This is a genomic window from Amycolatopsis sp. NPDC104863 (genome assembly GCF_055582965.1).
This window is the reverse complement of the sequence record NZ_JBVJOW010000008.1, coordinates 101,947-159,617: the sequence shown is the minus strand read 5'-3', so window position 1 is coordinate 159,617 and position 57,671 is coordinate 101,947. Positions and strand designations below refer to the sequence as shown.

Below are 57,671 nucleotides of genomic sequence, written 5' to 3'. Positions count from 1 at the left end.
CGTCACGGCCGTGTACCCGAGCGGGTCGGTCTTGGTGACCTTGCGGACGCCGAACTCCGGGCCCGGCTCATAGGCCGACTTGACCTCGTCACCCGCGGAGTTGACCACCTTGACCGGACGGCCGAGGTCGTCGTAGGTGGTGCCCTGGGTCAGCTGCCACTCGGTGCCGGTCCAGCGCTCGGTCGCGGTCAGGTTGCCCTTGGTGGGCGCGGCGCCGGAGGCGAGGCTGTCGTAGCTCTGCCGGACCTTGCCGATCAGCTTGCCAGGGGTGTTCTCGTCGGCCGAGCACGGCAGCGCGACCGTGCGCACGCTCGCCGGGCGGTCCTGGATCCACGCGGTGTCGTTCGCGGTGTACTCGGTGCGGGCGCAGGTTTCGTCGCCGGTGACCGCGAGGTCGCCCGCGTCGTCGACGCCGACGACGTTGCCGTGGGCGTCGAAGGAGTTCTTGACCTCCGTGCGGCGCCAGGTCCCGTCGCCGAGCAGCGTCCGGCCGCGGGTGGTCTCGACGTTCGTCATGTACGCCTTGTCGTCCCCGGCGGTCGCCGTCGGGCCGTGCAGCCACGGGACCTTGACCGACGAGGAGACCAGCTTGCCGCCGTCGTAGGACTGGGATTCGAGGGTGAACCCGGCCAGGACGTCGGCGTCGGTGACCTTGCCGCCCTCGGAGTCCTCGACCGCCACCTGCCGCGTCCCGCCGGGCCGCCGGTCGCCGTCCATGCCGCGCAGGAACCGCTCGACCGTCACCGTCTGCGGGGTGCCGGGTTCGCCGGTGGTCGTGCGGACCTCGCCGAACCCGCGCCACTGCGACCAGGTCCGGTGCTCCGGCTCGCCGAAGTCGGCGTCGTCGAAGTGCCACGCGGCGTCGCCGAGGTAGTCGTAGGCCGTCTTCTTCAGCGCCGAGCCGCCGGTCCGGTCGTCCTCGGTGACCGCCTTGACGACGTACTTGTGGAACCAGCCCAGCACCGCGTCGTAGCCGTGCTCGGGCAGCCACCAGCTCGGGAAGCACAGCTTCCCGTTGGTTTCGGGGTTGGCGGGCATCGCCGAGCCCCAGACGCATTCGCGGTCCGAGTACTTGACCTCGGTGATCCCGCCGGCCTCGTTCTGCACACGCTCGACGCGGTAGCGGGTGATCGGCGGCAGGCCGTCGCCGGCCGCGACGCGGTTCGGCATCGAGAGGCCGTGGAACTTCATCTCGGGCAGGGAGTCGGTGCCGCCGGCCAGGCCGGTGTGGGTGATCCCGGCCAGCCACAGCGCCGGGGAGAGCCCGTCGCCGGTGTCCGGGAACTCGTGCCGCAGCGTCCACGCGTCGACGTCGCGCCACTGCGCGGCGCCGGTGACGTCGTCCCGGCGGATCTGGGTGAGCACCTTGACCAGCCGCTTGCGGCTGAAGAACGCCGGTGACGTCCGGTTCTCGCACTTCTCGCCGGCCGCGCAGATCCGGTCGAACGGCACGTCCGGCCAGTTCTTCGCGGTGTCCTTGGTCAGCTGGCCGGCGTTGCAGGCGAAGGTGCTCGTCGGCAGGCACCGCTCGGCGGTGTCGAACCAGACGCGCGAGGGCGCGGGCGCGAACAGCGCGTCCGAGCGCAGGCCGTACTCGACCCGGCGGAGGCTGTTCGCCGCGACATACGAAGTCTGCTTGTCCGCGGCCATGTCCCGGCCGTAGAAGTTCGTTTCGGGCTCGTAGTAGTACGTCGTCGCGTTGCCGTTCGGGTCGACGACGTAGTCGAGGTTCCAGCGGTAACCCTGCTGGCACCAGGAGTCGGCGAACGCGGTCTTGGCGCACGGCTCGCCGGCGTTGTTGCCGAACACGGGCACGGTCGAGGTCGAACGGGTCTCCGGCTTGCCCTCGCTCCAGCCGGGAAGCCGGTTGAGGCCGAGGAAGTACTGCGTGCCGTTGCTGCTGGTGATCTTCCAGTGCTCACCGTTGTCGTCGCCGTTGGTGGCGCCGGTGAGGTGCTCGATCCGCGAGCCGTCGTCGTGCTTCGGCACCCACAGGCCGGCCTTGGCGTCCTTGAGAACCAGCTCCGCCGAGACGCCGTTGAGGCTCAGGACGGCGTTGTCGGTGGCCCAGCAGAGGTCGCCGGTCTTGCGCTGGGCCTGGCTGCCGCCGAGGTCGTCGGCGCAGGCCTTGTAGCGGCGCTCGATGAACCCGCCCGCGGACAGCTCCCAGCCGTCGCCGGGGGCCGCGGCCTGGTTGTTGGTCGCGCTGGTGCGGCCGTCGACCGTGCCGGAGGAGTACCCGAGGCCGAGCTTCGGGGCGACCCCGGCGTTGGGCGGCGGCACCCGCAGCGGCACCGAATAGGTGAAGTCACCGCTCGACCCGCCGCCAGACCAGGAACCGGCCGGGGACAGCCCGGTGGCTTCGAACGAGCCACCCGCGCCGGAGGGCGCCGCCGCGGCGGCCAGCATGACCCGCGAAGCCGAACGCTGCTGCTGAGCGGGCAGCGCCACCTTGGCGGTGACGGTCCGGGAAGCCGTGTCGTTCACCGTCTCCACCGGGGTCGCCGTGCGGCACTCCGGGCGTTCCGGGGTCCGCGCGGCGCAGTCCGGCAGCTGGACGAGCTTCAGCCGCGAGCCGTAGTCCCCGCCGAAGGCCGATTCGAAGCCGCGGTAGTCGACCCGCACCGACAGCGACCGGCCGGCCGCGCCCCCGGCGTCCTCGACCGCCAGGACGAGACCGGTGACGCCGGCCTTCTCGGCGCGCCCCTGGTCCAGCGTCTCGACCCGGACCTTCGCCTCGCCGACGGGCGCGGCCGAGCGCGCCTGCGCCTTCGGGGCGTCGACGGCCACCGCGACCGGCAGCGAGCCGGCCTGCCGGAAGCCGGGCGCGGTGGCCGAGCGCGCGGCCACCCCCGGCGCCGTCGTCTCGGCGCTCGCCGCTCCCGGCCACTTCGCCTCCGGACGCGGCCGGGCGAGCGCCTCGTCGACGGCGTTGACCGGCAGCGGCCGGACCGGCACCGGCCCGCCGGGCACGGACTTCTCCTGCTGCAGCTCGGGCAGGTGGACGAAGCTGGGCTCGTCCGCCGCGGCGGGCAGGGCCTGCACCGTCGTCACGGCCATCACCGCGGCCAGGACGAGGGCAAGGTTGGGCGCAAAACGTCTTCCGGACATGCCGAACTCCAGATTCGGGTCGCGAAGGGGAAGAGGGAGCGGTCAGTCCTGCACGGGCAGTTGCCGGATCTGGTTGTCGGTCAGGGTTCCGGAGTAGACCCGGACCCCGCGGACGGCGCCGTTGAACGGGTCGACGTCCCGGCCGACCCAGCGGCTGCCGCCGAACATCAGGTCACCCGTGCCGTTCCAGCCCGCGACCCCGCCGAGGCGGCCGGCGAACCGGCCGTTCACGTAGATCCGGGCCTCCTTCGCGGCCAGGTCGTAAACGCCGGTGAGGTGCACCCACCGCTGCGTCACGACGTCGGCCTCGGCGGGCACCCACCAGCCGCCCTCCTGGTTCGCGCCGAGCGACATCAGGAAGCACCACTTCTTGACCTCGGGCCGGTACTGCAGCATGAACGGCGAGAACTTGTCGTCACGCAGGCTCACCGCGGTGCGCGGCGCCTCGTCGGCGGTGTCCATCCGGACGAAGGCCGACACGGTGTACGAGCGGTCGGTGCGCAGCTCGGGCCGCGGCCCTTCGACCGAGCCGTACCCGGCGTCGGGCGCGCCGGTGAACTTCGCCGCCGGGTAGCCGTCGGCCTGCGTCCACGCCGCGGTGCCCCGGAACGTCGCGTCCCGGCCGCTCACCTCGTCCTTGGTCGTCGTCCCGGCGCCTTCGGCGAGCTTGTACTGCGCCCGCAGGACCGACTGGTTGGCCAGGGCCGCGGCTTCGCTGCCGACGAGCACCCGCTGGTAGAGGCGGACGTCGTCGACCGCACCGGGGAAGTAGTCGAGCCGGGTGCCGCCCCACAGCGCCGCGCCGATCTGGACGTCACCGGACGCCGTCCACGTGCTCGTGTGCGCGACCTCGGCGGCGAGCGCGCCGTTGACGTAGAGGCGCAGCTTGCCCACGGCCTGGTCGTAGACGCCGGTCAGCTGCGTCCACACGCCGGGCTGCACGGACTCGGCCGAGATGGCCCGCGAGTGCACCGGGCCACCACCGTCCACATCGGACGCGAACATGGCCAGGGACCACTTGCCGTCCGGCGAGGCCTGCAGCTGGAACCCGCTGGTGCGCTTGCCGTCCAGGGAGACCGCGGCCGGCCAGGCCCCGATCTGGTCCAGCCGCACCCAGGCCGACACGGAGAAGCTCTTCGCCGTGTCGACGGCCGGGCCCGTCGCCGAAAGCCGCTTGCCCGTCCCGAGCGCGACGGCGTTGCCGAGGTAGCCGGGCGCCGCGGCGTCCGCGCCGCCGGTGGCGGTCAGGGACCGGCCCTCACCGGAGGCGTCGGCGAGGTCGCCGTCGAGCTTCCAGTGCGCCTTCAGGTTGCCGGTCAGCGGATCGCCGGCCCGGACGAGGATCGGGTACTGCACGATCGGCGACAGGTTGCCCGCCCGGTCGACGGCGCGGACGAAGACCGTCTGCGGCCCGTCGGTGACCGGTGTCCAGCGGAACACACCGCTGCCGCCGAGGCGCTCGGCGTTCACCCGGTTCTTCGGGTCGTCGTTCTGCTGGTCGGTCACCGACCACAGGAAGTGCTGGACGTCCGGGTTCGCCGCCGTCACGGTGAAGGCGCCGGTCTGGCCGATGCCGCCGGCCGCGACGTCCCCGCCGACGGGGTAGTCCGTCGAAGTGACGGTGGGTGTGCCGGGTGGGGTCTTGTCCACTTCGAACTCGCAGTTGCCCACCCAGACCGAGTTGCTGCCGCCGTCACTGGCGTACATCGACCAGTTGTAGACACCTTCGCCGGTCACGATCCCGGACGGCACGGTCACTTCGGCGAACGAACCGGAGGGGACGTTCGACGTCGTCGTCCACCACACCTCGCTGCTCGCGCCGAGCTTTCCCTTGTGCAGCGAGAACCGGGCGGTGAGCATGCCGCCGTCCGGATCGGACAGCCGGCCGCGCAGCCGCGGGGTCGGCGTGAAGACGAACGGCCGGGCGTCCCCGGAGGCGCACGGGATCTGGCCGCCTTCCATGCCGAGGTCGGCGGGCAGGCCGGGCACGGAGTTGTAGACGTACTCGAGGACCGGGTCGAGCGCGAAGCGCCGCCAGTCGTTCTGCTGGCCTTCGTTGGCCGCCTTGAGCATGAACGTCAGGGTCGTCCAGCCGCCGTTCGCGGCCTGGCGCGCGGTGTCGTCGACCCGCACCTCGGCCGCGCCGTCGGTCGGGCAGTACTTGGCGTTGTTGGACTTGCCGATCCCGCCGAGGTTGACCTCCCAGCCGGGCTGGGCGTTCCAGGTGGTGCCCCAGCCGATGCCGCCGGTGCGCCACAGCTCGGTCGGCCCGCCGTTGCAGGAGTAGGAGTGCACGACCCGGGGCCGCATGGTCGCCCGGTGGACGACCTTCCCGCGCATCGCGGAAACGTCGACGCTGAAGTACGACCGCGACCGGTAACCGCCCTGGTACCCGGCCTTCAGGTCGCCGAGGTCGCCGTCGGTCTTGTTGAAGTTGTGCTCCTCCGGCCACGGCTCCTGGACCACGACGTGGTTCTGCTTGGCGCCGGGCCACCAGTACTCGGGGTCGATGACCACCGGGAAGACCCGCGCCGGATCGGTGAGGAACGCCGCGTCGGGCTTGACCACGGTCGCCGCCGGCGTGACGACGACGTCCATCTCGGCCTTCTTGGGCGGCTGCACCGGCTCGGGCGCGGTCGCGGACCGCGCGGAGACGGCCGGCGCGGTTCCGCCGGAGGAGTCCCACATCTTCGAGGCGTCCCCGCGGAAGACGACCTCGCCCTCGGCGTCGACCGCTTCGATGGTGCCGGTGCCGGCCTTGCGCGGGGTCACGCCGCGCACGTGGTTGGCGAACTTGATCTCGCGCAGCTTCGGGTCGCGCGCCGCTTCCGGCGTCTTCACCACGAGGTGCTCGCTGAAACCCGTGGTGGTGACGGTGACCGTGAAGTCCACGCCCGGCAGGACGTCGGGGTAGGTGGCGACCGGGCCGGCCAGCTTCGGCGCGGGCAGCGTCCCGGGCCAGCCGAGGCCGATCTCGTGGGCGTCCTTCGTGGCGGCGGCGAGGATCTCCCCGGTGCCGCCGTCGGACAGCCGCACCTCGATCGGCGCGGCCTTCGGGCCCACGGTGCCGTCGGGCCGCGCGGCGAGCGTGAGGTCGACCGGGACCCAGGCGCCCGCGCGCCGGATCCGCTGCGGCTCCAGGCTTTCCCGCCGGGTCAGGGTCCCGTCCGGGTTGGCGAAGACCTCGGCGTAGGCGGTGGTCTCCTCCGGAACACCGACCGCGGCGCCGGAGCGCTTCGCGGCCGCGAGCGCCGACGTCACCGCCGGCGACTCACCGGTGGGAACCGCGGCGGCCGCCACCGGCGGAACCGAAGCCGCGAAAAGACCGCCCACCACCACAGGCAGCACGGCACGACGAAGCAGACGCACGAAGACTCCCCCACCTTCGGCCGGCCACGGCGGCCGGATCCGATCTTGATCCCGGGGAATCTTGTAGCAGCACCCCAAGGATTCACCAAGACGGGTTTGCCCGCACGGCGGTTAGTTACCAACATCTGGCGTGGCGGCGACCACTGCCCGATGGGCTCTGACCTGGGAAAACGGGGGTGTTCGGGGGCTCGAATCCAGGGGGCGGAAAACGTTAGCAACCCGGGCTGTGATCAACCCGACTCGGTCGGCGACAGCTTTCATCCTGGCCGCGGACTAAACCGTTCGGCCGTTCGGGCGTTACCGCACCAGTGCACACGGCTCGGAAGGGAACGGATGAAAAGCGTGGTTTGGTGGTCGATCGGCCTGCTGTTCGGGCTGGGGTTGATGGCGCTGGGCCTGTTCGGCACCGGCAGCTCGAGCGACCTCGTGCTGTGCGGCAGCGAAGAGATGCGGCCGGGGCAGACCTGCGAGACGACCCACTACGGCCAGACGTCCAGCGAGACCTACGAAGAGAAGCGGCAGGAGGACATCGAGGCCCAGAAGACCTTCGAGGGCGGCGGCCGGTGGGTGACGTTCGGGATCGGCACGGCGATCGCGGCCGCGTGCGGCTGGCGGCTGGTCGTGGCGATCCGGCGCCGGGCCGGCCGGGGCTCCGGGCCGGGCGGCCCGGGATCCGGCGCGGCGATCCCCGTGGGCGGACCGCAGCAGGGCTTCGCTCCGGGATCCGGCGCGGCCGTTCCGGGGGCCGGACCGCAGCACGGCTTCGCTCTTGGAGCCGGTCCGGGCGTCCCCGCCGGCGGACCGCAGCACGGCTTCGCGCCGGGAGCCGGTCCGGACGTCCCCCGGGCCGGACCGCAGCACGGCTTCGCTCCGGGATCCAGCCCCGCCGCCCCCGTCGGCGGACCGCAGCACGGCTTTGCGCCGGGATCCAGCCCGGCCGCCCCCGCGAGCGGACCGCAGCACGGCTTTGCGCCGGGATCCAGCCCAGCCGCCCCCGCGAGCGGATCGCAGCACGGCTTCGCGCCGCAGCCGGGTTTCGCGCCGCAGCCCGGCTTCGCGCAGCCGGGGTTCGGGCCGCAGGGAGTTCCGGTGCAGGAGGACGTCGCGCAGCAACCCGACCACCCCCAGCATCAAGGGTCCTCGCAGCAGCAGGGATTCCCACCACCTCCGCCGGGGTTCCAGCAGCCTCCGCCGCCGGGACACCAGGCGCCGCGCGGGCCGTACCAGCGGTAGCGGCCGGAACCGCGCGGGCTCGAAAGTCGATCGAAACTCTTTGTCCGGCGCCAAAGCCGCGTGTTCTGCTGCAAGCAGCAGACGAGCGTCCAGGTCACCGGCGACTTGCTCCTCCTGGGCGTGTGCCCGGAAGGAGTTCACGAATGGCCAGAGGTTTGTCGAGCCCGCGTGGCAAGGCGTGGTGGCGGTCCCCCGCCGGCCGGGTCCTCGCGGCGGCGGCCACCGTCGCCGCGACGGCCGCGGTCCTGGTGACCGCTCCCGGCGCCGATGCCGCCGCGAGCACGCTGGGCGCCGCGGCCGCCCAGTCCGGCCGGTACTTCGGCACGGCGATCGCCGCGGGGAAGCTCAGCAACTCCGCCTACACCACGATCGCCGCGCGCGAGTTCACCATGGTGACCGCCGAGAACGAGATGAAGCCGGACGCGACCGAGCCGAACCAGAACCAGTTCAATTTCTCCTCGGGCGACCAGATCTACAACTGGGCGGTCGGCCACGGCGCCAAGGTCCGCGGCCACACGCTGGCCTGGCACTCCCAGCAGCCGGGCTGGATGCAGAGCATGAGCGGCAGCACGCTGCGCAACGCGATGATCAACCACATCCAGCAGGTGATGGCCCACTACCAGGGCAAGCTCGCGTACTGGGACGTCGTCAACGAGGCCTTCAACGAAGACGGCAGCCGCCGGTCGTCGAACCTGCAGGGCACCGGCAACGACTGGATCGAGGTCGCGTTCAAGACCGCCCGCGCCGCCGACTCCTCGACCAAGCTGTGTTACAACGACTACAACATCGACAACTGGAACTACGCCAAGACCCAGGGTGTCTACAACATGGTGCGGGACTTCAAGTCCCGTGGCGTGCCGATCGACTGCGTCGGCCTGCAGGCCCACTTCACCGGCGGCAGCTCGGTCCCGAGCAGCCTCCAGACGACGATCTCCGGCTTCGCGGCCCTCGGTGTCGACGTCGCGCTGACCGAGGTCGACGTCACGAACGCGTCCACCTCGCAGTACTCCGCGCTGACCCAGGCGTGCATGAACGTCGCGCGCTGCGTCGGCATCACCGTGTGGGGCGTGCGCGACAGCGACTCCTGGCGCTCCGGCGAGAGCCCGCTTCTCTTCGACGGCAACGGGAACAAGAAGTCGGCGTACGACTCGGTCCTGAACGTCCTCAACTCCGGCGGAGGCACAACCACCACCCCGACGACGACACCCACGACACCGACCACCACACCGGGCGGCGGCAGCTGCACCGCGTCGCTTTCGGCGGGACAGTCGTGGAACGACCGGTACAACCTCAACGTGTCGGTCAGCGGCTCCAGCAGCTGGACGGTCACCATGACCGTGCCGAGCCCGGCCCGGATCAGCACCACGTGGAACATCAACGCCACCTGGCCGAGCAGCCAGGTGCTCATCGCGACGCCCAACGGGAACGGCAACAACTGGGGCGTCACCATCATGCACAACGGAAACCGGAACTGGCCCAGCGTCAGCTGCAGCAGTTCCTGAGCCCGTGTCCCCCGGGCGAGCTACCGGATCTGCTCGCTCCGGGGTGACGTCTTCCCCGTCCTCCGCTCGCTAGCTTCGTCGCCGTCACCGCGGACGGCGGGCCGCCAACGGCCCGCCGCCGCGGCAACGGGAGGGGCGAGCACCATGAGGAAAACCCGGTTGGCCGCGGCCTTGGCGGTCACCACGTTGACCGTTTTCGGCGTGGCCGCATGTGACAGCGCGGACGACGAAGACACCCCGGCGGCCGCGTCGCCGGCGTGGGGTGCGTGCCCGGCGGCGGCGCCGGGCACCACGCGGGACCCACGGCTCACCTGCGCAAAACTGAAGGTCCCGCTGGACTACAGCCGCCCGGACGGCACCTCCGTCGAGGTCGTGATCTCCCGGCTGGCCGCCGCCGATCCCGCGAAGCGGCACGGCGTCCTGCTGCTGAACCCCGGCGGTCCGGCGCTGCCCGGCCTCGACACACCCGGTGCGATGGCGCCGACACTGCCGAAGTCCGTCCTGGACGGCTACGACCTGATCGGCTTCGACCCGCGCGGTGTCGGCACCAGCACCCCGCAGACCTGCGGCCTCGAAAACCCGAGCGTCGCGGCCCTCTTCCCCTACCCCGCGGCCGACGGCTCGATCGACGCGAGCGTCCAGGCCGCCCGCGCCACGGCCGCGAAGTGCGCCGCCAAGGCCGGGGACACCCTGCGGTACTTCACCACCGCCAACACCGCCCGCGACCTCGACCGGGTCCGGGAAGCGCTCGGTGAAGCCACAATCTCGTACTGGGGCCAGTCCTACGGCACCTACCTCGGGACCGTCTACAGCTCGCTGTTCCCGGACCACACCGACCGCGTGGTCCTGGAGGGCAACGTCGACCCCGCGCACGTCTGGGCCGGAGAGGCCCGGAGCTGGGGCAAGGGCATGGCCGAGCGGTTCCCCGACGCGGCCGCCGTCGCCGCCGGGCAGAACGCCGTCCTCGGGCTCGGCGCCACCGCCGACGAAGTCACCCGGACCTACCTCGCGCTCGCCGACCGGCTCGACCGGCGGCCGGCGCAGGTGCCGGGCACGCCGCAGGCGTTGAGCGGGGCGATGCTGCGCGGCCTCACCTACGCGCTGCTGATCCACAACAACACCGTGCCGGTGCTCGCGCAGGTGTGGAAGGCCGCCGCGGACCTCGCCGACGGCCACCTCACCGAGGCCGACGGCAAGGTCGTCCAGCAGGTGTTCGCCGACACCCCACCCACACCGGGGGTTCCCGCGGACAACCAGGCGACCATGTTCCTGGCTCTCACCTGCGGTGACGCCGAATGGTCCCACGACGTCGGCAGTTACGCCCAGGCCACCGCCGCCGACCGGAAGACCTGGCCGCTGACCGCGGGCATGCCGGCGAACATCTGGCCCTGCGCGTTCTGGCCGCAGCCGGTCGAGAAGCCGGTGGCCGTGACAGACCAGGGTGCGCGGAACACGCTGATCCTGCAGAACCGCCGTGACCACGCCACGCCGTGGGACTCCGCCGTCGGGCTGCGCCACGCGCTGGGGAACCGGGCCGTCCTGGTCGGGGTCGACAACGGCGGGCACTACGTCTACCACGAGGGTTCTTCCTGCGCCGACCAGGCGACCGTCGAATTCCTCGACAGCGGCCGGTTGCCGGAGAAGGACCTCGACTGCACCGACGTCACGCGGCAGTAGCCGCCCCGGGGAGCGCCCGGCGTCGCTAGGCTGCCCGCCATGCCGACGCTGGGACGTCTCCGGAACCGCTGGGCGCGCGTGACTCCGGGGGTCCGGGACGGCGCGCTCGCCGTGGCCTGCACCGCGGCCGCGTTCGTGCCGGGCCTGGCGATGCTCGGCGCCCAGTTCGGCGACCTGCCGCGGCACGACGGCGGTTTCCCAGCGGTCCTGCTGGTGCTCGGGCAGACGCTCCCGCTGGCGGTGCGCAGCCGGTGGCCCGCGGCGACCTTGGCGATCATCGCGACGTCGTTCGCGGCGCACGAAGTGCTCGCCTACTCCCCCACGATCGCCAGCCTCGCGCTGTACTTCGCGCTCTATTCGGCCGGGGCGCGCGAAGAGCGGTTCCGCCGGGTGTTGCCCGCGGCGGTGTCCGCCGGGTACGCGGTCTTCGCGGTGCTGGTCGTCTTGCGGGGATCACCGTCGGACCTGCTGACTTTCCTCGTCTACTACGCGGTGCTGGTCCTGTTCTGGTCGCTGGGCGCCCTGGTGCGGCAACGCCGGCGGCAGGAGGCCGAACGGCGGCGGCTCACCGCCCGGGCCGCGGCGGCGGACGAGCGGGCGCGGCTCGCCCGCGAGCTGCACGACGTCGTCACGCACCACGTCACGGCCATGGTCGTCCAGGCCGACGCCGCGCAGTACCTCCCGCCCGAGCGCCTCCCCGAGGTGTTCACGACCATCACCGGCTCGGGCCGCGACGCCCTCACCGAACTGCGGTTCCTGCTCGGCGTCCTCGAAGCGACCGGCGCGCGCACGCCGGGCCTGGGCGCGCTGCGCGGGCTCGTCGAGCAGCCGGGCCGGGTGGTCGAGCTCGTCGAATCCGGTGAGCGCACGGCATTGCCGGCGGAAACCGAGCTCACGGCGTACCGGATCGTGCAGGAAGCGCTGACCAACGCGGCGAAGTACGCCGCCGGGCGGCCCGCGAAAGTGAGCGTCGGCTACGGCGCGGATCTTCTCGAAATCGAGGTCACCACCCAAGGTCCGGCAACCGAGGCCGGCGCGCTCGGCTCCGGCGGGCGCGGGCTGACCGGGCTGCGCGACCGCGTCGACGCGCTGGGCGGCCGGTTCACCGCCGGGCCGTCGGCGGACGGGTTCCGCGTGCACGCCGAGTTCCCGACGACGCTCCTGGAGAGCGTCCGATGACCGGCCCCCGGACCCGCGTTTTGATCTGCGAGGACCAGGAGCTGATCCGCGCCGGCTACGTGGCAGTGCTCGGCGCGCAGCCGGACTTCGAGGTGGTGGGCCAGGCCGCGAACGGCCGCGAAGCCCTCGCCCAGGTCGAACGACTCAGCCCGGACGTCGTGGTGATGGACATCCAGATGCCGTTCCTCGACGGGATCGAAGTGACCCGCCGGGTTGCCGGCCCCGACGCGGTGACCCCGGCGAAGGTCCTGGTCGTCACGACGTTCAACGTCGGCCAGTACGTCTACGACGCGCTGCGGGCCGGGGCGAGCGGGTTCCTGCTCAAGGACGCGCCCCTGGACGAGCTGGCGCAAGGGGTGCGCACGGTCGCGCGTGGCGAGTCGCTGCTCTCCCCCGCGGTGACCCGGACGCTGATCGGCCGGTACGCCGACCGGATCCAGCCGCCCGCGCCCGCGGAAGGTCCCCTGGACCGGCTCGCGCCCCGCGAGCTGGAGGTGCTGCGGCTGATCGCGGGCGGCCTGTCGAACGCCGAGATCGCGGCCGAGCTGGTGCTGAGCGTCGAGACGGTGAAGACGTACGTCTCGCGGATCCTCACCAAGCTCGACCTGCGGGACCGGGTCCAGGCCGTGGTGCTGGCCTACCGGAGCGGGCTGGTCAGCGCCGCGGGCTGAGCGCCGCTACTGCCGCGCGAGCGCCCAGGGCATCAGCTTCGTGGCGAGCGCCCGGCTGTACGGGCGGACCAGGGTCTGCAGTTCGGCGCAGGCGGACTCGCCGATGTGGGCGTAGGGAGTCACGCTGTTCTCGTCGGTCGCCTTCTCGAGCTCCGCTCGCCGGGTCTCGCCGGCCGGCGTGAACGTCGGGGCGGCGTCGTCGGTGAGCCAGTCCCGCTCGCGGAGGCCGGCCACGGCCCGGTTCCAGTCGTCCTCGGACCACGACCGGGAGGTCCTCAGGGTCTCGGCGGGGACGGCGCCGGACGCGGCGTGGGTGACGAGGGCTTCGATGCCCCGCAGGCCCGCCGTCAGCAGCGCCGCGACGTGGGCGTCGCCGCGGTACTCCCGCAGCAGCGTCTGCGCGTGCCACAGGACCAGGTGCGGCTCGGTGGGCCACGGCAGGGCCGCGTGGGCGGCAAAAAGCGGCCGTCCGACGACGTCATCGACGACCGACTCGGCGGCCTCCCGCAGGAGCGCGGCGGCCCGGCCCATCTCGGGCGAGGTGATCGCGTCGCCGAGGATGCCGCGCAGGGCTTGGTCGGCCGCGGCGTGCCGCGCGGCGAGGACGGCGGCCGGGTCGGTGACCGACCAGGCGGTGGTGATCGACTCCCGGACGAGGACCGGGTTGAAGTTGAAGAAGGTCGCGACCACGACCGGCGCCGGGACCGCTCCGAGCGCGGCCGACCTCGACGCGAAGTACCCGGCGCGGCCGGTGAGACCGAGTGCCTCGTACGCGGCCGCCGCTTCCGGGGCGAAGTAGATCATCCCGTGGTAGGGCTCGAGGAATCGCCAGGTCCGGCGCGCCGTTTCGATCACGCGGGCAACATACCATCCGGTCGGTACGGCGAGTGGGTCCCAGTTTCGCGAACTGGTAGACAACCGGTCGTATAGTCGGGGTCGTGGGCAGGACGAGCGACGGCCGGGAGCGGATCCTCGCGGCGGGGCGGCAGCTGATCGAGCAGCGGGGCTACTCCGCGATCGGCGTGGCCGAGATCTGCAAGGCGGCCGGAGCGCCGAAAGGGAGCTTCTACTACTTCTTCGAGTCCAAAGAGGCCTTGGCGCTGGCCGTGCTCGCCGAAGAGTGGGCCGAGCAGGAGAAGTCCTGGCGCGGGACGCTCGAAGGGCCCGGCGCTCCCCTGCGGAAGCTCCGCGACCTCTTCGAGTCGACCGCGGCCGCGCAGCGGGCGGGCCAGGTCCGCTGCGGCACCGTCTCGGGGTGCCTGTTCGGCAACCTCAGCCTCGAGCTGAGCAACCAGGCCGAGCCCATCCGGCTGGCGCTGCAGGAGATCTTCGCGAAGCAGGCGAACCTGGTGCAGGCGGTCGTCGAGGAAGCCGTGGCCGCGGGCGACGCTCATGTCCCCGACGCGGCCGCGGCCGCCCAGGCGATCGTCGCCCAGCTGGAGGGCCAGGTGCTGTTTGCCAAGCTCTACAACAACATCGGCCCCCTCGACACGATGTGGCACAGCTGCCTGGCCCTCGTCGGCGCATCCGCTCGGGGTCAGTGACCGGCGCTCTGCCCGCCGTTGACGTTGAGGATCTCGCCGGTCACGAAGGGCGCGTTCTCGAGGTAGAGCACGCCGTCGACGACGTCGCTGACTTCGCCCATGCGGTTGAGCGGGTGCAGGCCCGCGCGTTCGGCGTGGGTCTCCGGCGGGTTGAGCGCGGTCTTGTGGATGCCCGGGGCGACGGCGTTGACGCGGATGCCGCGCCCGGCGTACTCGATCGCGAGGGACTTCGTGACCGCCTGCAGGCCGCCCTTGGTCAGCATCGCCACCGACGCGGGGACCGCCGAGATCGGGTGGTCGACGAAGCTGGTGGTGATCTGCACGATGTGCCCGCCGCCCTGCTGGAGCAGGTGCGGCACCACCTGCCTGGTCAGGTGGAACCAGCCGCCCAGGTTCACCGAGACCAGCCGGGTGAAGTCGTCCTCGGTGAAGTCGGTGAACGGCTTGGCGTCGAACACGCCGGCGTTGTTGATCAGCGTGTCGACCCGGCCGAACCGCTCGATCGCCGCGTCGACGACCCGCCGCGACGTCGCCGGGTCGGTGAGGTCGCCGGGCACCGTGACCAGGCCGGCGTCACCCGACTCCCCGACCGACCGCGCCGTCGCCACGACCGCGTAGCCCAGCTTGCGATAACCGTCGGCGATCGCGGCGCCGAACCCCTGCGAGGCCCCGGTGACGATCGCGACCTTCTGACCCGTGCTGCTCATGCTTCCACCTCGGTAGTAGACCGGTTGTCTACTTGCCACGCTAAGGACGCCGCCGCTCGGTCGGCCACGATGAGCTGCCTCCCAGCCGGGAGGTTTTGCCTACCAGGCGCTCAGCGTCCGGCGGGCCGCGGCGCGTGCGGGTCGGTGGACGGCAGCCACGCGCCCCCGTCGGGCGAAGGCCGCTCGACGCCGGTGGTCAGGGCCTCGACGATCGCCCGCACCGACGCGCGGTCGTCGTCGCGGCGGGTGACCAGCGACCAGGTCCAGTAGGGCGCCGGATCGACGATCGGGCGCTGCACCAGGCCGCCGGGCAGCGGCGTGGTCTGCCCCTTCGGCGAGTTCACCACCGGCCGCCCGAGCCGGCGCACGTGCTCGAAGAAGGCCGGGCCCGTGATCCCGGAGTCGTCGGTCCGCACGACGGTCGCGCCGGTGTCCCGGCTGAACTGGCCGGCGTAGAGGTTCCACGACGACCAGCTGACGGTGTCGGAGTCGACGAGGACCAGCGTCTCGCTCGCGGCGACCGGCGAGGTGTCGGAGCCGGCGGACACCGCGTAGAGCCGGTCCGCGCCGACGAGGCGCGCGTCGAGGTTCTGCGCGGCCAGGTCCGGCTGCTGAACCCAGCAGACGGCGATGTCGATGCTGCCGTCGGCCACTCGCCCGGCTTGGGCGTGCGAAGGCAGCACCCAGGCGTCGACCTGCAGGCTCGCGATCCCGGAGCTGCGCTCGACGAGCCCGGCGGGCAGCCAGTTGACGTACCCCAGCCGCACGACCTCGGTGCTCCTGAGCCGCACCGCGTGCTGACGCAGGTCGTCGGCGCGGTCCAGCAGCTCGCGGGCGGCCGGCAGGAGCGCCTCCCCCGCCGCGGTGATCGCCATGAGCCGCCGGTCACGGTCGAACAGCCGCACGCCGAGGTCCCGTTCCAGCGCCTTGATCTGCTGGGACAACGACGGCCCGGCGATGCGCAGCCGCTCGGCGGCGCGGCCGAAGTTCATTTCTTCGGCGACGGTGACGAAGTACCGAAGCTGACGCAGTTCCACGACGTCATCCTAATTCGCGCACGCCCGGGGAAATGCGGTGAGCCACGCCGCGGGAGTGTGATCGAATACCGTCGTGATCAGGAACTGGGTTCGGCGGCAGCGAGAGAACAAGACGGCAGGGGTGCCCCTCCGGGCCCGTCGTCACGCGACGCTCGAAGCGCCGCAACCAGGCGACGTGCGGGTGTCCGCTTCGGTCGGCCCGTCCGGCGAAGTCGTCGCGCTGTGGTCCGCGGCTGAGGCCGCACGCCCGGTCGCGGCACGAGTCACCACGCACACCCCGAAGATGGCTGTCACCGCACGGATTCCGTCGCTTCCCGCGGCCTATCCCTCCGTACAGCCCCTGCCCGACGGCCGGGTGCTGGTCGTCGGCGCCCGGTGCACGTGGCGGCCCGAAGGACCGGACCGCAACGCGATCGTGTTCGACGCCGACGGCGAGGTGCTGCTCGAGCAGACCCTCGGTGACGGCATCGCCCACGTCCAGACGACTCGCCGAGGCGAGACCTGGGTGGGTTACTTCGACGAAGGAATCCTCGGCAACCTCGGCTGGGGAGAAACGGAGGGCCGACCGCCGCTGGGCGCCACGGGCCTGACCCGGTTCTCCCCCGCGCTGACCCCCGGCTGGTCATACCCCGCCTGGGACGAGGACACCTGGGGCGGCATCAGCGACTGCTACGCGCTCAACGTCGACGAAGACACCGTGTGGACCTGCTACTACACCGACTTCCCCGTCGTCCGGATCCACCAGGGCGCCGTGACGGGCTGGCACAACGAGGTCCGCGGCGCCAAGGCGCTCGCCGTCGGCGGATCCCGCGTCGTGTTGTACGGCGGTTACGCGCCCGATCGGCACCGGCTCGTCGTCGGCACCCTGGCCGACGACCGGCTCGAGGTGACGGGCGAGTACCAGCTCGTCCAGCCCGACGGCCGGCCGCTGCCGCCCGCGACGCAGGTCATCGGCAGAGGCGCCGACCTGCACATCCTCACCGACAACGCCTGGCTGCGGCTCGCCGTCGACGACCTCCCCGGCGAACCGGCGCCCTGACCCCGTTCACGGTCCGCAGAACTTTCGCTCGGCTTCGAAGGGGTCCGGGGGAACGACCACCTGCGTCCGGTGCCAGGCGCCGGTCAGGTTCTCCCAGAAACGCTTGAGCATCAACGGTTCCCGGGTCGACCGCCGGATCTCCGCGAGGTCGCCGCAGCCGAGCGCGTGCCGCGCGGCGGCCACCTGGTCCGGGGTGACGGCGCCGGGCACGGCGAAGTTCCCCGAAGGGTGCAGCGGTGCTTCGGGAGCGGCGTAGTCGGCGAGCAGCCAGGCGTTGCCGAGCGGTTTCGAGTGGCCCGGTTTCCCCGTGGGGAACGCGAACCGGGCGCCGATCGGGTTGGCGAGGCCCCAGAAGTCGACGATCCCGACGTCGGCAGGCGCGAGCATCCCGGCCGTGCCGAGGTAAACGCCGACGACCACGACGTCGGCCGTCACTCCGGTGCGCAGGGGCGTGACGAGGATTTCGTTGCCCGGGCCGAGCCCGTGGTAGACCAGGGACCGCCGCCCCGACCCGGCTTCGGCCGTCACGACGTCCTTGAGCGCCTGGAGCTTCCGGACGTAAGTCGCCGAGCCGGCGGGATTCGCATTCCCGGTCCACGTGACGTAGTACGCGCGCTCGTCGTCGATTCCGCTCGCGGAGCCGCCGGAATACCGGAGCAAACCCGCGCTGCAGGACGCCCACACCGCCACGACCATCACGGCCGCACCGGTGGTTTTCGACCGCGGCACCACAAGAACCGGCAGCAACACGAGGAACAGGGCCGGTAGGACCATGCGCGCGTGCATGTAGTCGCCGCCGACTTTCACCACATACGCCAGGTGCAACACGCCCGCCACCACCGGTGCGAACACCACCACCGGATCGGCCCGCGTGCCAAACCGATACAGCAGCACAGCGACCACGATCAGCGGCAGCCACAAGAGGTAGGGACCTGCGAAATCCGCGACGTAGGCGAACCCGCGGGTCCACATCGACTCACCCGCGTTCTTCGTGAGCGCGGGCATCGGCACGAGAAGGCCGTAGAAACCCATCCGGAAGATCTCGTAGGCGACCGGCAACGCGGCCGCGGCTCCGGCGGCGCCCAGGGTCAAGCGCCGGCCGGGCCGGACGGTCACCCACACCGCGGCGAGGAACACCGCGGACACGAGGGCCTGGTCCGGTCGCACCAGCGGGCCGAGCCCGATCGTGAAGGCCGCGAACAGGACCGCCTTCGCCGGCGCCTTCGTGCGCAGGCGCACGAGAAGCCACCAGCACGCCGCCAGCCAGAACGTGGTGAGCCCGGTCTCCAGGCCGGAGGTCGCGTACTCCCAGACTGGCCGCAGACCCAGCAGCACCAGGACGCCGCAGGGCAGCACCACCGCGGCGCGGCCTCGGCTGTGCAGCCGGGAGGTGGCGTCGACCGCGAGGCCGAACCCGGCCGTGGTGAGCACCAGCCCGAGGACCCACGAGAGCGTCGAGGTGTCCGGCTGTCCGAAGAGGAATCCGGCCAGCACGAGCAGCCACTGCCACAGCGCGCTGGTCGACGTCTCCGCGCGCTCGCCGAGGGAGTAGACCGGCCCGTTTCCCGCGAGGATCTGCTTCACCGCGCGGGTGAAGATCAGCGCGTCGTCGCAGATCCAGCGGGTCGAATACCCCAGCACCGCGATGAGCGACGCCGCGACCACCACGGTCCAGCGGGTTCTCCTCCCCTTTACGTCGGGGGTGGTGTCGAATCGGTCGAGCAGGATGGTCATTCGCCGGGCCCTCCAAGGAATCTCTCGGAGCCCAAGCTAGGAACGGATCATGCGCGCAGGCCCGTCCTTCTGTCACAAGACCGCACGACTCCGCGACAGGTCCGCACGGATCCACCGGGCACCCGCCCCCGCGGCCTTAGGATCGGGCCGAACTTGATCTCTGGAGGGGCCCATGCCACGACTCCTGCTCGTCGAGGACGACCGGGCGTTGGCCGAAGCGCTCACGCTGGCGCTCGAGGCGCTGGGGCACGACGTCGTCGTCGCGCCGACCGGCGAACGAGCGCTGGAAGTGGTGTTCACCGACCGGCTCGACCTCGACTTCGTCCTGCTCGACGTCATGCTGCCCGGCCTGGACGGCTTCGACGTCTGCCGCCGGATCCGCGCCAAGAGCCGGCTCCCGCTGATCCTGCTCACCGCGCGGGGCGACCCGATCGACGTCGTGGCCGGGCTGGAGTGCGGCGCCGACGACTACGTGGTCAAACCCGTCGAGCCCCGGGTGATCGACGCGCGGATCAAGGCCGTCGGCCGCCGCGCCGTCACCGCCCCCGGGTCCCCGGCGGGCCTGCTGCGCGTGGGGAAGCTGGAGATCGACGCCGGGGCGATGAGCGTGACCCGCGACGGCGCCGAACTGGCGCTCACCGCCACCGAGATCCGGCTGCTCGTCGAGTTCGCCGGGCACCCGAACCAGGTCCTGAGCCGCCAGGCGCTGCTGAAACGCGTGTGGGACTACGGGTACGTCGGCGACTCGCGCATCGTCGACGCGGCGGTCGCGCGGCTGCGAGCCAAGGTCGAGGACGATCCGGCGAACCCGGTGCTGCTGCGAACCGTGCGAGGGCTCGGCTACCGGCTGGTGACCCCGTGAAGCGGCCGGCTTTCGGGCTCCGGGCGAGGGTGACGGCGGCGGTTGTGCTGGTGACGACGCTGGCGACCGCGGCGATGGCCTTCGCGGCGACGCAGCTGCAGAAGGACGACGCGGTCGGCGGATTCACCTTCGCCGCGGAGTCGTCGTTCGGCGCGATGTTCGAGCAGACGTGGCGTGGGCTCGAACAGGCGATGGCGGGCAACGGCACGGTCGACGACTTCGCCCGGCTGATGGACGGCAGGACGACGGACTGGACGCTCTTCACCACGCGGCCCGAAGGCACGGCCGAAATGGTGACCTACGGCTCGCACGATCTTGTGTGGGCGGCAAAACCGCTGCCCTTCCGCGTTGCCGACCGGGAAGCGGTCGTGGCGTCCGTCGCGGACCGCGTCCTGGTGCGCACGGCCAAGACGGCGGACCTGCTGACCGCGACCACGGTCGACCCGGACAGCGGCCGGAAGCTCCTGGTGGTCAGCGGGAACTTCGTCAAGTACTGGGTGGTGCAGGTCTTCGACCTCTCCCCGCTCGAGGTGAGCCTGGCCGGCCAGTCGCGGAAGCTGGTGTCCATCGCGCTCGGCGTGGCCGCGCTCGGGGTGGTCGCCGCGGTCTTCTCCGCCTGGCACATCCAGCGTCCGGTCCGCCGGGTCGCCTCCGCCGCCCGCGAACTGGGCGACGGCACCCTCGACGTGCGCGTCCCGGTCCGGGGCCGGGACGAGCTCGCCGACCTCGCCGCGTCGTTCAACACCATGGCCCGGCGCGTCGGCGAGTCGATCGGCGCCCTGCGGGCCAAGGACCGGCAGCAACAACGGTTCGTCGCCGACGTCGCCCACGACCTGCGGACCCCGGTCGCCGCGCTGGTCGCCACCGCGGACACCCTCGACCACACGAACCCCGAGACCCGGACGCGGGCGGCGCGCCTGCTGCGCACCCAGGCCCTGCGGCTGGCGAACCTCGTCGAGGACCTGATGGAGATCTCCCGCTTCGACGCCGGCTCCACGGACTTCCGTCCCGAGCTGCTCGACCTGCGGCCGCTGGCCGAGGACGCGATCGAGGTCAGCGTGCCGGACGCGGCGGTCGAGGTCACGAGCCGGGGCGACACGACCGTGGAAGCCGATCCGCGCCGCGTCCACACCATCGTGCGCAACCTGCTGGTGAACGCCGTCCGCCACGGGCGGACCCCGGTCGCCGTGGTCATCGACGGCACGGCCGGCGACGTCACGATCACGGTGTCCGACGCCGGCCCGGGCATCCCCGCGGACCTGCTCCCGATCGTGTTCGACCGGTTCGTCCGCGGCGACCACGCCCGCCAGGAGACCGAAGGCAGCGGGCTGGGGCTGTCCATCGCCCGGGAGAACGCCCTCGTCCACGGCGGCGACCTCACCGGTCACAACGAGGGCGGCGCCGTCTTCACCCTGACCCTCCCCCGGCGCGGCGCGGTCAGTGCGGGCGGGACAGATCCCCGGGCTTGAAGGCCTTCACCGTGTCGGTGACGGGCCGGTCGAGCTCCGCCTTGTGCTCGGCCGGGTAGACCCAGCGGAGCCCGGCCGTCGAGCCGGCGCCGATGGACGCGGTCTCGTAGAAGATCCTGCCGTCACCCTGGTAGCCGGAGACGGTGTACCCGCCACTGGTGGCCGTCCGGAAGGTCACCCGGCCGCCGTCGCCCTCCACCGAGGCGACCAGCTGGGCCAGCTGGTCCGCGGGGCTGCGGCCGCCCGAGTTGGTGCCCCACACCGTCAGCGTCGCGCCGAGGCCGGCCTGGGTGAACCGCATCCCCTCGCCGTTCTCCGGGACCCACGACGACGCCGTGTAGCCCGGCGGCACCTGCGTGGTGAACCCGAAGCGGGCGTTCGTGTACGTCGCCCCGGCACCGGGCTGCGCCGAGGTCGACGGCGCCGCCGTCGAGGAAGCGGCCGGGGCCGTCCGGCCCAGTATCGTCAGGAACTTCGGCTGCAGCAGGTCGTCCAGTTCGCCGTAGGGCAACGTCACCGGTTCGTTCCCGGCCGCCGTGGCGCAGCCGAGGTCGTACCAGAGGATCTCGAACTCGGCGCCGGTCGCGGTGAACCCGAACGTCGCGCCCGGCACGTGGTCACCGCCGCCGGGCCGCTCGGCGGCGTCCACGCTGACCTGCCGTTCCGGATCGCCGACCACCGTGGGCACGGTGCAGAACCCGTTCTTCGTGTGCGGCGTCAGCCGCTGGGTCAGCGTCCGCATCCCGGCGGCTGTCAGGATCTCCGGCCGGAACACGTCCTGCGGGCCCAGCACCTTCCCCGTGGTGAGGTCGACGGAGAACGCCTCGGGGAACCGCCAGGTGGTGTGCCCCAGCACGCCCGAGTCGAGATCGTGGTCGTACCGCACGGAAAGCAGGCCCGGCGTCTGCAGCAGCACCCGCGCGGACGAGCGCAGCCCGGCCGTTTCGCCCTCCTCCCGGAACCGCTCCAGTGTGCTCGGGACGGCGACCGCGTCCCGCACCGACTTCAGCCGCTGGTCGACCGGCGCCCGCAACGCGGCGTTGATCCGTTGCCGGAGCGCGGCGTCCGAGCCGCCGGACACCTGCGGGTACTGGAGCTCGTGGCTGATCGGCAGTGCCGGGTCGCGCCCGGACAGGGTCTGCATGGCGACCGTCAGCGCGGCCGGCGGCGGGGCGGGCGGGTCGTCCCCGCGCGGGAAGATCACCAGCCCGCCGGCGACCAGCCCGCCGAGGACCGCGACGGCGATGGCGATCTTGCCGGCCACCGCCGCGGTCACCCCCGTCCCGGTGCCCGCCGTCACGCCGGCCCCGGCGCCGGCCGCCGCGACCGGCGCGGCGGCCGTGCCGGCTCCGGTGAGGAGCGCCAGCGGGGTGAGCGCCGTCAGCGCCGCGGCCGAGCCGGCCAGCCGCTTCCAGCCGCGCTTCTCCCAGTTCTTCCCGTAGGCCTTGCGGGCCACGGTTTCCAGCTCGGTGACGAAGGCGCCCGCCGTCGCGGGCCGCCACGCCGGGTCCTTCGCCATGCCCCGCGCGACCAGCGGGCGCAGCGCCTCGGGCACCGCGTCCAGCGGCACCGGCGCTCCCCCGTGCAGGGCGCGCAGCTGCTCGCTTGTGTCCGCTTCGAACGGCTTGTGCCCGGTGACGCACTGGTAGAACACACACGTGGCCGCGTAGACGTCGGTCGCGGGCAGGCCGGGCCGGCCGGCCCACTGCTCCGGGGCCATGTAGGCCGGGGACCCGGCGGTCAGTCCGTTGTGTCCGTCCAAAGTGGCCAGTCCGAAGTCGACCAGCTTCGACTCGCCCTCCCGCGACACCAGGACGTTGCCCGGCTTGTAGTCCCGGTGGACGACGCCGACCGCGTGCGCGTCGGCCAGGCCGAGCAGTGAGCCCTTGAGGATCGCCAAAGCCGCCTCGGGCGCCAGGACGTTCTCCGCCACCAGCAAGGCGCGCAGCGACACGCCGGGCACCGCCTCCATGACCAGCGCGGCGCCCTGCGGGGTCTCGGCGAAGTCGAAGAGCCGGACCACGTGGGGGCTCCGCACGCCGGAGAGCAGCCACGCCTCCCGGCGGAACCCGTCCGCGATCCGCGGGTCGGCGAGGAACTCCGCGCGCAGGTACTTGATCGCCACCATCTTCCCGGACGCCTCGTGCTTGGCCAGCACGACCCGCCCGAACCCGCCGGTGCCGAGCACGTCCACCTCGGCGTACCCGGGCACCTGCCACGTGTCGGTCATGCCCGCCGCTTACTTCTCGACCGGGTACGCCAGGGCCACGCCGTCGTCACCGGCGCCGATGCCCGCGTACTTGCTCACCAGTGTCGGGACGACACCGACGTCGTCGACGGCCCGGTCCTGGCCCGTCTTGGCGTCCAGCACGATCGGCCGGCCGCCGTCGGTCCTGCCGTAGAGGGCGCCGTGCCACGCGACGGTGATGCCGGGGGCGACGCGGTTGGCGGTCTTGTCGGGCAGCGTCCAGAGCTTCGCGGCCGTCGTGGCGTCGTAGGCGGTGAGCACCCCGCCCGGCGCGCAGATGACGACGGACTGCTCGTCGTAGTAACAGTTTCCGTACGAGGTGGGGCCGAACTGGTCCTCACCCTCGGCCTTCATCTTCTCCGCGCCGGTGGCGGGGTCGAGGAACGAAAGGTACGGCCGGCCGCTGCCGTAGTCGGTGTGGGTGACCACGACCAGGGCCGGGCCGGCGGGGGTCACGACGACCCCGGACGACCGCGCGGCGCCGACCCACTTCTGCGCGCCGGTGGCGAGGTCGAGCGCGGTCGCCTGGATCATCGAGGAGTTCTCCGCGACGTTGTGGTCCGCGCCGACGACGACGGTCCCGAGCACGCTGCCGGCGTCGTAGTCCTTGCGCTCCCACAGGGTCTTGCCGCTGACGGGGTCGAGCGCGACGGTGACGTGTTCGTCGTCCGAGCGGCCGTAGCTGGCGACGACGGCCTTGCCGGTGATCGCGACGACCTTGGTGACGGCGTTGCTCGCGTCGGCGTACTGGTCTTCGGAAACCTTGGTCTCGGACTGCCAGACCTTGGTGCCCTTCGCGAGGTCCGCCGCGATCACCGACAACGCGATGTAGGCGGGCGTGGTGCCCTTTTCCGGGATGAGGACCGGGACGGCGGCGACGGCGAGCTCGTCCCCGACCGCCGGCGGGCGCGGTCCGGTGGTGTTGACGAACGGCCCGCTCTGGTTGTACGGGTCACCCGGCTGGCGTTCGAAAGGGACGGTCCACTTCTGTTGCCCGGTAAGCACATCCACCGCGTTCAGCGCGGTGGGGCTGACGATGTAACCGGTGCGGTCGCGCAAGGTCATGAACGTCGAGGTGACGTTGCCCGCAACGTTGGCGCGCAAGGCGCCCGCGGGGAGCCCGACGGGAGCGCCCTGGTCGAACGACATCGGCGGGTCGGCGGTCTTCGCTTCGGGCGCGGCGGACGCCGTCGGCGGCTGTGCGGCGGGCGCCGATCCGCTCGGCGCCGAGGCCGGGCCGCCGTCGCTTCCGCCGCAGCCGGCGGCCGTGAGCACGGCCCCCAGGCAGGCGAGGATGACCAGAGTTCGCCGCATGTGCCTTACCTTCCCCCGTGTTCCCCTGCTCCGATCGGAGCCACAGCAGGACGGTAGCGGACCGTGGCCCACCCGCGTGGCAATTCACGCAAAGGTGTCACTATTGCCTGGTCGCAGCACTGCGGTCACCGGCTGAGTGCCGTCACCCTGCGTTCGGACGGCGGCGGGGCGCGGCCGAGCGAGGGGGCGTCGAGCGCATGTGGTCCCGCACCGGCGCCAGCAGCCCGGCGAGGGTGACGACGTCGTTGTGGGACAGCGGCTCGAAAAGCAGGCCGCCGACCACCTCGACGTGCCCGGGCAGCACCTCGGCGAGCCGCTCGCGGCCGGCGTCGGTGATCGTGACCGTGGTGCTCCGCTCGTCGTCCGGCGACGGCGCGCGCACCACCAGGCCCGCCTTCTCGAGCAGGCCCGCCTGGTAGGTCAGGCCGCTGCGGCTGTAGACCACGCCGTCGGCCAGGTCGGTCATGCGGTGGCTGCCCGTCGGCGAGTCGCCGAGCCGGGCCAGCAGCTGGAACTGCACGTAGCTGAGCTCGCCGGCCTCGCGCAGCTGCTGCTCGACCGCGTGCCGGAGCAGGCTGGTCACCTCGATCAGGTCGAAGTAGGCGCCGAGCTGCACGGGGTCGAGCGAGGGGCGGGCGTCGGACATGACCACAGCCTACTGCTTTGAATTCGAAGAGGTCCCTGCTGCAGACTGGCGCCATGTCGTTGTCCGACGTGGGCGCCGCGGTCCGCTGGTTGCGTGAACACGCCGAGCCCACCGCCGGCGGGCCGCGGCGGCGGACCCGGGGACTGCGCCGGGAAGAGCTCGCCGAGCTGGCCGGGGTCTCCGCGGACTACATCCGGCGCCTGGAGCAGGGACGGCGTCACCCGTCGGCCGGCGTGGTGTCCGCCATCGCCCGCGCGTTGCGGATCGGGCGGGCGGACTACGAGCGGCTCTGCGCGCTCGCCGGTTACGCCGCGGTCGACGGGCAGGTGCCGCGCGAAGCCGGGGCGGCGGCGATCCGGCTGCTGGAGCGGTTCGACGGCACCCCCGCGTTCCTCACCGACGCGGCGTGGAACGTCATCGCCGTCAACCGCGCGTGGCTGGCGCTGGGCGGCGGCGCGGCGACCGGGTCCACCCGGGACTGGAACGTCGCGTGGCGCACGTTCCGCAACGCCCGCGGGGAGATCGAGCGCACCGAGGAGGACCAGGCCGGGTTCCAGGCCGTGCTCGCCGCCCGGCTCCGCGACACGCACCTGCGTCACCCGGCCGACGCGGCGCTCGGCGAGCTCGTCGACGAGCTGCGGACCACCAGCCGCCGGTTCGACACCCTGTGGCGCACCCCGAAAACGGTCTCCGCGTACGAGAACCGGGCGGTGTTCCGGCATCCCGACGGCGGTGCCATCACGCTCGACGGCGCGCTGCTCGACGTGCCCGGCGACAACCTGATGGCCGTGGTCCTCACCCCGGCGCCGGACTCGGCCGACGCGGCCCGGCTCGGCGACGTCGTCCGCGCCGCCGGCGGGCCGGCCGTGGTCAAGGTGGGCCAAACCGGCCCAGGCTGAGCCGGCCCGCGGCCACGATCCTGAGGTCCGTGTGGATCAAGGGACCTTCGTGACCGACCTCACTTGCTTCGAATTCGAAGCAGCAGTACCGTGACCTCAGTTGCTTCGAATTCGAAGCAAAACGGCCCGAGCAGAGATGAGAACTCCGATGAAGGCAGTGCGTTTCCACGACTACGGCGCCCCCGACGTCCTGCGCTACGAGGACGTCGAGCAGCCGGTCCCCGGAGCCGGGCAGGTCCGGATCCGCGTCGCCGCGACGTCGTTCAACTCCGTGGACGGGAACATCCGCGGCGGATTCATGCGTGAGCCCATCCCGGTGCAGCTACCTCACACCCCGGGCATCGACGTCGCCGGCACGGTCGACGCGCTCGGCGAGGGGGTCGACGGCCTCCGGGTCGGCGACGCGGTCATCGGCTTCCTGCCGATGGACGGCACCGGCGCGGCGGCGGAATACGTGCTCGCGCCGGCCGAGGTCCTGACCTCCGCACCCGCGACCGTCCCGCTGGCCGACGCGGCCGCGCTGCCGGTGGTCGGGCTGACCGCGCGGCAGGCGCTGTTCGACCACGGAAACCTTCAGCCCGGGCAGCGGGTGCTGGTCAACGGCGCCGGTGGCGCGGTCGGCGGGTACGCCGTGCAGCTGGCCAAGGGCGCCGGGGCCTACGTGATCGCCACGGCGAGCCCGCGCAGCGGGGACGCGGTCAAGTCGGCCGGCGCCGACGAAGTGGTCGACCACACGACCACCGGCGTCACCGCGGCGGTCACCGAGCCGGTCGACCTCGTGCTCAACCTGGCGCCGGTCGACCCGGCGGAGCTGGCCGCGTTGGTCACGCTGGTCCGCCCGGGCGGCGCCGTGGTGAACACGACCGTCTGGATGCCCGCTCCCGCCGACGAGGCACGCGACGTGCGCGGCATCAACCTGTTCGTCCGCAGCGACGCCGGGCAGCTGGCCGAGCTGGTGGCCATGGTCGACCGCGGCGAGCTGCGCGTCGACGTCGCCGAGCGGGTGCCGCTGGCCGAGCTGCCGGCGCTGCACGCACGGGCCGCCAAGGGTGCGGTGCACGGCAAGGTCGTCGTCGTTCCGGCCTGACCGGAAATACCCTCGGAGGGTGTTGCGCGCGTTCGGCGGGAACTGCGTGCTTCTGCCTAGGATGAACCATGGCAATCGCGAAACCACCCATCGTGCCGGCCGCGGAATGGGCCGAGGCGCAGAGCTCGCTGGCAAAGCAGGAGAAGGAAGTCGCGGCCGCGGTGCAGACCTTGATCGCGGCCCGCAAACGGATGCCGATGGTCCGCGTCGAACAGGACTATTCGTTCGAAGGGCCCGACGGCGAGATTTCCCTGGCCGGGCTTTTCGAGGGTCGCAGCCAGTTGATCCTGTACCGGTTCTTCTTCGAAGAAGGCGTGGCCGGCTGGCCGGAAGCGGGGTGCTCCGGCTGTTCTTCGTGGGTCGACGGGGTCGCCGACCTGAGCCTCCTGCACGCCAGGGACATCACCTTCGCGATGGCGTCACCGGCGCCGCAGAGCAACCTGCGGACCTACGCCGAACGCATGGGCTGGACCGACATTCCCTGGTACACGATCCGCACCGAGTCCTTCACCCGCGACTTCGGGTCGACGGAATGGTTCGCCCTGAACATGTTCCTGCGCGACGGGGACGACATCTACCGCACCTACTACCTGAACAACGGGCCGATGGTGAGCCAGATCGGCAGCATCGCCAGCCTGTACTCGCTGACGCCGTACGGCGGCCAGGTGGAAGGCGAAGACGTCCCCGAAGGGTGGCCGCAGGAGGACTTCGCCTACTGGCTCCGCCCCCACGACGAGTTCCACGAGCCCGCGCCGGTGGCTCGAGAGCAGTAGCAGCACCGGTGCCGCCGATCCGATGCGGACCTCATCGGATCGGCGGCCGACGCGGTCACCGGCTCACCGCGGCCTGGTCGGCGGGGTGGTGCCGGTCCGTTCGTCGCCGTAGCTGAGCCAGGTTCCGAGCGGGGCTCGCTGCCCGACGCCCGGGCGGCCGTAGTCGCACACGCCGTCGGGGAACGTCGCCCGCAGCCGCTTCCAGTCCGCCGTGCTGAACGGGACCGGGTAGTCGCGGGGGTTCAGCGGCTTCAGCCGGCACTTCAGCACGTCGAGCGCCAAGCTCTCCCCCGCGACCATCCGGGTGTTGGCCGCCACCGGGTACTGCGCGCCGCACTGGCCGCTCGCCGGGTACGTCAGCTTCTCGGTGATCCGCGACGCGGGCGAGAGGTAACAGCCGTCGCCGAGGTCGCCCGGCCGGTTCGCCAGCACCTTCTGCTGGCGGCTCCGGTGCGAACCGTCGGCGTCGATCGCGGTCAGCCAGCGGTCCATCGCGTTGAGCTCGTAGACACTCGCGGCCGCCGCTTCGGCCGCGGTGGCGTGGTTTTCGATGATGACCTGGTTGCCCGCGGTGCCGTTGGCGCGCAGCAGCCGTTGCCGCATCACGTAGGACCACTCGGTGGTGTGGATGTCGTTGCCGAACCCGGCGAGGTCGAGGTCGGTCCGCTGGTCGATGATCGGCGTCTCCCGCAGCCCCTGCGACCCCGAGTTCACGATGTCGTCGGCGTACACCGTGGCCAGCGCCTTCGGATCGGCCGCGATCCGCTGCGGCACCGGCTTTCCGGTGTAGTCGAGGCCGCCGATGCCCGCGTTGAGGTCGGCGAACTGCGCCGCGGTGATCTTCCCGGCCTTCAGCGCGGCCAAGCCGTACTGCACCCCGGTGCTGTCGAGCGGGCTGCGCACGAACCCGGTCCTCGGGTCCCGGCCGATCTGGTTGACCAGCTGCTCGGCGGAGCTGCACTTCACGCCGCGCGGGTTGGTGACCGGGTCCCACCGCACCGCGACCGGGATGGCCGCGTTGCAGCTGCCGGTCGCGGTGGCGCGGCTGGCGAAGGTCTGGGTCCAGGAGACGCAGGTGTCGTAGCTGGCGAAGCCCGCGACGGCCTGCTTCTGCGCCGCGGTGAACGACGCGCCCGGCCCGGCGAAGTACTGCTCCAGCAGCCGGCAGTCCGACACCGGGCCCGCCGTGCTCAGCGGGTCCGGGAACGAGACGCCGGGGATGATGCCGTCGACGATGCCGGGGTAGTTCTCGGCGATGTCGTACTGCTGGATCGCCCCGCCCGAGCCGCCCCAGCCGATGGTGTGGGCGACCGGGCCGTAGGTCTCGACGAAGTGCTCCTTGACCATCATCGCCGCTTCGGCCGAGATGATCGGGCTGCAGTTGTTGTCCAGCACGTTCAGGGTCGACGACGCGACCGCGTACCCCTGGGCCAGGAAGAGGTCGTTGACCACGCCGCCGGTCGAGGTGCCCTGGTGGTACCCCGCGTTGCAGCCGCCGCCGAAGGTGTAGACCAGCTTCCCGTTCCAGGCGGCGTCCGGCGTGACGGGCGACGGCGTGCCGTCGTAGAGCGCCGCCATTTCGTAGACGGCGCGGTCGATCGTGCCGCGCTCGACGCGGACCACGTACGGCACCGCGTGCCCGCCGACGGTGGCTGTCGCGAGGTCCGCGGGCCGGCTCGCCGGGTCGGCCAGCGGCGCGAACACGCCGGCGGTGGTCTTGTACTGGTAGCTCACCTGGGTCGGCGCGCTGCACAGCGGCTGCGTCGCCGCGGGCAGGCCGAACGCCTGGGTCTCGCAGTAGAACGGGTGCTGCTGGGCGCCGGAGAAGACGGGCCCGGTGCTCGGGTGGTTGGTGACCCGCAGGCTCGCCCGCTGGTCCCGGCCGGGTCCGCTCGTCCTCGCGCTCACGTCGTTGACGCCGTTGCGCAGGCCGGTCACCAGCCCGAGCAGGCTGCCGTCCGGCTGGGCGCGGAAGCTCGCGGTGACGTCGTGGCCGTTCTCGCTGACGCTGACCCGCGTCCGCTCCGGTGCGACGACCTTGAGCAGGACCTGTCCCCCGCTGACGAGCGCGGGCCGCGGGTTCGACACCGTCTCGATCGTCAGCTGCCGCCCGGGTGGGGTGTCGGCCAGCGCGGGCGCGGCCCCCAGCAGGAGGACGGGCGCGGTCAGGCTGACCACCACGATGGATGAGCGCACAGCACGGTTGGCCACCGGAGACTCCGCTCGCTTCTGGCGTCGCGTCGTCGCGACACCGGGCAGCTGCCGGTATAGCACCTGCGGGCCGACCGGAACAATCATCGAAGCCGGGGCTAGCTCGCTTGCAGCAGCCGGACTTTCGCCCAGGTTTCGTCGTCCACGGGGGTGTAGGTGACGAGCTTGGTCCCCGGCCGCTCGCCGAAAGACAGCTGTGTGTGGTCCAGCGTCAGCAACCCCGCGTCGGGGTGCAGGAAGTGTTTGGTGAAGTTCTCCGGGCCCCGGACCTCGTGCTGCTCCCACATCCGCCCGAAGTCCGGTGACTCCTGCCGCAGCCGCCGGACCAGGCTCTTCCAGCCGGACTCGGCGGCGTGGGCCGCCATCCCGGCACGGAACCGGCCGACCAGGCGCGCGGCGGAGTCGTCCCAGTCGAGCACCCTGGCCCGCCACCGCGGCGACGTGAACATCTGCACCAGCCAGTTGCGGTCCTCGAACGGCAGGTCGGCCACGCCCCCGACCAGCCGCTCGTACGTGTGGTTCCAGGCGAGCAGGTCGAACCGGGCGTTGACCACCACGGCCGGGATCGGCTCCAGCTGGCGGACCATCACCAGCACGGCGCTCGGGATGGCCGCGCCGTCACTCTCCATCGACGGCGTGGGGTGCCCGGCCAGCGTGTAGAGGTGGGCGCGCTCGTACGCGTCGAGCCGCAACGTGCCCGCGATCGCGGCCAGCACGGGCTCGGAGACCTTGATGTCCCGGCCCTGCTCCAGCCACGTGTACCAGGTGACCCCCATGCCGGCGAGGTGCGCGACCTCCTCGCGGCGCAACCCCGGTGTCCGGCGGCGGCCCGTCAGCGGCAGCCCGGCCTGCTCCGGCGAGATGCGCTCCCGCCTGCTGCGCAGGAACGACGCCAGCTCCTCACGCCGGGCCTGGTCGCCGGTCGGTGGCGCTCCAAGGGACATCGTCGGGCTCCCGCTCAGTCGGTTACCGGGTGGCACTTATACCCCCATAAACACGCTCTGGTACCCCCTTAGTCCCGGTCGCACAGTGGAGCCATGGAGATCACCCAGGAAGACACCCTGACCTCGACGGTCGCGCTGGTCACCGGCGCCAGCAGCGGCATCGGCGAGGCCACCGCCCGCGGGCTCGCCGCCCGGGGCGCCACCGTGGTGCTCGTCGCCCGCCGGCAGGACCGCCTCGACACGCTGGCCAAGAAGATCGGCGACCGGGCCGTCGCGCTCGCCGCCGACCTGACCGACCCCGACGCCGCGGCCGGCGTGGTCACCACCGCGGTCGAGCGGCTCGGCCGGCTGGACACGCTCGTCAACGCGGCCGGCGTCATGCTGAACGGCGACTCGGTCACCTCCCCGCTGTCCGAATGGCAGCGGATGGTCGACATCAACCTCAACGGCCTGCTGTTCCTCACCAAAGCCGCCCTCCCGCACCTGGTCGAAGCCGCCGCGACGAGCCCGCGTCAGGTCGCCGACGTCGTCAACATTAGCTCGATCGCCGGGCGGTTCGTCATCCCGAACGCCGCCGTGTACAACGCGACCAAGTTCGGTGTCACCGCCGCGACCGAGGCCTGGCGTCAGGAGTTCGCCCGGCGCAACGTCCGGTTCTCGGTCGTCGAGCCGGGCCTGGTGGCGACGGAGCTCCTCGGCCACCAGCAGGCCGCCGTCCACGAACGCATGGTCGCCCGGTTCGCCGACGTCGAGCAGCTGCACGCCGACGACATCGCCGAAGCGGTCGCCTACATCGTCACCGGCCCCCGCCGCCGGGCCGTGGCCGAGATCGTCATCCGCCCCACCGACCAGGTCTGAGCGAGGGACGGCTATTTCCGGCCCAGCAGCGTTTTCACCCAGGTGTTGATCCGCCGCTGCGCGGGCAGCCCGGTCGGCGGGGTCATGCCGACAAACCCGTGCGGCGACTCCGGCCAGACCGCCAGCTCGCTTTCCCCGCCCGCGGCCCGCCAGCGCGCGGCCATGAACAGCGAGTCGTCGAGCAGCGGGTCCAGCTCGCCGACCGTGAACAGTGCCGGCGGCATCCCGTGCAGATCGGCGTATAGCGGGGAGACACCGCTGTCACGCAGCTGCTCCGGGCCGAACCCGAGGAACGCCATCCGGACGAACTGGTCGAGCCAGCGCGGCGGCAGCACGGGGGTGTCCGGTGTGGCGGAGCGCGAGCTCGGTGTCCGGGTGAGGTCGTAGACCCCGAACACCAGGCTCGCGCCGGCGATCTTCCGGAACAGCTCGGGGAACCCGTCGCGCAGCCGCAGCAGCGTCTGCGCCGCCAGGTGTCCGCCCGCCGAGTAGCCGGACACCACGATCCGGTCGGTCCCGAACTCCTCCTCCACCGCGCCGGCCAGCCACACCGCCGCCGCGAGGCAGTCTTCGAGGTGGGCGGGGAACGGGTGTTCCGGCGCGAGCCGGTAGCGGGCGGACACCACGGCGACGCCGGCCGTGCGGGCCAGCAGGTCGTTGACCGCGTCGTCGTCGGCGGGCGCGCCGAGCACAAAACCGCCGCCGTGGACGTGGAAAACGACGCCGGTGAGCGGGCCGTCCGGCCGGATGATCCGGACCGACGCCTCGCCCGCGGGGCCCGCCACCGTGCGGTCGACCGGGGTCAGCTCGGTCGGCGCCGGGACCTGGAACGTCGTCCCGCGCAGCACGGCCAGCCCTTCGGCGGTGGTGGGGTCGGGGAGTTCGGCGGCGGCGAGCCGCGCGTTGATCCCGCGCATTTCGTCCACAGTGGATTCGGGCACGGTCTCGAACCGGAAGGTCATGGCGGGAAAGCCTTTCACTGGAGGGAGTAGGTGACGTGCGTCAGCTCTTCGGACAGCTCCCACAGCCGTCGTCCGGTGGCGGGATCGGTGGCGGCGGGCGGCATTTCCGCGACGTGCGGGGCTCCGCGCAGCTCGCCACGGCCGTCCGGCACGACGAAGTCGCCCGGCTTGGTCGCGGGGTTCGTCGCGGCGTGAAGGGACGGACGGGCGGCGTCGGCCGGGCTCTGGCCCACGAATCGCTCGAGCACCATGGACGTCACGACCTGGAGGTACTTGGGCAGATGCTGCTGAAGTCCCGTGTTGCTGGTACCCGGGTGCACGGCGACGGCGGTGATCCCGGTTCCGGCCGCCCGCCGCGCCAGTTCGAGTGTGAACACGACGTTCGCCAGCTTCGACTTCGTGTAGGCGGCCATCCCCGAGTAGGACGTCTTGCTCAGCGGATCGTCCAGCGTCGCGCCCTTGTTCCGCGCGACCTTCGCGCTGACCGTCACGACCCTCGCGGCGGGCGCGGCCAGCAGGGCGGGCAGCAGCAGTCCGGTCAGCGCGAAGTGCCCGAGGTGGTTCGTGCCGAAGGTCAGCTCGAAGCCGTCCGCCGTCTCGCGGCGCTCCGGCACGGCCATCACCCCGGCGTTGTTGACCAGCAGGTCCAGCGGCCGCCCGGCGGCGAGCACCGCGGAGGCGGCGCTGTCGATCGAGGCCAGTGAGGCGAGGTCGAGGACCAGCCCCTCCACCTTGGCGGTGCCGACGGCCTCGCGAACAGCCGCGACGGCGTTGTCGACCTTGGTCTTCGACCGGCCGGCGACGACCACTTCGGTACCGGCGTTGGCCAGCGCCAGGGCCGTTTCCAGGCCGATTCCGCCGGTGCTGCCGGTGATTAGGGCGCGTTTGCCGACTTGCGACGGGACCATGGCAACTCCTTAGTGAACGTTCATTCAACACTGTGCGCCTAGGTAAGCACGGCTCGGCTCGCGTTGTCAAATGAACGTTCACTCAATAAGGTCGAGACCTCGAGGCGGAGCGCCGCGCTCTCCTGGAGGCCGCACTGGCCGAGTTCGCCGACCACGGCCACGGTCGTGGAAGCCGTCCGCAGACTGGTCGAGCCCTAGCCACCTCAATGGTCTAAACATCGGTTCTTTACCGAATGTCACCCGTCTGGTACACCTACCTTGCGGGAAAAATCCGCTATTCGTCATATCTCTGCGGTGATCTTGCGAGACCTTCCCCGCCGCCACGGGTCCACCTCACCTCGGAAGGTGCTCCATGAGGTCGATCAGCCTGCTTCCCGTCGTGGTGCTGCTGGGCGCCGCGCTCACCGTCGCCTCCCCGGCGCTGGCCGCCCCGGGGGACGCCGCCTTCTCCCCCGCCGCCGGGCGGCTCGACGTCGACTACGCCAGTTACCTGGCCAAGCACGACATCGTCTACAACCGGCCGAACACCAACCCGAACTACGGCCTGACCGTCGGCAACGGCCGCACCGGGGCGATGGCGTGGCAGCAGAACGGCCTGACCATGCAGGTGTCGAACGTCGACGCCTCGCAGCAGACCGCCTTCGGAGCCGGCCTGGTGAACCTGGCGACCACCCCGGCGATGGACTCCGGCTACAGCACCTATCAGCAGCGGCTGTCCCTCTACGACGGCACGCTGACCACGAAGTACGACAGCAACCGCACGGTCACGGTCATCGGCCAGCCCGGGTCCGAGGTCATGGGCATCCACGTCGACGACACCCGCGGCGGGGTGAGCGCGGTGACGCTGGAGCTGTCGCTGTGGGACGTCGCTAACCTCGGCAACAGCGGCGACGTCCCCGACATCACTACCTGGCGCCAGGTCTCGAGCTACGCCGACGCGTCCGGGGCCGGGATCAGCCGCGGCCAGACCGACCCGCAGAAGTTCGGCTACACCTTGGCCGCGACCGTCGAAGGCGCGAACTACAGCGCTTCGGTCGTAAACAACAGCCGGGTGCGGCTCACGATCACGCCGACCTCGAGCTACACCGTGTGGTTCACCGCGAGCACCCGGCTCAACGCCGCGGGCAACAACTCGGTCAACCAGGCCAAGAACGCGCTCAACGCGGTCAAGTCGACCGGGTACCCGAGCACCTACAACGCCTACCGGAACTGGTGGCACGGCTTCTGGGGCAAGTCTTTCGTGCAGTACGGCGGCCTCGGCGGCGACGCCGACTACCTCGAGAACGTCTACTACCTCTCGACGTACCTGATCGCCGCCGGCGGGTACGGCAACTACCCGTACCACTTCATCAACGGCGTCTTCCGCGCGACCGGCGACCAGACGAAGTGGAGCAACGCCTACTGGTACTGGAACCAGCGCGACGTCTACAACTCGTTCCTCGCCTCGAACCACACCGACCTGATGAACACCTTCAACAACCTCTACAGCCGCAACTACACCGCGCTGAAGTCTTATACGCAGACGCGTTATGGCGTGGACGGGTTGTGGGTGCCGGAAACCATGGGCTGGGACGGCAACGCCCGCGGCACGGTGAACAGCGACTACACGAAGAACATCCTGTCCACGGGCTACGAAGCCGCGTACAACATGTACCTGCAGTACCGGTACACGAACGACGACAACTACCTGCGGAACGTCGCTTATCCGTTCATCCGGGAAACCGCGAAGTTCTACTCCCGCATGCTTTCCTTCGACGGCAACGGAAAGTACTACATGGCGAACTCGAACGCCCACGAAACCTACTGGAACGTCCCGAACGCCATCACCGACCTCGCCGCCGTCCGCAGCATCTTCCCCATCGCCATCCAAGTTTCGCAGCAAATCGGCGCCGACGCGAACCTGCGTCCGGAATGGCAGCGCGTCCTCGACAACCTCGTCGCGTACCCGCAGCAGAACGGCGCCTACCAGCCGCACCAGCCGCCGCTGTCGCAGACGCGCAACGGCGAGAACGTCGCGTCGGAGCTGATCTGGCCGTACAACGTCACCGGCATCGGCGCGCCCGACTACCAGACCGCGCTGACCACCTGGAACGCGCGGCCGTTCCCCTACGGCAACGTCTGGGCGAACGACGCCGTGCAGGCCGCGCGGCTCGGCCTCGGCGACCAGACGTTCACCGGCATGAAGCGGATGCTGCAGCAGTACCAGAACTACCCGAACGGGTTCACCAGCAACACCAACGGCGTCTTCGAGTACCACGGCGTCAACCTTTCCGCGATGAACGAAGCCCTGCTGCAGTCCTACAACGACAAGATCCGCGTTTTCCCGGCGGCGCCGGCGAACTCGTCGTTCGTCGGCAAGTTCACGCTGCTGGCGAAGAACGGTTTCCTCGTCAGCTCCGAGCGCGAAGCGAACGAGACGAAGTACGTCGGCCTGCGCAGCCAATGGGGTGCGACCGCCCACGTCGTCAACCCCTGGAGCGGCCAGCAGGTCCGCGTGCGGCGCGCGTCGGACAACACGATCGTGCTGACCACCGCCGCGGCGGAGTTCGACGTCCCGACCACCGCCGGCACCACGTACATCGTCGAACGCACCGCGAAGCCGCTGACGTCGTACTCGACGACGCGGCTGACGGGCAGCCCGAACCAGGGCGCGAAGACACTGAGCGGGACGGCGTCCACCCTCGGCCTCAACACGGGCGGCGGCGGTCTGGTCAACGACACGGACGTGAGTTACGACAGCAACTGGTTCCCCACCACGAACCGCGGCTACGGCGACTACAACGACGACACCCACCACTCGACCACAGTCGGCGCCACGGCGACGTACACGTTCACCGGAACGGGGCTCCAGTACCTGTCGGAACGCAACGGCGACATGGGCACGGTTGATGTCTACCTGGACAACACGTTCCAGGCCACGGTCAACCTCCACGCCGACGGCGCCCGGCAGGTGCAGCAGGTGGTGTGGCAGAAGAGCGGGCTGGCGTCCGGGCAGCACACGGTCCGGATCGTCAACCGCAGCACTTCGGTCGGCATGATCGACGCCTTCCGCATCACGTGACCGTTCCTATCTCGCCCGAACCAGCGCGGTCACCACTTCCGGATGCACGATCAGGACGGCGCTGACCATGGCGCCGACCAGGACCACGCCGAGAACCACCAACCGCGCGAGGCGGTACAGGCGATCACCAGCGACGCGATCTGCCAGCACCAGCGCGATCCGGTCCGGCAGCTGCACGGGCCGGGCAGCGTCGGATGAGCGGTTCGAAACGTTTTGCCCGCGACTATCACGAAAGCATGCGAGCGATCAGCACTCGAGAAGCACTCAGCCACGCTCGACGCCCAACGAGAGCGAGCAGTCCCAACTGTCCAATCAGGACTCGCCCACACCGTCCGTCCTCAAAGGACAGAGATACGAATCTTGTCACCGGGTGTGACCAATTCGCTTCCGCCCGGTGACCACCCGTACGCCGAACCGGCCATGACTCTTTCGCCATGGCAACTATCCCCGATAGCCTGCTGACACCCACCACCGCGCAAGGGAGCCTCGTGACTTCAGCAGGGCACGCACCGGACCTCCTGTCTCCGGAGTTCGCCGCCGATCCGTACACCGCTTACGACGCCATGCTCGAGCATTCGCCGGTGACCTGGCACGAAGGCATGCAAAGTTACGTCCTCTCGCGCTACGAGGACGTCTCCCGCGCCTTCAAGGACGGGGTCTTCACCACCGAGAACTACGGCTGGCAGCTGGAACCCGTCCACGGCCGGACGATCCTGCAGATGAGCGGCCGCGAGCACTCGACCCGCCGGGCGCTGGTGGCCCCGGCCTTCCGGGGCAGCGAGCTGGAGCACAAGTTCCGCCCGGTGATCGAACGGAACTCGGCGGAGCTCATCAACGCCTTCCGCGGCCGCGGGTCGGCCGACCTCGTCAGCGACTACGCCCGGCACTTCCCGATCAACGTCATCGTCGACATGCTGGGCCTGGACCGCAGCGACCACGCGCGGTTCCAGCGCTGGTACATCGCGATCATCGCCTTCCTCGGCAACCTCAGCCAGGACGAAGAGGTCACCGCGGCCGGCCTGCGGACCCACGACGAGCTCGCCGAGTACATGATCCCGGTCATCCGGCACCGCCGCGAAAACCCCGGTGACGACCTGCTTTCGACGCTGTGCGCCACCGAGGTGGACGGCACCACCATGAGCGACGAGGACATCAAGGCCTTCTGCAGCCTGCTGCTCGCCGCCGGGGGTGAGACCACCGACAAGGCGATCGCCAGCCTGTTCCGGAACCTGCTCGCCCACCCCGACCAGCTCGAGGCCGTGCGCGCGGACCGTAGCCTGGTCCCGAAGGCCTTCGCCGAAACCCTGCGGCACACGCCGCCGGTGCACATGATCATGCGGCAGCCGGCCGAAGACATCGAGATCGACGGGCAGCGGATCCCGGCCGGCAGCACGGTGACCTGCCTCATCGGCGCCGCGAACCGTGACCCGCGGCGCTTCGCGAACCCCGGCGCGTTCGACATCTTCCGCACCGACCTGCCGACCGAAACCGCCTTCTCGGCGGCCGCGAGTCACCTGTCCTTCGCACTGGGCCGGCACTTCTGCGTCGGCGCGCTGCTGGCGAAGACCGAGATCGAGGTCGGCGTGAACCAGCTGCTCGACGCGATGCCGGACCTGCGGCTCGCCGACGGCGCGGAGGCGGCCGAGCAAGGCGTCTTCACCCGCGGACCGGCGTCACTGCCGGTCGTCTTCACCCCGGCGTAAGCGTCGACGCGCTCCGGCCCACCGGGATCGGCGGGCCGGAGCCGGTGTCACCAGCCGCCCGGCGCGGCGACGTGGACCGGGGTGAACACCACCGGCAGGCTCTCGAGCCCGCGCATCCACACCGAAGGCCGCCACACCAGGTCCTCCGCCGGGATCGCCAGCTCCAGGTCCGGCAGGCGGTCCAGCAGCACCTCGACCGTGGTGCGCGCGATGACCTCGGCCACCTCCGGGGCCGGGTACGGGCAGCCGTGCTCACCGTGGCCGAACGACATGTGCGCGTGGTTGCCCAGCGCTCCCGCCGCCGCGTCGGGACGCGCGTGCGGGTCGGCGTTGCCCGCGGCCAGGCCCAGCACCACCAGGTCGCCCTGCCGGATGCGGACGCCGCTGAGCACCGTGTCCCGCGTCGCGAAGCGGCCGATGAAGTTCTGCGTGGGCGTGTCGTGCCAGAGAACCTCGTTGAGGGCTTGGCCGACGCTGCCCCGGCCACCCGAGAGCGTCATCGCGAACCGGCTGTCGGTCAGCATCAGGCGGATGGTGTTGCCGATCCAGTTCGCCGTCGGCTGCTGGGCGGCGGCCGTCACCACGAGCAGGTCCTGGACGACCTCGTCGTCGGTCAGGTTCGCCGGGTCCCGCATCATCGACGTCGGCACGTCCGCGCCCGGCTGCTGGTGCTTCACCGCCACCAGCCGCGCCATCGCCTCCTGCACCCGGACGTACGCGGGCAGCGCCTCGGGGCCGACGTCCAGCGACAGCGCGACGTCCCGCACCAGCGCGGGGGCCTCCGAGTCGGGCATGCCGTACATCTTCGCGACCGCGAGCAGCGGCGCCTGCTGGGCGAACTGCGCGATCAGGTCGGCTTCGCCGGTGCCGGCGAACGCGTCGACGAGCCGGTCCGCGATGCGCTCGCAGTGCGCGCTCAGGTCGAACTGGTCGACCGCCGACAGCGCGTCGCCGATCGCGCCCGCCCGGCGCCGGTGTTCCGCGGCCTCGGTGAACATCACCGACGGGTTGTGCATGACGTAGGGCAGCAGCGGCCAGTCTTCGGGGACGTTCTCCCACTGGTTCCACCGGCGGCTGTCGCGCGCGAACAGCTGCGAGTCCTGGCACACCTGGTGGATCTCACGGTAGCCGGTCAGCAGCCACGCGGGGACGTCGTTGTCGAGCAGGACCGGGACGACGCCGCCGTACTGCCGCCGGATCCGGGCGTACAGCGCGGCGGGATCCTTCTGGAACTCGGGTCCGTACAACCGGACCCGGTCCGCGGCGACCGTCTCCGTCGCCGGGGTGCTGGTCTGGAAACCGGTCACGATGCGCCCTCCCGGACTTTGGACAGGGTGTAGAGGTGGTCGACGAGCGAGATCAGCACCTGCTTGGCCGAGTCCCGGTCGCGGGCGTCGCAGTCGACGAGCGGCACCTCGCCGTCCAGGTCGAGCGCGGCGCGGACGTCGTCGAGGCTGTGCTTGGGTGGGCCGAAGTTGTTGCGGGCCACGATGAACGGCGTCCCGTGGTGTTCGAGCCGGTCGATCGCGTACCAGGATTCGGCCAAGCGGCGAGCGTCCACCAGGACGACCGCGCCGAGCGTGCCGGCGAAGAGGCTGTCCCAGAGGAACCAGAACCGTTCCTGGCCCGGGGCGCCGAACAGGTAGAGGATCAGCTGCTCGTCGAGGCTGATCCGGCCGAAGTCGAACGCCACCGTGGTGGTCGTCTTGGCCTGCACCCCCCGGGTGCTGTCGACGCCGACCCCGGCCTGGGTCATCGTCTCTTCGGTGCTCAGCGGCCGGATCTCGCTGACCGACCGGACCATCGTCGTCTTGCCGACGCCGAAGCCGCCGACGATGACGATCTTCAGTCCGTCGGACGCGGTGTCGGCCAGGGGCAGCCGTTCGTCTGTTTCAGAGATTGCGGAGTCCAACGAGCACCTTCTTGAGGAATTCCGAGTCGGAGGTCCGTCCCGCGGCCGGGGCCGTGGTTCGAGACGACGGATGTCGGGCGGACACCTTGCCCGTGGCCAGCAGGTCCGCGAGCAGAATCTTGACCACGCTCACCGGGAGGGACAGATCGGACGACAGCTCCACGACGGACGTCGGCTTCGCGGCGATCTCGAGGATCCGGACGTGCTCGGACTGCATGCCCGCCGACGGCAGCGACTCCCGGACGATCAGCGTGACGAGGTCGAGGTCGATGTCGTCCGCGCTGCTGCGCCCGCCCGTGACCGTGTAAAGCCGGTCCGGGTCTTCCCCGTCGAGCGCCGAACGGGTCACGAAGCCGGGTGGTCGGCCGCTGTGAAGCGCGGCGGGGCGGTGAAGACCGAGCCGATCTGTTCCACCAGCTCGTCCATGTTGTGGCCGATCAGGCCCACGTCGGCGTCTTCTGTGGCGATCACCGCCAGGTGCGAGCCGACCCCGGCCTCCACGATGAAGAGGATCCCGCCGTGGAACTCGGTCATCGAGTTCCGCACGCCGCCGGTGCCGTCGCCGAACTCGACGGACGCGCCGTGCGCCAGCGCCTGGACCCCGGCCGCGATCGCGGCCAGCTGGTCGGCGCGGTCGACGGTGAGGCCCTGCGTGTGGCAGAGCTTCAGGCCGTCACGCGACAGCACGAGAGCGTGACAGGCGCCGGCGGTGTTGCCGACGAGGTTTTCGAGGAGCCATTCGAGGCTCTTGTCCGAGTCAGTCATCGAATCCGGGGACCGGTCTGACGGGTCCCCTCGCTCCAATCTGGCGGGGTTCGGGGGTGCGGGTCACGCGTCTTCGCCGGTTTCCGCCGGGGAGGCGGTGTGGCGCGACGGCGTGGTCCCGCCGCTGCGCCGCTGCTGGAAGGCGCCGAACCGGGAACCGGTGTCCCGTTCGGCGCGGGCCGTGCTCGGCGTGGGCGACGGCGGCCGGCGCGACGCGGCGGTCAGCGTCTGCCCGCGCGAGCGCTTCGGCAGTTCCGACGGCTCGGTCAGCTCGCCGGTGATCTCGTGGCTCGTGTCGGGCCCGGGCCACGCGACGGCGGCAGCCGGTTCTTCCCGCTCGGGCAGGGCATCCGGGCGTGGCTGCGTGATCAGCTGGGTCGGGATCCGCATGACGACGCCGATCCCGCCGCGCGAGGAGGGCCGGAAGAACACGTGCAGCTGGTGCTTGCGCGCCAGGCAGCCGACCACGGCGAGCCCGAGCCGTGTACCCGACATCGAGGTCAGGTCGAGCGGCTGGTCGAGGGACACCGCGCGCTCGGCGCGGACGAGGGCCTGCGCCTTCATGCCGAGACCACCGTCTTCGATGGTGATGACTGCCCCATTGTGCAGATCTTCGACATAAACGTGCACTTCTTCCGACGGCGCCGAGAACTTCGTGGCGTTGTCCATCAGTTCGGCGAGCGCGTGCATGACGTCTTCCGCGGCATAGCCGACGACGGCCACCCCGCTCGCGGAATGCACGCGGACCCGCTGATAAGCGCCGATCCGGCCGAGCGCGCCGCGCAGGATGCTCTCCATCCGGATCGGTTTTGTCCAGCGGCGGCCCGAGCGCGCGCCGGTGAGCACCGCGATGCTGTCGGCCAGCCGGCCGGCCTGCGCCGTGCTGTGGTCGACTTTGAGGAGATCCCCGAGCATCGCGTCCGACGAGCGGTTTTCCATTTCCCGCAGGTCGCCGAGGGTGCTGGTCGCCAGCGCCTGCAACCGGCCCGCGGCGTTCGCGCAGGCGGCGGTCGCGGCCGCGCGACGGCGTTCCCCGACGGCGACTTCGTCGACCACCAGCCGCAGGACGCGCTGGTGGAGTTCGTCGGCGGGGCGCGGGACTTCGGCGAGCACGCTGTCGGCGGGCGCGCCCCCGCGCAGCCTCGCGACGGCGTCGGGCACCGTCCGGTCGAGCAGCCGGGCCAGCTCACCGTCGCTGAACCGGACGAACTCGCGGGCCTGCCGGGCCTCGTCGAGCGCGGCCTGCGTCCGGCCGGTCTCGTGCGCGACCTGATCGGTGCGGCGCAACGCGAAGAACACCGCGACACAGGCGACGATCCCGGTGAACGCGCCCGCGACGGCGACGGCAATCCCCTGACCACCGGAAATCGACAGGGATATCCACGTCCAGATCGCCGCGGCGACGACCGCGGTGACCACCACCCCGATTACGGCCCGGCCGACCGACTGGCGTTCTTCCCGATGCTGTGCGGGCGGTCGTTCCGACATCGCTCCACTTCCTCGAGTCCGATTGGTGTCCGAACAGTACTCGGTTTGCCGACGGAGATCACGGATCGGTTTCAGCGCGCCCGCAACGGCGGCGACAGTAACGCCGACGTGATCGACACTGCCGCGCGGGTCCGGTAATTACCGCGAGGGCCGTTCCCCGGTCCGCGGCTTCCGGTAATGCGGCTTTTCCGGAAAAGCCCATTCCCCTCGAGCCGGCGGCAGCGCGCTCACCTCGCGCGGACCGGCCCCGGCTCGCCGTCCCGGGCCAGCCGCGCCTCGACTTCCCGCGCGGCCTCGTCCAGCTGCTGGGCGCGGTAGAGCGCCGCGGCCCGCTGCCAGGCCGCCCGGGCCCGGCCGGGTTCGCCGAGGCGCCGGTGCTCGTCGCCCATCGCGGTGTGGGTGGCCGCCTGCCGGTAGGTGTTGTCCAGCCGGTGCCAGTGCGCCAGAGCTCGTTCGTAATGGCGCAGTGCCCCGGCGCCGTCGCCGGTGGCGGCCGCGATCGCGCCGAGGTTGTCCAGGCTGTCCGCCTGGCCGTAGACGTCACCCTGGTCCCGGCAACGGTCCAGCGCGGACTCGCACAGTTCGCGGGCCCGGTCGTGCCGGCCCAGCCGGGTGTGGCAGGCGCCCATCATGCTGAGCGCCCGGGTTTCCCACTTCTCGTCGCCGACTTCGCGGTAGAGGTCGCGCGCGCTGGTGATGTGGGTGAGCGCCCGGGCGTCGTCGTCCTGGTGCGTCCACGCGAGCGCCAGGACGAAGTGGGCACCCGCCTGGCCGAGCGTGTCGCCGATGCGTTCGGACAGCTCCAGTGACCGGCTCAGGTGACCCAGCGCCTCCTCGCGGCGGCCGAGCGGCGCGTAGACCAGCCCGAGCCGCCGGTGCGCGCGGGCCTGGACGCCGGCGTTCGCCAGCCGTTCGGCCGCCGCCAGACCCGCCTGCCAGGCCTCGATGTTCTCGTGCAGGTGACCGCGCCGGTAGTGGAAGTTGTCCAGCGTCCAGGCCAGCTGCCAGACGGCGGTGTCCCAGCCGGCCTTCGCGGCCGCCACCCGCGCGGCCACCACGCACCGGTGGTTCGTGTCGAACCACGCCATCGCCGCCGCGTCGTCCGGCAGGGCTTCGGGGACGCAGCCCGCGGCCGGCTCGCCGAGGTCGATCGGCGGGTGCTGCTGGTCGAGCAGCCGGCTGCCCGCGTAGGCGGTGTGGCGGTAGAAGTCCACAACGCGGCGCAGGGCTTCCTCGCGGGCCGGCTCCGGTTCCTCGGTCAGCGCGACGGCGCGCGCGTGCCGGCGGACCAGGTCGTGGAGCCGGTACCGGCCGGTCACCGGCTGCTGCACGAGGTGGTCGTCGACGAGGCTTTCCAGCAGCTCGTTCGCCTCGGCGCGCGGCACCCCGGCGAGGGCGGCCGCCGCCGGGACGTCGATCTCCGGGCCGGGGTGCACGCCGAGCAACCGGAACATCCGCCGCCGCGGTTCGTCGAGCCGCTGGTAGGACAACGCGAACGCGGCCCCGACGCTGCGGTCCCCCACCGACAGCTCGGCGAGCGTGGAGCGCGCCTCCCCCAGCCGGTCCGCCAGGTAGCGGACGGTCCACGCGGGCCGCGAGCGCAGCCGGGCGGCGGCGATCCGGATCGCCAGCGGCAGGTGGCCGCACCGCGCGACGACGTCACGGACGGCCTCGGGCTCGGCGGTCGCCCGCTCGTCCCCCACGACACCGGTGAACAGCGCGACCGCGTCGGCCACCGGCAGCACGTCCAGCGACAGGGTGCGCGCGGCCTCGAGGTCGACCAGCCGGCGGCGGCTGGTGATCAGCGTCAGGCTCCGCGCGGTGCCGGGCAGCAGCGGGCGGACCTGCGCGGCGTCGGCGGCGTTGTCCAGCAGCACGAGCACCGAGCGCGCCGCCAGCTCCGAACGCCACAACGCGGCGCGCGCGTCGAGCGCGGCGGGGATCCGTTCCCCCGCAACGCCCAGCGCCCGCAGCAGGGTGTCCAACGCGCTCATCGGGGTGACCGGCGGCTGGCCCGGGGTGTGGCCGTGCAGGTCGATGAACAGCTGCGCGTCGGGGTACCGCTCGGCCAGCCGGTGCGCGGCGTGCACCGCCAGGGTCGTCTTGCCGACGCCCGCCATGCCGTCCAGCGCCTCGATGACCATGGCCAGCGGGGCCGCGTCGAGCCCGCTGCCGAGCAGGCGGTCCAGCTCGGCGCCGCGGCCGGCGAAGTCCGCGATGTCGCCCGGCAGGTCGCTGCGCACCGTCCGGGCCGGCTCGGCGTGGACGACCACGGCGGCGGGCGCCTCCAGCCGGCTGTCGTTCGCCAGCACCTGCCGGTGCACTTCGACGAGCCGCGGTGAGGGGTCCAGCCCGAATCGTTCGACAAGGACGGTGCGTGCCCGCGCGAAGGTGTCGAGCGCGTCCGCCTGCCGCCCGGCCCGGTAGAGCGCGGTCATCAGCTGGCCCCACAGCCGTTCGTGCCCGGGGTGGCGCTCGGTGAGCCCGGTCAGCTCTTCGACCAGGACCGTGCCCGCGCCGGTGGCGAGCTCGGCGTCGACGCGGTCCTCGACGGCGCCGAGGCGCAGACCGTGCAGCCGCGTCGCTTCCGCGCGCAGCTGCGGGACTTCGGCGAACTCGGCGTAGGCGTCCCCGCGCCACACCGCGAGCGCGGCGGTCAGCTGCTCGGCCGCCGTCGACGGCTCGGTCGCCAAGGCCTGCCGGCCGGCCACGACGAGCCGTTCGAACCGGGCGGCGTCGACCGCGTCGGGCGGCGGCTGCAACAGGTATCCGGCCGGGTGGGTGGTGATCAGCTCGGCCGCGGGCGCCAGCGAGTGCCGCAGCCGGGAGACGTAGCTGCGGACGGTCCGGTGCGCGTCCCGCGGCGCTTCGGCCGCCCACAGCGCGTCGACGAGCGTGCCCACCGAGGTCACCCGGCCGGCGTTCGCCGTGAGCAGGGCGAGGAGCGTGCGGATGCGGAACCCGCCGAGCTCCAGGGCGCGGTCGCGCACCCTCAGCTCGAAGGGACCCAGCACCTGGAACCGCGGCCCCTCCGCATGGTCGTCCGAATCCGCCCTCACGCCGTAAAGGTGAACCGAGCGGCCCGCCAGATACGCCGGAGCACCTTCGTCAAGGTGTCGACGGGTTGTGGACGAGTTGTCGACCGTCGCGGCAACAGTGGGCCCGGCAAGCGACCCGGCCCGACGCAGCGAGGTACGCATCCCATGACCCGGCAAGACTTCCGCCTGCTGATCGGCCTGGCGCCGTTCGACCCCCTCGACGTCCCGCCCGGCGCGCTCGCGCCGGGCAAGAAGGCGACGGTCGTCCAGTTCACCGCCGCGGTGACCGACCCCGACGTGGCCCGCTTGAAGACCGCGTACGGCCTGGTCTTCGACCGGTTCGTCCCGAACCTGGCCTACCTCGAGCACCTCGACGACGAGACCGTCACGAAGGTGCGGGCCGACTTCCTGGTCCGGTCGTGCACGGCGCTGGATCCGGCGCTGAAGCTCGCCCCGTGGCTGCCCGCCACCGGCACGTCGCTCGCCCTGATCGTGACCCTGTTCGACGACTTCGACGCCGGCGCCGTCCGGACGGCGCTGACCACGATCGGCGCCCGGGACGTCGAGCTCGTCGACAACCGCGAGATCGGTGGTCACCCCGTCGTGCGGTGCACGCTCGACGACCGCGCGGCGCTGCCGCTGGTCGCGGCGCTCGACGACGTCGTCTGGGTGGAGCCCGAGCAGGCCACGGTGGACCACGACGTCGAAGCGGCGCAGACGATCCAGTCCGGCACGGTCGGCCCGCACGGCGCCCCGGTCTGGGACCAGGGCCTGCACGGCGAGGGCCAGGTGATCGACATCATCGAGCAGGACGGCACGATCGACCTGAACCACTGCTTCTTCGCCGACGAGCCGGTGAACATCCCCGGCCCGGCGCACCGGAAGGTCGTCAAGCTCACCTCGAAGCCCACCACCAAGGTGAGCGAGCACGGCATGTTCGTCGCCGGCATCGCGGCGGGGGACGCGCTCACCAACCAGAGCGCGCACCCGGACCGCGGCGGGGCGTGGGCCGCCAAGATCGTCTTCCGCACCCGGGACACCTTCCTCGTGAACATGCTCGACGACGGGATGCGGGCCGGCGCCAAGATCCACAACGCCAGCTGGGGTGTCGAAAAGCCGTTCTACGACAAGACGGCGCGGGACGCGGACGACTTCAGCTTCCGCAACGAGGACCACGTGGTCGTCGGCGCCGCCGCCGGGTTCCACGACACGGACAACACCCCGCCCGGGATCGCCAAGAACGTCCTCTGCGTCGCCGCGGCCGAAGCGTTCCCCTTCGAAATGAACTTCGGCGACGGGCAGCCCGGCCCGACCACCCCCGACGGCCGCCGGAAGCCCGATCTCGTGGCGGTCGGCGGCGGCATCGAATCGGCGCTGGTGAACCCCGCGCCGGCTCCGGGCCCGTCCTGCCTGACCGCTCCGCCGCAGGTGTTCGACAAGACCGCGTCGAGCTGGGCGGCCCCGAACGCGGCGGCCGCGGCCGCGCTCGTGCGCCAGTACTTCACCGACGGCTTCTACCCCAGCGGCCGGAAGCAGGACAACCAGATCATGTTCCCGACCGGAGCGCTGATCCGTGCGGTGCTGCTCAACTCGACCGTCGACATGACCGGGACCGGCATCCCCAACGCCAGCCTCACCGGTTATCCCACGAACCTCGAGGGCTGGGGCCTCATCCGGCTCGACAACACCCTCTACTTCCCGGGGGACAGCCGCCGCCTGTTCGTCAACGACGTCCGGCACCTCGGCGGCCTGACGCTCCTGCAGAAGGTGTCCCAGCACGTGTTCGTCACCGACAGCGCCCAGCCGCTCAAGATCACGCTGGTGTGGACGGACATCCCGCCGGCCGAACCCCTGCACACGCTGCCGTCGCGCAACGCCATCCAGCTCGACGTTGAGGACTCCGCGGGAGTCCGGTACCTCGGCAACGACATCGACCGGACCACCGGGTTCTCCCGGCCGTTCGCGCCCGCCACGTCCGCCGGCGCGGACCTCCGCAACAACGTCCAGATGGTCATCGTCAAGAACCCGAACCCCGGCAGCTGGAAGATCACGCTCACCGGGGCGCCGGTCTTCGGCCGGCAGGGTTACGCACTCGTGGTGTCGGGAGCGGTGTCGTGACCGACTTCCGCGTGTGGATCGGCCCGGAGCCGTTCGACCCCGCCGGCGTGCGGGTGCCCGAGGCCCTCGCGGCCGGCCGGAAGGCGACGATCGTCCAGTTCAAGGCGTCGCTGAACGAGCCCGACGTCGCCCGGCTGAACGCCGCCTACGGGGTGCGTCTCGACCGGTTCGTGCCGAACTTCTCGTTCCTCGAACGGCTCGACGACCAGACGGCCGCGAGGGTGCGCGCCGACTTCCTGGTGCGCACCGTCGTCCCGCTGGACCCGGCGTTGAAGCTCGCCACCTGGATCCCCGCCGGCACCCCGCTCGACCTGGTCGCGACCCTGTTCGACGACGCGGACGCCGCCACCGTCTCGGCCGCCCTGACCGCACTCGGCGCCCGTGCCGTCGTGCTCACCGACAACCGGCCCTTCGGTGGCAGCCAGTACGCCGACTTCACCCTCGACGACCGGACCAAGCTGGGCCAGGTCGCGGCGATCGACGACGTCCTCCTGGTCGAACCGGTGCCGGAACGGGCGGTCACCGACCTCCCCGCGGCCCAGGTCTTCCAGTCGGGCGTCGCCGGTCTGAACGCCACGCCGATCTGGGACCACGACCTGCACGGCGAGGGGCAGGTCCTCGGGCTCATCGACGAGGGACACCTCGACCTCAACCACTGCTTCTTCAACGACGCCAAGCACACCAAGGCCGACGAAGACCACCGCAAGGTCCTCGCCATGTTCGACCAGAACGACGTCGGGACTTCGCCGCACTTCATGTTCGTCGCCGGTATCGCCGCGGGCGACTCCCTCGACAAGAACGGCAAGGGCGGCGGCCACGAGCACCGCGGTGGCGCGTGGGCAGCCCAGCTCGCCTGCTACAGCCTGAACGACATGGCCGGTGCGGTTTCGGTCAAGTTCCAGCTGATCCTCGACCGGCTCAAGAAAGCGGGAGCGTTCGTCCACACCAACAGCTGGGCCGGCGGCATCCCGGCGTACAACGTCGACGCCGTCGACGCCGACACGTTCAGCTTCGGCAACGAGGAGCATGTGGTGATCGCCGCCGCGGCGAACACCAACGACCACGCCGCCGGGAACGGCGCGCCCGGGATCGCGAAGAACGTGCTGTGCGTGGCCGCGTCCCAGGGGCCGCCGGACCAGCTGAGCTTCGGCAGCGGGAAACCGGGGCCGACCGCCGACGGCCGCCGCAAACCGGATCTCATGGCGGTGGGCAACGGCATCCAGTCCGCGTCCCTGAAGCGGGACTCCACCGCGCTCTACTGCGACGTCGGTCCCTACTTCAAGAACCCGGACCTGGCGGCCACGAGCTGGGCGACGCCCAACGCGGCCGCGGCCGCCGTCCTCGTGCGCCAGTACTTCAAAGAGGGCTGGTACCCCTTCGGCGAGAAACGGGACGACCGCCGGGCCACTCCGACCGGCGCCCTGATCAGGGCGGTGCTGCTCAACTCGACCACCGACCTGACCGGCATCCCCGGCTACCCGTCCGATGTCGAGGGCTGGGGGCAGATCCAGCTCGACCGCACCCTCGTCTTCAAGAACGGCCGCGCTCGCCGGCTGCTGGTGAACGACGTGCGGCACGCCGCCGGGCTGTCGCTGGGGATGAGCACCGCCCAGCGCTTCTTCGTCGGCAATGACCACGAACAGCTCAAGATCACGCTCGTGTGGACGGATCCCCCCGCCGCCGCGCTCGCGGCCCACCCCACGCGCAACGTCCTCAAGCTGACGGCCCAGGACGCGCTGGGGGTCAAGTATCTCGGGAACGACTTCGACACCACGTCCGGCGTCTCCCGCGAAGGCGGGACCGGGCCCCAGGACGTGGTCAACAACGTCCAGATGATCGTCGTCGACCGGCCGTTCACCGGCAAGTGGACCATCACCGTCGAGGGAACCACCGTCTTCGGCAAGCAGGGGTACGCCCTGGTCGTCACGGGGGCGTGAGATGAACTCCAGCACCGAGCCCGTCGGAGGCACCGGATGGCACTGACCGTCGAAACCCTGTTGCTCGAAGTGGGGCGCGCGTTCGCGCCGCTCGAACAACGCTTGCGTGGCGCCGAAATCCCGCTCCTGTTCGCCGAGATCGGGCTGCCCGCCCCCGACGTGGTGCTCGGCGCGCAGGCCGTGCAGAACGCCGTCGGTGGCGCCGCGACCGCGTTGAGTTCCTTGCCGAGGGTGGTGACGGACCTGGCCGCGGCGATCGACGCCCGCGACACGGCCCGGATCACCGCGGCGGTGGCCGCCGTGGCGCCGATCGTCAAGGCGGTCGCGACCGCCGTCGACGTGGTGTCCACCGCGATCACCGCAGCCGCGCGGACGGCGGGACCGAACCGGGCCGAAGTCGAGGCGTTCGCGGCCGAACTGGCGCAGCGGCTGTTCGGTTTCGCGCTCATCACCTACCTCGAAGACCGCAAGCCCGTCGCCGGATATCTGCTGGGGTTGCTCGGGATCCTCGAATCGACACCGCTGGCCGCGACTCCCGCGGCGCCCGCGCACGTGCGCCGGGTGCTGCGGGTGGACCGGCTGACCGCGTTGCTGCGCGACCCGGTCGGGGTGCTTTCCGACGTCTACGCCTGGGGCAGCCCGGAGTTCGACTGGGACCTGCTGCTGCGCCGGCTGTCGATCTTCCTCGTCGCGGTCACGGACTTCGCGTTCGTGCAGACCGGCCCGCCGCCGTTCCTGCGCATCGCCGGGGTCGACCTCGGCGTCACCGACGATCCCGTCCCCGGTGTCGGCGCCGAGCTGCGGCTCGCCACGGACGAGACCCTGGACCTGACCATCCCGATCAGCGACACGGTCGCCTTTGTCGTGACGTCCGACGCGGCCCTGGAAGAGAAGGCCGCCGTCGAGGTGCTGCCGCCGGCGCAGATCCGGGTCGTCCCGCCGACGGCCGAGGTGCGCGGCGGGATCCGGCTGGGCCTGCAGGCGCCGTACGCCGACGGCGCGCCGCCGATCGTCGTCCTGGGCACGGCGGGCGGGTCGCGGATCGAGGCGCGGAAGCTGCGCACGACCGTCGGCGCGGATCTCGTGTGGAACCCCACCGAGCGGCGGGCCGACGGCGCGCTGGTGTTCGAAGCCGCCGTCGAGGGCGGCAAGATCGTGCTCGACCTGTCCGATGCGGACGGTTTCCTCAGCACCCTCCTGCCGGCGGGGAAGCTCGAGTTCGACGTCGACTTCGTGCTGACGTGGTCGTCGGCGACCGGGTTGCGGTTCAAGGGCTCCGGCGGCGCCGAGGTGGACGTGCCGGTCGACCTCAGCGCCGGGCCGGTGACCCTCACGAGCCTGCACCTGGCGCTGCTGCTGGCGGCCGGCGGTGTCTCGTTCGAGGCGTCGGGCTCGATCACCGCCCAGCTCGGCCCGATCTTCGCGGCGATCGACCGGACCGGCGCCGTGCTGCGCCTGGAGCAGCCGTCGAGCGGCGGCAGCCTGGGGCTCGCGGAATTCTCCGTCGGGTTCAAGCCGCCCACCGGCGTCGGGCTGTCGGTCGACGCGGGCGCGATCTCCGGCGGCGGCACGTTGTCGTTCGACCCGGACCGCGGGGAGTACTCCGGCTCGCTGGAGCTGGAGTTCGCGGACTTCCTCGCGCTGAAAGCGATCGGGCTGATCACGACGCGCCAGCCGGACGGCTCGCCGGGCTTCTCGCTGCTGATGGTCCTCACCGCCGAGTTCGGCAGCGGAATCCAGCTGGGGTACGGCTTCCGGCTGCTGGCCGTCGGCGGGCTCATCGGGCTGAACCGCGGGATGAACCTGGCCGCGCTCGTCGAGGGCGTCCGGACCGGGGCGATCGAGTCGGTCGCGTTCCCGAAGGACGTCGTCGCCAACGCGCCGCGGATCCTGTCCGACCTCGCGCGGTTCTTCCCGCCCGAGCAGGGCACGTTCCTGATCGGGCCGATGGCGAAGATCGGCTGGGGCACACCGACTCTGGTGAGCATTTCCCTGGGCGTGATCATCGAGATACCGGGCAACATCGCCGTGCTCGGTGTCCTGAAGGCCGCGCTGCCCACCGAGGACGACCCGCTGCTGGTCGTCCAGGCTCAGTTCGTCGGCGCTTTGGAGCTCGACAAGTCGCGGCTGTGGTTCTTCGCGAAGCTGTTCGACTCGCGGATCCTCACCATGACCATCGACGGCGGCATGGGCGTGCTGGTCGCCTGGGGTGACAACCCCGACCTGGTGCTGACCGTCGGCGGGTTCCACCCGGCGTACCGGCCGCCGCCGTTGCCGTTCCCGATCCCCGACCGGCTGTCGGTGGACATCCTGAACCGCAACAACCAGCTCATCCGCGTCTCCGGGTACTTCGCCGTCACGAGCAACACCGTCCAGTTCGGCGCGAAAGCCGAGCTGCGGCTGGGGTTCAGCGCGTTCCGCGTCGAGGGGCACCTGGGGTTCGACGCGCTGTTCCAGCTGTCGCCGTTCCGGTTCGCCATCCACATCGGCGCCCATGTGACGCTGAAGGCGTTCGGCGTCGGGGCGTTCGGGATCGACCTGGACTTCCAGCTCGAAGGACCCGCGCCGTGGCGTGCGCACGGCCGGGGTTCGATCGGGTTCCTGTTCTTCTCGATCTCGGCGAACTTCGACATCACCTGGGGCGAAGACCGCGACACGACGTTGCCCCCGGTAGCCGTGCTTCCGTTGCTGGCCAACGAAATCGGGAAGCTGGAAGGCTGGGACACCCGGCTGCCGTCCGGGGACAACCGCACGCTCGTCAACCTCCGGCAGCTGCCCGAGACCGGCGAGATCGTGCTGCACCCGCTCGGCACGCTGTTCGTCCGGCAGCGCGCGCTGCCGCTGGGTGTCCGGCTGGACCGCGTCGGCGGGCAGAAAGCCGGGGACGGTAAGCGGTTCACCGTCGACGCGGTGGGCGGCACCGGGCTGAAGCGGGTGTCGTTCACCGGCGACCGGTTCGCGATGGGACAGTTCCAGACGCTGTCCGACGCCGCTGCGCTGTCCCGGCCGTCCTACGAGACGCAGGACGCCGGGCTGGAGCTGACCGCCGACACGGCGCTGGCGACCGCGCGGGTGGTCCGCCGCAGTGCCCGGTACGAACTGCACGTCATCGACAGTGCGGCGGCGCCGCAGGCGATCAGGCTGGCCGTGCCGCAGAAGCGGTTCCACAGCGTCAGCGGACCGGTGTTCGACGAGCTGACCCGGGGCAGCAGCACGAGCCGCGCGGCGCTGTCGGCCCGGCAGGCCGCGCAGAAGCAGCCGTTCGCCGCGCAGGACACCGTCCGCGTCACCGAACAGCGGTTCGTGGTCGCCTATCTCAAGAGCAACCGGCAGGCGTTCCCGCCGGGCTCGATCGCGCGGCGGACCACGGTGACAACGTTCCGCAGCCGGGCGACCGCCGAGGACGCGCTCGCGGACTTCGTCACCGCGGACCGCGGGCTGGACGGCCTGCTGCACGTGATCCCCGCGGCCGAGGCGGTGGGCACGCCCGGGGTGCCGGGAACCTGGTCCGCGGCGGGGGCTCTGCCGACACCGGTGTCCACTGTGGACGCCGTGCCGCTGGCCACCGGCCGGGTGCTGCTCGCGGGCGGGACCGGCGCGGACGGCTCAGCCGTCGCCTCGACCACGCTGTTCGACCCGACCGCCGACTCGTGGGCCACCGGCCCGTCAGTGGGCACGGCTCGCCGCCGGCACACCACGACCCGCCTCGACGACGGCCGGGTGCTGGTCGCCGGCGGCCGCGGCGCCGACACCGTCCTGGCGACGGCCGAGGTGGCCGACCCGGCCGCGAGCGCGTGGACGAAGACGGGGAACCTCGGCGTCGCCCGGCACGGCCATTCGGCGACGAAACTCCGCAGCGGCCGGGTGCTGGTCGCGGGCGGCAGCGGCATCCGCCCCGGGCAGGACGACGGCGCCCTCACCGCGTGCGAGGTGTTCGACCCCGGCACCGGCACTTGGGCGCCGCTGCCGCCGATGACCGACGCGCGCACCGACCACCAGGCCGTCCTGCTGCCGGACGGCAACGTCCTCGTGGCCGGCGGCGCCCTCCCGGGCGGGCAGCTCGCCTACTGCGAGGTGTTCGACCGGGCGAAGGAGGACTGGTTCGTCACCGGCAGCCTCGCCCAGGCCCGCACCGGCCACCAGGCGACCCTGCTGCCGGACGGCACGGTCCTGGTCACCGGCGGCGACGCGGTGGTCGCGCCCGACGGCACGCTCGACCCGCACAGCCTCGCCACCACCGAGCGGTACACGCCGAAGGAGGGGACGTGGCGTGCGGCGGCCCCGATGCCGGGCGGCGGGCGCACCGGACACCGCGCCCTGCTGCTCAGCTCCGGGTTCGTCCTGGTGACCGGCGGCACCGGCACCCCCGAACGGACCGCGGGCTACCGCTCGGCCCTGCTCTACGACCCGGACCGCAACACCTGGACGACGGTTTCGGGCCTGCTCCGCGGCCGTTCCGCCCACGCCGTGACCGAGCTGCCCGACGACCGGGTGCTCGTCGCCGCCGGTGTGGCCGGCCCCGACCCCGCCGGCACCGGCGAGGTGCTCATCCCATGACGTCTGCGAAGGAATCGACGATGACCACTCTCACCGCGGCCCTCGGCACCTGGACCGGCGCCCACGACCTGCCCACCCCGGCCGCCTGGTACGGCCAGCACGACGGCGCCGTCGCGCTCGGCCACGGGATCGTCCTGGTCGCGGGCGGCGTGGACGCCACGGGTGCCGCGATCGGCACCGCCGCGGCGCTCGACACGACCGGCGCGTGGACCCCGACCGGCACGATGCGCTCACCCCGGCAGCTGCACACGCTCACCCGCCTGCCGGACGGGACGGTCCTCGCCGCGGGCGGTCTCGGCGGCTCGTCCCCCACCGGGCTCGGGCTCGGCACCGCCGAGATCTACCACCCGGACGGCAACCAGTGGACGTTCACCACCGGCCCGATGCTCACCCCGCGCTGGGGCCACAGCGCCGTGCTGCTGGACGACGGCTCGGTGCTCGTCGCCGGCGGCAGCGCGGCCCGCCCCGGCGGGAGCGTCACGGCGTTGCGTTCGGCCGAGCGCTACACGCCGAGCGACGGCAAGTGGCACGAGGCGCCGGCGATGACCGACGCCCGCACCGGTCACACGGCCGTCGCGCTCGACAACGGGATGGTCCTGGTCGTCGGCGGTGTGGTGCCGGTGGGCGTCCCCGACGATCCCGCGTTGGCGTTCTGCGAGCTGTACGACTCGGGCAAGAAGGTGTGGGCCCCGACCGGCGCCCTGCTGCGCGCCCGGCGGCACCACCAGGCGACGCGGCTGTCCGGCACGACCGTGCTCGTGACCGGCGGGACCGCGCCGGGTTCGCCGGGGACCGCGCCGTACGACCCGTTCAGCCAGCGCGCCGTCGAGGTGTTCGAGCTGGGCAGCGGGAAGTGGACGGAGAAGACGCCGATGCCGGCCGGGCGGGCGTTCCACCGGGCCGTCCCGGTCGGCGAGGGCCGGGTGCTGGTCGTCGGCGGGTCGTCGAGCGACCGTGACGAAGCCGGCTACCGCAGCGCGTTCGTCTACGACGCCGGCGAAGACAACTGGACGGCGGCCGCCGGGCTCGAGACCGGGCGGTGGTCGTTCGCCGCGGCACCCCTCGACAACGGCGGGGCGGCGATCGCCGGCGGCGTCGTCCGGTCCGGGCTGGCCGCCGCGGACCCGGCCGTCACCGAGCTGACCCCGGCCACGGAGCTGTTCGCCGGCGGTGCCGCGTGAGCACGAACGCGTACACCTTCCTGCCCTGGCTGCGCTCGGGGATCAGCACCCAGGTGAAGACCCCGCCGCCGGCCGGCGTGCGGGCCACGGTCAAGGTCCAGCTCCTGGTGTCGGGCGACCCGGTCACCGGGCACGACACGCTGACCCAGCCGGTGAACCGCGACGTCCAGCTGTACGGGCCGGGCGATGTCGTCGGCGTCGACCCGCGGGCGATCTCGCGGGTCGAGCCGCGGCCCGGTGTGCCCAACGCGGAGCCGAACTACCTGGCGCACATCGAGTTTTCGGAGGAGGACTTTCTCTGGCGCTACAGCCCGGCGGCCGCCGACGGCCGGACCGCGCGGCTCACGCCGTGGCTGGCGCTGGTCGTGCTGGCCACCGGGGAGTTCACCGAGGTCCCCTCCCCCGGCGGCCCGCTGCCCGCGATCACCGTCGCGGACCCGGGCACGCTGCCGCCGGCGGACCAGCTGGGCGCGTGGGCGCACGTGCACGTCAACGGTTCACTGGCGGATCCGGTCGCCACCGACGGGACGACGGCCGCGCTCGCCGCGCTCACCGAAGTGGTGCGCACCAACGCCGACAACGCGTGTTCACGGTTGATCTGCCCGCGTCACCTGCAGCCGGGCACGGCGTACGAGGCGTTCCTGGTCCCGACGTTCGAGTCCGGTCGCCTCGCGGGCCTCGGGCTGGACCCGGCGGTGGCGCCGAACGCGCTGTATTCCAGCTGGGGCCCGCACTACGCGAACCGCCCGCTGGAGGGAGTGCTCCCGTATTACCACCGCTGGTCGTTCGCGACGGGCACAGCGGGCGACTTCGAGTTCCTGGTCAGGTTGTTGCGTCCACAGGCGCCGGATCCGCGGATCGGGAAGCGGGACCTGGACGTCCACGGCGATCCGGGTCTGGCCCTGCCGCCGATCACGGACCAGGGCGGGGTGCTGCCGCTGCGGGGTGCGCTGAAGGTGCCGGAACGCAGCGGCGACCCGATCGACCCGGCGGACAACTGGGACCACTTCGTCACCACGGGTGAGGCCCCGCCGTACCCGCACCCGTTCGAGCAGGCAATGGCGGGCCTGCTCAACCTGGCCGACGACTACCAACGCCACGAGCCGGCGGCGGCCCACGCAGCCAGCCCGGCGGCGACAGCGGGCCCGGACCCGGTGATCACGCCGCCGCTGTACGGGCGCTGGCATGCGTTGACCACCCGGCTGCTGGACGACGAGAACGGTGTCCCGGTGTCACCGGAGATCCTGCGCGGCTGGCTTCACCGGCTCAACCTCGACCCGCGGTTCCGGATCGCGGCGAACCTGGGCGCGCAGGTCGTTCGGGCGCGGGATGAGGAGCTGATGGCGGCGGCTTGGGCTCAGGTTGGTGATGTTCTTGTTGCGAATGGACGGATCCGGGCCGCGCAGTTGGCGCGGGAAGTGGGGAATGTTTTGCAGGCCAAGCACATTGATCCACCGACGGGTGCCGGATTGGCGGCGCTCGCGGCCGCTCCGGCCTCGGCGCCTGGGCGGTCGCTGACGCTGACCGCGCCCGCGCACTCGCGGGTGACGACCGCGGCGAGCAGCACCTTCGCGGCCGTGGGCAGCGCGGCCGGTGGCCCCACCACCGCACGTGGCGCGACTGGCACCCGCACCCCCGCAGGCGGCGCGGCCGATGACCCCACCACCGCAAGCGGCGCGACTGGCACCCGCACCGCCGCAGGCGACGCGGCCGATGACCCCACCACCGCAAGCGGCGCGACTGGCACCCGCACCGCCGCGGGCGGCGCGGCCGATGACCCCACCACTGCAGGCGGCACGGCGGGTGGCCCCACCAACGCAAGCGGCGGGGAGAGAGCACCCGACCGCCGCGAGCGGGAGGAGGGGGGGTTGGCGCCACCCCAGCCCCCACCCACCCCCCCCCACCCAACCACCACATTCTTTCTCGG

General features: G+C 71.8%; 39 protein-coding genes and 1 pseudogene (1 of these 40 running past the window's edge). 20 read left to right on the top strand and 20 right to left on the bottom strand.

What is annotated here, in order from left to right:
- Nucleotides 1–3,111, bottom strand: partial view of a colicin E3/pyocin S6 family cytotoxin gene (locus ACZ63J_RS36750; RefSeq protein ID WP_465439802.1) — the 5' portion only. 3,624 nt of this gene lie to the left of the window's left edge; only the first 3,111 of its 6,735 coding nucleotides appear in the window; its start codon is at nucleotides 3,109–3,111; the stop codon falls past the left edge of the window.
- Between the two features lie 42 nt (nucleotides 3,112–3,153).
- Nucleotides 3,154–6,480, bottom strand: a complete 3,327-nt coding sequence (locus ACZ63J_RS36745) for a LamG-like jellyroll fold domain-containing protein (RefSeq protein WP_465407528.1) — start codon at nucleotides 6,478–6,480, stop codon at nucleotides 3,154–3,156.
- A 333-nt stretch (nucleotides 6,481–6,813) separates the two neighbouring features.
- On the opposite strand from ACZ63J_RS36745, the gene ACZ63J_RS36740 reads away from it, so the two are divergent.
- The 5 genes from ACZ63J_RS36740 to ACZ63J_RS36720 all read left to right on the top strand — a co-directional run bounded on the left by ACZ63J_RS36740 (nucleotide 6,814) and on the right by ACZ63J_RS36720 (nucleotide 12,742).
- The gene (locus ACZ63J_RS36740; protein ID WP_465407530.1) at nucleotides 6,814–7,713 is read left to right on the top strand and encodes a hypothetical protein; all 900 of its coding nucleotides are present in this window, start codon (nucleotides 6,814–6,816) and stop codon (nucleotides 7,711–7,713) included.
- 143 nt (nucleotides 7,714–7,856) lie between these two features.
- Complete coding sequence (locus ACZ63J_RS36735) at nucleotides 7,857–9,215, top strand: glycoside hydrolase family 10 protein (protein ID WP_465439800.1); 1,359 nt, start codon at nucleotides 7,857–7,859, stop codon at nucleotides 9,213–9,215.
- A gap of 144 nt (nucleotides 9,216–9,359) precedes the next feature.
- Entirely contained in the window at nucleotides 9,360–10,892 is a 1,533-nt protein-coding gene (locus ACZ63J_RS36730) for an alpha/beta hydrolase (RefSeq protein ID WP_465439798.1), read from the top strand.
- A 39-nt stretch (nucleotides 10,893–10,931) separates the two neighbouring features.
- Entirely contained in the window at nucleotides 10,932–12,071 is a 1,140-nt protein-coding gene (locus ACZ63J_RS36725; RefSeq protein WP_465407536.1) for a sensor histidine kinase, read from the top strand.
- Nucleotides 12,068–12,742 (top strand): response regulator, encoded by a 675-nt coding sequence (locus ACZ63J_RS36720; RefSeq protein ID WP_465407538.1) that lies wholly within the window; start codon nucleotides 12,068–12,070, stop codon nucleotides 12,740–12,742. The genes ACZ63J_RS36725 and ACZ63J_RS36720 overlap by 4 nt, the downstream gene beginning before the upstream one ends.
- A gap of 6 nt (nucleotides 12,743–12,748) precedes the next feature.
- Here the strand turns inward: ACZ63J_RS36720 and ACZ63J_RS36715 are convergent, their stop codons facing one another.
- Nucleotides 12,749–13,597 carry an SCO6745 family protein gene (locus ACZ63J_RS36715; RefSeq protein WP_465407540.1) on the bottom strand — a complete coding sequence of 283 codons (849 nt, stop codon included), beginning with the start codon at nucleotides 13,595–13,597 and terminating at the stop codon, nucleotides 12,749–12,751.
- An 83-nt stretch (nucleotides 13,598–13,680) separates the two neighbouring features.
- On the opposite strand from ACZ63J_RS36715, the gene ACZ63J_RS36710 reads away from it, so the two are divergent.
- Nucleotides 13,681–14,286: a TetR/AcrR family transcriptional regulator gene (locus ACZ63J_RS36710; protein WP_465407542.1), complete on the top strand. Its 606-nt coding sequence runs from the start codon at nucleotides 13,681–13,683 to the stop codon at nucleotides 14,284–14,286.
- Here the strand turns inward: ACZ63J_RS36710 and ACZ63J_RS36705 are convergent.
- Both ACZ63J_RS36705 and ACZ63J_RS36700 read right to left on the bottom strand, forming a co-directional pair.
- A complete protein-coding gene (locus ACZ63J_RS36705; RefSeq protein ID WP_465407544.1) occupies nucleotides 14,280–14,993 on the bottom strand; it encodes an SDR family NAD(P)-dependent oxidoreductase in 714 nt (237 codons plus the stop codon). The genes ACZ63J_RS36710 and ACZ63J_RS36705 overlap by 7 nt on opposite strands.
- A 110-nt stretch (nucleotides 14,994–15,103) precedes the next feature.
- The gene (locus tag ACZ63J_RS36700) at nucleotides 15,104–16,030 is read right to left on the bottom strand and encodes a LysR family transcriptional regulator (RefSeq protein ID WP_465407546.1); all 927 of its coding nucleotides are present in this window, start codon (nucleotides 16,028–16,030) and stop codon (nucleotides 15,104–15,106) included.
- Between the two features lie 283 nt (nucleotides 16,031–16,313).
- On the opposite strand from ACZ63J_RS36700, the gene ACZ63J_RS36695 reads away from it, so the two are divergent.
- A complete protein-coding gene (locus ACZ63J_RS36695; protein WP_465407548.1) occupies nucleotides 16,314–17,069 on the top strand; it encodes a hypothetical protein in 756 nt (251 codons plus the stop codon).
- Between the two features lie 6 nt (nucleotides 17,070–17,075).
- Here the strand turns inward: ACZ63J_RS36695 and ACZ63J_RS36690 are convergent, their stop codons facing one another.
- Nucleotides 17,076–18,803: an arabinofuranosyltransferase AftB family protein gene (locus ACZ63J_RS36690; RefSeq protein ID WP_465439796.1), complete on the bottom strand. Its 1,728-nt coding sequence runs from the start codon at nucleotides 18,801–18,803 to the stop codon at nucleotides 17,076–17,078.
- A gap of 172 nt (nucleotides 18,804–18,975) precedes the next feature.
- On the opposite strand from ACZ63J_RS36690, the gene ACZ63J_RS36685 reads away from it, so the two are divergent.
- Nucleotides 18,976–19,665 carry a response regulator gene (locus tag ACZ63J_RS36685; RefSeq protein ID WP_465439794.1) on the top strand — a complete coding sequence of 230 codons (690 nt, stop codon included), beginning with the start codon at nucleotides 18,976–18,978 and terminating at the stop codon, nucleotides 19,663–19,665.
- Nucleotides 19,662–21,134, top strand: a complete 1,473-nt coding sequence (locus tag ACZ63J_RS36680; RefSeq protein WP_465439792.1) for a sensor histidine kinase — start codon at nucleotides 19,662–19,664, stop codon at nucleotides 21,132–21,134. The genes ACZ63J_RS36685 and ACZ63J_RS36680 overlap by 4 nt, the downstream gene beginning before the upstream one ends.
- Here the strand turns inward: ACZ63J_RS36680 and ACZ63J_RS36675 are convergent.
- From ACZ63J_RS36675 to ACZ63J_RS36665, 3 genes are all read right to left on the bottom strand, one after another.
- Nucleotides 21,103–23,364, bottom strand: coding sequence for a protein kinase domain-containing protein (locus ACZ63J_RS36675; protein ID WP_465439790.1), 2,262 nt, complete (start codon nucleotides 23,362–23,364; stop codon nucleotides 21,103–21,105). The genes ACZ63J_RS36680 and ACZ63J_RS36675 overlap by 32 nt on opposite strands.
- 9 nt (nucleotides 23,365–23,373) lie before the next feature.
- Complete coding sequence (locus tag ACZ63J_RS36670; protein ID WP_465407556.1) at nucleotides 23,374–24,696, bottom strand: outer membrane protein assembly factor BamB family protein; 1,323 nt, start codon at nucleotides 24,694–24,696, stop codon at nucleotides 23,374–23,376.
- A gap of 142 nt (nucleotides 24,697–24,838) precedes the next feature.
- Complete coding sequence (locus ACZ63J_RS36665) at nucleotides 24,839–25,342, bottom strand: MarR family winged helix-turn-helix transcriptional regulator (RefSeq protein WP_465407558.1); 504 nt, start codon at nucleotides 25,340–25,342, stop codon at nucleotides 24,839–24,841.
- A gap of 53 nt (nucleotides 25,343–25,395) precedes the next feature.
- Here ACZ63J_RS36665 and ACZ63J_RS36660 point away from each other — a divergent pair, with 53 nt between their 5' ends.
- The 3 genes from ACZ63J_RS36660 (at nucleotide 25,396) to ACZ63J_RS36650 (ending at nucleotide 28,101) form a co-directional block, all read left to right on the top strand.
- Nucleotides 25,396–26,241 (top strand): helix-turn-helix domain-containing protein, encoded by an 846-nt coding sequence (locus ACZ63J_RS36660; protein WP_465407560.1) that lies wholly within the window; start codon nucleotides 25,396–25,398, stop codon nucleotides 26,239–26,241.
- A 148-nt stretch (nucleotides 26,242–26,389) separates the two neighbouring features.
- Nucleotides 26,390–27,328 (top strand): NADP-dependent oxidoreductase, encoded by a 939-nt coding sequence (locus ACZ63J_RS36655; protein WP_465407562.1) that lies wholly within the window; start codon nucleotides 26,390–26,392, stop codon nucleotides 27,326–27,328.
- Between the two features lie 68 nt (nucleotides 27,329–27,396).
- Nucleotides 27,397–28,101: a DUF899 family protein gene (locus ACZ63J_RS36650; RefSeq protein WP_465337448.1), complete on the top strand. Its 705-nt coding sequence runs from the start codon at nucleotides 27,397–27,399 to the stop codon at nucleotides 28,099–28,101.
- Between the two features lie 63 nt (nucleotides 28,102–28,164).
- On the opposite strand, the gene ACZ63J_RS36645 is transcribed toward ACZ63J_RS36650, so the two are convergent.
- Together ACZ63J_RS36645 and ACZ63J_RS36640 are read right to left on the bottom strand one after the other, a co-directional pair.
- Nucleotides 28,165–30,312: a DUF6351 family protein gene (locus ACZ63J_RS36645; protein ID WP_465407564.1), complete on the bottom strand. Its 2,148-nt coding sequence runs from the start codon at nucleotides 30,310–30,312 to the stop codon at nucleotides 28,165–28,167.
- Nucleotides 30,313–30,410: 98 nt separating this feature from the next.
- Nucleotides 30,411–31,256 carry a helix-turn-helix transcriptional regulator gene (locus ACZ63J_RS36640; RefSeq protein WP_465407566.1) on the bottom strand — a complete coding sequence of 282 codons (846 nt, stop codon included), beginning with the start codon at nucleotides 31,254–31,256 and terminating at the stop codon, nucleotides 30,411–30,413.
- 93 nt (nucleotides 31,257–31,349) lie between these two features.
- Here ACZ63J_RS36640 and ACZ63J_RS36635 point away from each other — a divergent pair, with 93 nt between their 5' ends.
- Nucleotides 31,350–32,114, top strand: a complete 765-nt coding sequence (locus ACZ63J_RS36635; protein WP_465407567.1) for an SDR family oxidoreductase — start codon at nucleotides 31,350–31,352, stop codon at nucleotides 32,112–32,114.
- An 11-nt stretch (nucleotides 32,115–32,125) separates the two neighbouring features.
- Here ACZ63J_RS36635 and ACZ63J_RS36630 read toward each other — a convergent pair whose 3' ends face one another.
- Nucleotides 32,126–33,076 carry an alpha/beta hydrolase gene (locus ACZ63J_RS36630; RefSeq protein WP_465407569.1) on the bottom strand — a complete coding sequence of 317 codons (951 nt, stop codon included), beginning with the start codon at nucleotides 33,074–33,076 and terminating at the stop codon, nucleotides 32,126–32,128.
- A gap of 14 nt (nucleotides 33,077–33,090) precedes the next feature.
- The gene (locus ACZ63J_RS36625; RefSeq protein ID WP_465407571.1) at nucleotides 33,091–33,984 is read right to left on the bottom strand and encodes an oxidoreductase; all 894 of its coding nucleotides are present in this window, start codon (nucleotides 33,982–33,984) and stop codon (nucleotides 33,091–33,093) included.
- Nucleotides 33,985–34,336: 352 nt separating this feature from the next.
- On the opposite strand from ACZ63J_RS36625, the gene ACZ63J_RS36620 reads away from it, so the two are divergent.
- Nucleotides 34,337–37,045, top strand: a complete 2,709-nt coding sequence (locus tag ACZ63J_RS36620; protein WP_465407573.1) for a glycosyl hydrolase family 95 catalytic domain-containing protein — start codon at nucleotides 34,337–34,339, stop codon at nucleotides 37,043–37,045.
- 6 nt (nucleotides 37,046–37,051) lie between these two features.
- On the opposite strand, the gene ACZ63J_RS36615 is transcribed toward ACZ63J_RS36620, so the two are convergent.
- Nucleotides 37,052–37,222, bottom strand: coding sequence for a hypothetical protein (locus ACZ63J_RS36615; protein WP_465407575.1), 171 nt, complete (start codon nucleotides 37,220–37,222; stop codon nucleotides 37,052–37,054).
- A gap of 311 nt (nucleotides 37,223–37,533) precedes the next feature.
- Between ACZ63J_RS36615 and ACZ63J_RS36610 the strand changes: the two genes are divergently transcribed.
- Nucleotides 37,534–38,748, top strand: a complete 1,215-nt coding sequence (locus ACZ63J_RS36610; protein WP_465337454.1) for a cytochrome P450 — start codon at nucleotides 37,534–37,536, stop codon at nucleotides 38,746–38,748.
- A gap of 47 nt (nucleotides 38,749–38,795) precedes the next feature.
- On the opposite strand, the gene ACZ63J_RS36605 is transcribed toward ACZ63J_RS36610, so the two are convergent.
- The 6 genes from ACZ63J_RS36605 to ACZ63J_RS36580 all read right to left on the bottom strand — a co-directional run bounded on the left by ACZ63J_RS36605 (nucleotide 38,796) and on the right by ACZ63J_RS36580 (nucleotide 45,972).
- Nucleotides 38,796–40,055 carry a cytochrome P450 gene (locus tag ACZ63J_RS36605; RefSeq protein WP_465407577.1) on the bottom strand — a complete coding sequence of 420 codons (1,260 nt, stop codon included), beginning with the start codon at nucleotides 40,053–40,055 and terminating at the stop codon, nucleotides 38,796–38,798.
- Nucleotides 40,052–40,660 (bottom strand): GTP-binding protein, encoded by a 609-nt coding sequence (locus tag ACZ63J_RS36600; protein ID WP_465337456.1) that lies wholly within the window; start codon nucleotides 40,658–40,660, stop codon nucleotides 40,052–40,054. The genes ACZ63J_RS36605 and ACZ63J_RS36600 overlap by 4 nt, the downstream gene beginning before the upstream one ends.
- Entirely contained in the window at nucleotides 40,641–41,009 is a 369-nt protein-coding gene (locus ACZ63J_RS36595; RefSeq protein ID WP_465310802.1) for a DUF742 domain-containing protein, read from the bottom strand. Before ACZ63J_RS36595 ends, ACZ63J_RS36600 begins: the two co-directional genes overlap by 20 nt.
- Entirely contained in the window at nucleotides 41,006–41,425 is a 420-nt protein-coding gene (locus tag ACZ63J_RS36590) for a roadblock/LC7 domain-containing protein (protein ID WP_247049526.1), read from the bottom strand. Before ACZ63J_RS36590 ends, ACZ63J_RS36595 begins: the two co-directional genes overlap by 4 nt.
- 63 nt (nucleotides 41,426–41,488) lie before the next feature.
- The gene (locus ACZ63J_RS36585; protein WP_465407579.1) at nucleotides 41,489–42,913 is read right to left on the bottom strand and encodes a sensor histidine kinase; all 1,425 of its coding nucleotides are present in this window, start codon (nucleotides 42,911–42,913) and stop codon (nucleotides 41,489–41,491) included.
- A gap of 227 nt (nucleotides 42,914–43,140) precedes the next feature.
- On the bottom strand, nucleotides 43,141–45,972 hold the full coding sequence (locus ACZ63J_RS36580; protein WP_465407580.1) for an AfsR/SARP family transcriptional regulator: 2,832 nt from the start codon (nucleotides 45,970–45,972) through the stop codon (nucleotides 43,141–43,143).
- A 144-nt stretch (nucleotides 45,973–46,116) separates the two neighbouring features.
- Here ACZ63J_RS36580 and ACZ63J_RS36575 point away from each other — a divergent pair, with 144 nt between their 5' ends.
- The 5 genes and pseudogenes from ACZ63J_RS36575 to ACZ63J_RS36555 all read left to right on the top strand — a co-directional run.
- Nucleotides 46,117–48,069 (top strand): S8 family serine peptidase, encoded by a 1,953-nt coding sequence (locus tag ACZ63J_RS36575; RefSeq protein WP_465407582.1) that lies wholly within the window; start codon nucleotides 46,117–46,119, stop codon nucleotides 48,067–48,069.
- Nucleotides 48,066–50,006, top strand: coding sequence for a S8 family serine peptidase (locus ACZ63J_RS36570; RefSeq protein WP_465407584.1), 1,941 nt, complete (start codon nucleotides 48,066–48,068; stop codon nucleotides 50,004–50,006). Before ACZ63J_RS36575 ends, ACZ63J_RS36570 begins: the two co-directional genes overlap by 4 nt.
- A 36-nt stretch (nucleotides 50,007–50,042) precedes the next feature.
- On the top strand, nucleotides 50,043–54,563 hold the full coding sequence (locus ACZ63J_RS36565; protein ID WP_465407586.1) for a DUF6603 domain-containing protein: 4,521 nt from the start codon (nucleotides 50,043–50,045) through the stop codon (nucleotides 54,561–54,563).
- Between the two features lie 20 nt (nucleotides 54,564–54,583).
- Nucleotides 54,584–55,744, top strand: a complete 1,161-nt coding sequence (locus ACZ63J_RS36560) for a Kelch repeat-containing protein (RefSeq protein WP_465407588.1) — start codon at nucleotides 54,584–54,586, stop codon at nucleotides 55,742–55,744.
- Nucleotides 55,741–57,671 (top strand): annotated as a pseudogene (locus tag ACZ63J_RS36555) (hypothetical protein); the annotation flags it as partial. The gene ACZ63J_RS36560 and the pseudogene ACZ63J_RS36555, both read left to right, overlap by 4 nt.

Coding starts and splice junctions, on each gene's coding strand:
- ACZ63J_RS36740 (WP_465407530.1), top strand. CDS start 6,814: ATGAAAAGCGTGGTTTGGTGGTCGATCGGCCTGCTGTTCGGGCTGGGG.
- ACZ63J_RS36735 (WP_465439800.1), top strand. CDS start 7,857: ATGGCCAGAGGTTTGTCGAGCCCGCGTGGCAAGGCGTGGTGGCGGTCC.
- ACZ63J_RS36730 (WP_465439798.1), top strand. CDS start 9,360: ATGAGGAAAACCCGGTTGGCCGCGGCCTTGGCGGTCACCACGTTGACC.
- ACZ63J_RS36725 (WP_465407536.1), top strand. CDS start 10,932: ATGCCGACGCTGGGACGTCTCCGGAACCGCTGGGCGCGCGTGACTCCG.
- ACZ63J_RS36720 (WP_465407538.1), top strand. CDS start 12,068: ATGACCGGCCCCCGGACCCGCGTTTTGATCTGCGAGGACCAGGAGCTG.
- ACZ63J_RS36705 (WP_465407544.1), bottom strand. CDS start 14,993: ATGAGCAGCACGGGTCAGAAGGTCGCGATCGTCACCGGGGCCTCGCAG.
- ACZ63J_RS36695 (WP_465407548.1), top strand. CDS start 16,314: ATGGCTGTCACCGCACGGATTCCGTCGCTTCCCGCGGCCTATCCCTCC.
- ACZ63J_RS36690 (WP_465439796.1), bottom strand. CDS start 18,803: ATGACCATCCTGCTCGACCGATTCGACACCACCCCCGACGTAAAGGGG.
- ACZ63J_RS36685 (WP_465439794.1), top strand. CDS start 18,976: ATGCCACGACTCCTGCTCGTCGAGGACGACCGGGCGTTGGCCGAAGCG.
- ACZ63J_RS36675 (WP_465439790.1), bottom strand. CDS start 23,364: ATGACCGACACGTGGCAGGTGCCCGGGTACGCCGAGGTGGACGTGCTC.
- ACZ63J_RS36670 (WP_465407556.1), bottom strand. CDS start 24,696: ATGCGGCGAACTCTGGTCATCCTCGCCTGCCTGGGGGCCGTGCTCACG.
- ACZ63J_RS36665 (WP_465407558.1), bottom strand. CDS start 25,342: ATGTCCGACGCCCGCCCCTCGCTCGACCCCGTGCAGCTCGGCGCCTAC.
- ACZ63J_RS36660 (WP_465407560.1), top strand. CDS start 25,396: ATGTCGTTGTCCGACGTGGGCGCCGCGGTCCGCTGGTTGCGTGAACAC.
- ACZ63J_RS36655 (WP_465407562.1), top strand. CDS start 26,390: ATGAAGGCAGTGCGTTTCCACGACTACGGCGCCCCCGACGTCCTGCGC.
- ACZ63J_RS36650 (WP_465337448.1), top strand. CDS start 27,397: ATGGCAATCGCGAAACCACCCATCGTGCCGGCCGCGGAATGGGCCGAG.
- ACZ63J_RS36640 (WP_465407566.1), bottom strand. CDS start 31,256: ATGTCCCTTGGAGCGCCACCGACCGGCGACCAGGCCCGGCGTGAGGAG.
- ACZ63J_RS36635 (WP_465407567.1), top strand. CDS start 31,350: ATGGAGATCACCCAGGAAGACACCCTGACCTCGACGGTCGCGCTGGTC.
- ACZ63J_RS36630 (WP_465407569.1), bottom strand. CDS start 33,076: ATGACCTTCCGGTTCGAGACCGTGCCCGAATCCACTGTGGACGAAATG.
- ACZ63J_RS36625 (WP_465407571.1), bottom strand. CDS start 33,984: ATGGTCCCGTCGCAAGTCGGCAAACGCGCCCTAATCACCGGCAGCACC.
- ACZ63J_RS36620 (WP_465407573.1), top strand. CDS start 34,337: ATGAGGTCGATCAGCCTGCTTCCCGTCGTGGTGCTGCTGGGCGCCGCG.
- ACZ63J_RS36590 (WP_247049526.1), bottom strand. CDS start 41,425: ATGACTGACTCGGACAAGAGCCTCGAATGGCTCCTCGAAAACCTCGTC.
- ACZ63J_RS36585 (WP_465407579.1), bottom strand. CDS start 42,913: ATGTCGGAACGACCGCCCGCACAGCATCGGGAAGAACGCCAGTCGGTC.
- ACZ63J_RS36575 (WP_465407582.1), top strand. CDS start 46,117: ATGACCCGGCAAGACTTCCGCCTGCTGATCGGCCTGGCGCCGTTCGAC.
- ACZ63J_RS36565 (WP_465407586.1), top strand. CDS start 50,043: ATGGCACTGACCGTCGAAACCCTGTTGCTCGAAGTGGGGCGCGCGTTC.
- ACZ63J_RS36560 (WP_465407588.1), top strand. CDS start 54,584: ATGACCACTCTCACCGCGGCCCTCGGCACCTGGACCGGCGCCCACGAC.